At 35.2% G+C, this 57,671-nt stretch carries 48 protein-coding genes (2 of these 48 cut by a window edge); 14 read left to right on the top strand and 34 right to left on the bottom strand.

Going from position 1 to position 57,671, the window contains the following annotated elements:
- Together K350_RS0107195 and K350_RS0107190 are read right to left on the bottom strand one after the other, a co-directional pair.
- Positions 1-427, bottom strand: partial view of an HlyD family secretion protein gene (locus K350_RS0107195; protein ID WP_028979325.1) — the start only. The gene continues 632 nt to the left of window position 1, outside the view; the window shows 427 of its 1,059 coding nt (coding positions 1-427); its start codon is at positions 425-427; the stop codon falls past the left edge of the window.
- Positions 427-1,764 carry a TolC family protein gene (locus K350_RS0107190; protein ID WP_037574485.1) on the bottom strand — a complete coding sequence of 446 codons (1,338 nt, stop codon included), beginning with the start codon at positions 1,762-1,764 and terminating at the stop codon, positions 427-429. Before K350_RS0107190 ends, K350_RS0107195 begins: the two co-directional genes overlap by 1 nt.
- 184 nt (positions 1,765-1,948) lie before the next feature.
- Between K350_RS0107190 and K350_RS0107185 the strand changes: the two genes are divergently transcribed.
- Positions 1,949-2,734: a helix-turn-helix domain-containing protein gene (locus K350_RS0107185; protein ID WP_028979323.1), complete on the top strand. Its 786-nt coding sequence runs from the start codon at positions 1,949-1,951 to the stop codon at positions 2,732-2,734.
- A gap of 11 nt (positions 2,735-2,745) precedes the next feature.
- Here K350_RS0107185 and K350_RS27835 read toward each other — a convergent pair whose 3' ends face one another.
- The 9 genes from K350_RS27835 to K350_RS0107140 all read right to left on the bottom strand — a co-directional run bounded on the left by K350_RS27835 (position 2,746) and on the right by K350_RS0107140 (position 15,826).
- The gene (locus K350_RS27835; RefSeq protein WP_051312950.1) at positions 2,746-3,204 is read right to left on the bottom strand and encodes a hemerythrin domain-containing protein; all 459 of its coding nucleotides are present in this window, start codon (positions 3,202-3,204) and stop codon (positions 2,746-2,748) included.
- A gap of 126 nt (positions 3,205-3,330) precedes the next feature.
- Positions 3,331-3,786 carry a hypothetical protein gene (locus tag K350_RS0107175; RefSeq protein WP_028979322.1) on the bottom strand — a complete coding sequence of 152 codons (456 nt, stop codon included), beginning with the start codon at positions 3,784-3,786 and terminating at the stop codon, positions 3,331-3,333.
- Positions 3,787-4,049: 263 nt separating this feature from the next.
- A complete protein-coding gene (locus K350_RS0107170) occupies positions 4,050-4,487 on the bottom strand; it encodes an RrF2 family transcriptional regulator (RefSeq protein WP_028979321.1) in 438 nt (145 codons plus the stop codon).
- Between the two features lie 11 nt (positions 4,488-4,498).
- Entirely contained in the window at positions 4,499-5,710 is a 1,212-nt protein-coding gene (hmpA, locus tag K350_RS0107165) for an NO-inducible flavohemoprotein (protein ID WP_028979320.1), read from the bottom strand.
- Between the two features lie 277 nt (positions 5,711-5,987).
- Positions 5,988-7,547, bottom strand: coding sequence for a cellulase family glycosylhydrolase (locus tag K350_RS27830; protein WP_051312948.1), 1,560 nt, complete (start codon positions 7,545-7,547; stop codon positions 5,988-5,990).
- 329 nt (positions 7,548-7,876) lie between these two features.
- Positions 7,877-8,098 carry a hypothetical protein gene (locus tag K350_RS0107155; RefSeq protein ID WP_028979319.1) on the bottom strand — a complete coding sequence of 74 codons (222 nt, stop codon included), beginning with the start codon at positions 8,096-8,098 and terminating at the stop codon, positions 7,877-7,879.
- Positions 8,099-8,110: 12 nt separating this feature from the next.
- Positions 8,111-12,358 carry a CHAT domain-containing protein gene (locus tag K350_RS0107150; protein WP_162144142.1) on the bottom strand — a complete coding sequence of 1,416 codons (4,248 nt, stop codon included), beginning with the start codon at positions 12,356-12,358 and terminating at the stop codon, positions 8,111-8,113.
- A 4-nt stretch (positions 12,359-12,362) separates the two neighbouring features.
- A complete protein-coding gene (locus K350_RS0107145; protein WP_028979317.1) occupies positions 12,363-13,304 on the bottom strand; it encodes a PorP/SprF family type IX secretion system membrane protein in 942 nt (313 codons plus the stop codon).
- Between the two features lie 2 nt (positions 13,305-13,306).
- A complete protein-coding gene (locus K350_RS0107140) occupies positions 13,307-15,826 on the bottom strand; it encodes a T9SS type B sorting domain-containing protein (protein WP_028979316.1) in 2,520 nt (839 codons plus the stop codon).
- Positions 15,827-16,505: 679 nt separating this feature from the next.
- Between K350_RS0107140 and K350_RS0107135 the strand changes: the two genes are divergently transcribed.
- Together K350_RS0107135 and K350_RS0107130 are read left to right on the top strand one after the other, a co-directional pair.
- Complete coding sequence (locus tag K350_RS0107135; protein WP_028979315.1) at positions 16,506-17,858, top strand: sensor histidine kinase; 1,353 nt, start codon at positions 16,506-16,508, stop codon at positions 17,856-17,858.
- A gap of 93 nt (positions 17,859-17,951) precedes the next feature.
- Positions 17,952-18,587 carry a hypothetical protein gene (locus tag K350_RS0107130; RefSeq protein ID WP_028979314.1) on the top strand — a complete coding sequence of 212 codons (636 nt, stop codon included), beginning with the start codon at positions 17,952-17,954 and terminating at the stop codon, positions 18,585-18,587.
- Positions 18,588-18,596: 9 nt separating this feature from the next.
- Here the strand turns inward: K350_RS0107130 and K350_RS0107125 are convergent, their stop codons facing one another.
- The 6 genes from K350_RS0107125 to K350_RS0107095 form a co-directional block, all read right to left on the bottom strand.
- Complete coding sequence (locus tag K350_RS0107125) at positions 18,597-18,806, bottom strand: hypothetical protein (RefSeq protein ID WP_028979313.1); 210 nt, start codon at positions 18,804-18,806, stop codon at positions 18,597-18,599.
- Positions 18,807-19,097: 291 nt separating this feature from the next.
- Positions 19,098-20,174, bottom strand: coding sequence for a CobW family GTP-binding protein (locus K350_RS27825; RefSeq protein ID WP_051312947.1), 1,077 nt, complete (start codon positions 20,172-20,174; stop codon positions 19,098-19,100).
- A gap of 116 nt (positions 20,175-20,290) precedes the next feature.
- Positions 20,291-21,190, bottom strand: coding sequence for a DUF3078 domain-containing protein (locus K350_RS0107110; RefSeq protein WP_028979312.1), 900 nt, complete (start codon positions 21,188-21,190; stop codon positions 20,291-20,293).
- Positions 21,191-21,288: 98 nt separating this feature from the next.
- Complete coding sequence (locus tag K350_RS0107105; protein ID WP_028979311.1) at positions 21,289-22,575, bottom strand: hemolysin family protein; 1,287 nt, start codon at positions 22,573-22,575, stop codon at positions 21,289-21,291.
- 165 nt (positions 22,576-22,740) lie between these two features.
- Complete coding sequence (locus tag K350_RS0107100) at positions 22,741-23,253, bottom strand: DinB family protein (RefSeq protein ID WP_028979310.1); 513 nt, start codon at positions 23,251-23,253, stop codon at positions 22,741-22,743.
- Between the two features lies 1 nt (position 23,254).
- The gene (locus K350_RS0107095; protein WP_028979309.1) at positions 23,255-24,088 is read right to left on the bottom strand and encodes a universal stress protein; all 834 of its coding nucleotides are present in this window, start codon (positions 24,086-24,088) and stop codon (positions 23,255-23,257) included.
- A 176-nt stretch (positions 24,089-24,264) separates the two neighbouring features.
- Between K350_RS0107095 and K350_RS0107090 the strand changes: the two genes are divergently transcribed.
- Positions 24,265-25,488, top strand: coding sequence for an MFS transporter (locus K350_RS0107090; protein WP_037574473.1), 1,224 nt, complete (start codon positions 24,265-24,267; stop codon positions 25,486-25,488).
- 34 nt (positions 25,489-25,522) lie between these two features.
- Here K350_RS0107090 and K350_RS30905 read toward each other — a convergent pair whose 3' ends face one another.
- Complete coding sequence (locus K350_RS30905; RefSeq protein ID WP_081670924.1) at positions 25,523-29,263, bottom strand: PAS domain-containing protein; 3,741 nt, start codon at positions 29,261-29,263, stop codon at positions 25,523-25,525.
- Positions 29,264-29,533: 270 nt separating this feature from the next.
- On the opposite strand from K350_RS30905, the gene K350_RS0107080 reads away from it, so the two are divergent.
- Positions 29,534-29,920, top strand: coding sequence for a DUF7793 family protein (locus K350_RS0107080; RefSeq protein ID WP_037574470.1), 387 nt, complete (start codon positions 29,534-29,536; stop codon positions 29,918-29,920).
- Here K350_RS0107080 and K350_RS0107075 read toward each other — a convergent pair.
- The 3 genes from K350_RS0107075 to K350_RS0107065 all read right to left on the bottom strand — a co-directional run bounded on the left by K350_RS0107075 (position 29,917) and on the right by K350_RS0107065 (position 31,623).
- Complete coding sequence (locus K350_RS0107075; RefSeq protein WP_028979306.1) at positions 29,917-30,126, bottom strand: hypothetical protein; 210 nt, start codon at positions 30,124-30,126, stop codon at positions 29,917-29,919. The genes K350_RS0107080 and K350_RS0107075 overlap by 4 nt on opposite strands.
- 14 nt (positions 30,127-30,140) lie before the next feature.
- On the bottom strand, positions 30,141-30,584 hold the full coding sequence (locus K350_RS0107070; protein ID WP_028979305.1) for a helix-turn-helix domain-containing protein: 444 nt from the start codon (positions 30,582-30,584) through the stop codon (positions 30,141-30,143).
- A 235-nt stretch (positions 30,585-30,819) separates the two neighbouring features.
- Positions 30,820-31,623, bottom strand: coding sequence for an SDR family oxidoreductase (locus K350_RS0107065; protein WP_028979304.1), 804 nt, complete (start codon positions 31,621-31,623; stop codon positions 30,820-30,822).
- A 107-nt stretch (positions 31,624-31,730) separates the two neighbouring features.
- On the opposite strand from K350_RS0107065, the gene K350_RS27815 reads away from it, so the two are divergent.
- Entirely contained in the window at positions 31,731-32,831 is a 1,101-nt protein-coding gene (locus tag K350_RS27815; protein WP_051312945.1) for an acyltransferase family protein, read from the top strand.
- A 7-nt stretch (positions 32,832-32,838) separates the two neighbouring features.
- On the opposite strand, the gene K350_RS0107055 is transcribed toward K350_RS27815, so the two are convergent.
- The 7 genes from K350_RS0107055 to K350_RS32705 all read right to left on the bottom strand — a co-directional run bounded on the left by K350_RS0107055 (position 32,839) and on the right by K350_RS32705 (position 44,044).
- The gene (locus K350_RS0107055; protein WP_037574467.1) at positions 32,839-34,242 is read right to left on the bottom strand and encodes an aldehyde dehydrogenase family protein; all 1,404 of its coding nucleotides are present in this window, start codon (positions 34,240-34,242) and stop codon (positions 32,839-32,841) included.
- A gap of 250 nt (positions 34,243-34,492) precedes the next feature.
- Entirely contained in the window at positions 34,493-35,686 is a 1,194-nt protein-coding gene (locus K350_RS0107050) for an efflux RND transporter periplasmic adaptor subunit (protein ID WP_051312944.1), read from the bottom strand.
- 2 nt (positions 35,687-35,688) lie between these two features.
- The gene (locus K350_RS0107045) at positions 35,689-40,062 is read right to left on the bottom strand and encodes a CusA/CzcA family heavy metal efflux RND transporter (RefSeq protein ID WP_028979301.1); all 4,374 of its coding nucleotides are present in this window, start codon (positions 40,060-40,062) and stop codon (positions 35,689-35,691) included.
- A gap of 90 nt (positions 40,063-40,152) precedes the next feature.
- Positions 40,153-40,530 (bottom strand): hypothetical protein, encoded by a 378-nt coding sequence (locus K350_RS27810; protein WP_051312943.1) that lies wholly within the window; start codon positions 40,528-40,530, stop codon positions 40,153-40,155.
- A 173-nt stretch (positions 40,531-40,703) separates the two neighbouring features.
- Positions 40,704-41,276, bottom strand: coding sequence for a hypothetical protein (locus K350_RS0107035; RefSeq protein ID WP_037574464.1), 573 nt, complete (start codon positions 41,274-41,276; stop codon positions 40,704-40,706).
- A gap of 13 nt (positions 41,277-41,289) precedes the next feature.
- Positions 41,290-43,659 (bottom strand): TonB-dependent receptor, encoded by a 2,370-nt coding sequence (locus K350_RS0107030; RefSeq protein ID WP_028979299.1) that lies wholly within the window; start codon positions 43,657-43,659, stop codon positions 41,290-41,292.
- Between the two features lie 82 nt (positions 43,660-43,741).
- Positions 43,742-44,044 carry a hypothetical protein gene (locus tag K350_RS32705; RefSeq protein ID WP_211236725.1) on the bottom strand — a complete coding sequence of 101 codons (303 nt, stop codon included), beginning with the start codon at positions 44,042-44,044 and terminating at the stop codon, positions 43,742-43,744.
- A 162-nt stretch (positions 44,045-44,206) separates the two neighbouring features.
- Between K350_RS32705 and K350_RS0107020 the strand changes: the two genes are divergently transcribed.
- From K350_RS0107020 to K350_RS0107000, 5 genes are all read left to right on the top strand, one after another.
- Positions 44,207-45,070, top strand: coding sequence for an MlaE family ABC transporter permease (locus K350_RS0107020; RefSeq protein ID WP_211236724.1), 864 nt, complete (start codon positions 44,207-44,209; stop codon positions 45,068-45,070).
- Positions 45,067-45,798: an ABC transporter ATP-binding protein gene (locus K350_RS0107015; protein WP_028979296.1), complete on the top strand. Its 732-nt coding sequence runs from the start codon at positions 45,067-45,069 to the stop codon at positions 45,796-45,798. Before K350_RS0107020 ends, K350_RS0107015 begins: the two co-directional genes overlap by 4 nt.
- A gap of 5 nt (positions 45,799-45,803) precedes the next feature.
- A complete protein-coding gene (locus K350_RS27805; RefSeq protein WP_037574461.1) occupies positions 45,804-46,676 on the top strand; it encodes an MlaD family protein in 873 nt (290 codons plus the stop codon).
- A gap of 80 nt (positions 46,677-46,756) precedes the next feature.
- The gene (locus K350_RS27800; RefSeq protein WP_037574458.1) at positions 46,757-47,335 is read left to right on the top strand and encodes a lipocalin family protein; all 579 of its coding nucleotides are present in this window, start codon (positions 46,757-46,759) and stop codon (positions 47,333-47,335) included.
- A gap of 88 nt (positions 47,336-47,423) precedes the next feature.
- Positions 47,424-48,182 (top strand): universal stress protein, encoded by a 759-nt coding sequence (locus K350_RS0107000; RefSeq protein ID WP_028979295.1) that lies wholly within the window; start codon positions 47,424-47,426, stop codon positions 48,180-48,182.
- A 7-nt stretch (positions 48,183-48,189) separates the two neighbouring features.
- Here K350_RS0107000 and K350_RS0106995 read toward each other — a convergent pair whose 3' ends face one another.
- A complete protein-coding gene (locus tag K350_RS0106995; protein WP_051312942.1) occupies positions 48,190-49,644 on the bottom strand; it encodes a glycosyltransferase in 1,455 nt (484 codons plus the stop codon).
- 160 nt (positions 49,645-49,804) lie between these two features.
- Between K350_RS0106995 and K350_RS0106990 the strand changes: the two genes are divergently transcribed.
- Positions 49,805-50,461 (top strand): DUF2238 domain-containing protein, encoded by a 657-nt coding sequence (locus K350_RS0106990; protein WP_028979293.1) that lies wholly within the window; start codon positions 49,805-49,807, stop codon positions 50,459-50,461.
- 54 nt (positions 50,462-50,515) lie between these two features.
- On the opposite strand, the gene K350_RS0106985 is transcribed toward K350_RS0106990, so the two are convergent.
- From K350_RS0106985 to K350_RS0106975, 3 genes are all read right to left on the bottom strand, one after another.
- Complete coding sequence (locus K350_RS0106985; protein ID WP_028979292.1) at positions 50,516-52,147, bottom strand: sensor histidine kinase; 1,632 nt, start codon at positions 52,145-52,147, stop codon at positions 50,516-50,518.
- 100 nt (positions 52,148-52,247) lie between these two features.
- Positions 52,248-53,024 (bottom strand): hypothetical protein, encoded by a 777-nt coding sequence (locus K350_RS0106980; protein WP_028979291.1) that lies wholly within the window; start codon positions 53,022-53,024, stop codon positions 52,248-52,250.
- A 72-nt stretch (positions 53,025-53,096) separates the two neighbouring features.
- Positions 53,097-53,456 carry a hypothetical protein gene (locus K350_RS0106975; RefSeq protein ID WP_028979290.1) on the bottom strand — a complete coding sequence of 120 codons (360 nt, stop codon included), beginning with the start codon at positions 53,454-53,456 and terminating at the stop codon, positions 53,097-53,099.
- A 383-nt stretch (positions 53,457-53,839) separates the two neighbouring features.
- Between K350_RS0106975 and K350_RS0106965 the strand changes: the two genes are divergently transcribed.
- Positions 53,840-54,613, top strand: a complete 774-nt coding sequence (locus K350_RS0106965) for a hypothetical protein (protein WP_028979288.1) — start codon at positions 53,840-53,842, stop codon at positions 54,611-54,613.
- 26 nt (positions 54,614-54,639) lie between these two features.
- Here the strand turns inward: K350_RS0106965 and K350_RS0106960 are convergent, their stop codons facing one another.
- Together K350_RS0106960 and K350_RS0106955 are read right to left on the bottom strand one after the other, a co-directional pair.
- Positions 54,640-55,488, bottom strand: a complete 849-nt coding sequence (locus tag K350_RS0106960; protein ID WP_037574454.1) for an SDR family oxidoreductase — start codon at positions 55,486-55,488, stop codon at positions 54,640-54,642.
- Between the two features lie 70 nt (positions 55,489-55,558).
- A complete protein-coding gene (locus tag K350_RS0106955) occupies positions 55,559-56,128 on the bottom strand; it encodes a Crp/Fnr family transcriptional regulator (protein WP_028979286.1) in 570 nt (189 codons plus the stop codon).
- Positions 56,129-56,546: 418 nt separating this feature from the next.
- Here K350_RS0106955 and K350_RS0106950 point away from each other — a divergent pair, with 418 nt between their 5' ends.
- Positions 56,547-57,671: the 5' portion of a circularly permuted type 2 ATP-grasp protein gene (locus tag K350_RS0106950; RefSeq protein WP_037574452.1), read on the top strand. Its footprint extends 354 nt past the window's final position; only the first 1,125 of its 1,479 coding nucleotides appear in the window; its start codon is at positions 56,547-56,549; its stop codon lies beyond the right edge, outside the window.

The following is a 57,671-nucleotide window of genomic DNA, read 5'->3' as shown; positions in this document are numbered from 1 at the left end:
CAAGTTCCCTTTTCCATAGTTCAGCATCAGCTACAGCTATCTTTGAGAATTTAACCTGTGCCCCCCTTTTTAAAGTTACAATTCTTACTTCAAGCACTTTCAATTGAGCATGGGCATTTAACAAAGCAGCTTCCGTCTGTGCCTGTTGAATCTTATATTCCCTGTTGTCTATAAGAAGAAGCGTATCCCCTTTTTTAACAGGTTGGTTTTCATCAAACTTCACTTCTACAATAAATCCTCCTGAACGAGAAATAATCGGGTTAATATATTCCTGTACCTGAGCATCGTTGGTTGTCTCATTTTTATACAAATCCCAAAGCGTAAGAACTCCCCAGATAAATAAAACAACTCCAATCCCACCTGCTATCCATGCAGTAATCCTGGTGATCAGCTGATCTGTTAACGTATATTGACTTGCCTTTTTCATTAAAGATTACCTAATATATTTTGAAGCTTATAATATTGAATTTGTGCATCCATCCGAGAAGAGGCATACTCAAACTGTGTCTGCAAAGCCTGAATATCCGCATCCAGTAAATCTGTTATTAAAGCAGCCTGATTGAAAAAATTATTTTTTACTATTCGTGCATTTTCTGCAGCCTGATCAATATTGGCTTTTGCAACATTTATCCTAACAAGTGACTCTCTGAATCTTAGTAAAGCTTCGTAAACATCCTGCCTTATCTTATCTTCTGTGTCATGATGTTCTAATTCTTCTTTCTTCAGATTCAAACGAGCCAGTTTGTTTTTGGGCTTATTTATATATAATTCCGAAACCGGAAGACTGGCTTTAATCCCAACTACACCTAGAGTATAGTTACTGGGAGAATATGGAAAAAGAAATATCTGTGGGTTTGCAAGCCAGAAATCTCCATATAGTCCGATCTTAGGTCTCGTCGCTGCTTTTGTGTATTGAAGCTGAATATGACTGATCTCTTCCTTCTTCTCCGATATATGATAAACAAAAGACTTTGACATGGCCTCTTCCAAATATGCATCGTAAGTCTTTAATGGAAGTATTTCAGGATTAATAGTTTCTTCAGGCAAGACAGCAACAGTATCGGCAAGACCTATAAGTATATTCAGCTTTTGATTAGCTATTGCAATGTTATTTTCAATCTGAACAAGGAGCAATTTCTGATTAGAGAGTTTCAACTCCACCCTTAAGGCATCACTCTTTAAAACCACACCATTAATAAGTAGTTGCCTTATCTCTGCTAGCTGCTTCTCCTGATTTTCAATATCCTTTATCATCAAATCTTTAAAAATCAGATTACGCTTAAGGTTTAAATAATAAACAGAGGCTTGTAACTTAATATCTGAAACAGTGTATTTTCTTTGTTCCATAGCTATTTCATATAAAAGTTTTCTTTTATCAATGGAGAGGTTTAACTTATTTCCATCATACAGATTAAGATAGAAATCCGTACCTAATCTATATAATGTATGAATAACCTCATGTTGCTCAGGTTTATTTAAAAGACCATTGGTGTACACTGCAAGATTTGTGGCATGCTCAATATGTCCCCTGAGTTGAATTTCCGGAAGTCTTTCATATTGCTCCTCTTTTATTTCTTCTCTTCCAATAGATTCTTCGAAATAAGACAATTCAATCTTTTTACTATTCTCAAGAGCTTTCTGCCATACGTTATCCATGTAAAGAGGAATGGGCACATTAAGAGAATCTTGAGAAAAAACAGGGATAGTAATTGAAATTAAAATAAGAATACTTAAGACACTTATTTCTCTAAGACAGCTAAACATTCTATAACTTTTTTACGCTGTAAAGTTATTTGTCTTTTATAATTCAATTTTATCCAAAATGGACTAATATTAGTTGATTCCAGCCAAACGTTTTTTTAAGAAATTTTGTAAAATTTTTCATTCCTTATCAAGGATGTTTTTATAGATTGCATCGTTCTTTAATATATAATTTTATTCCTATAACATGAGTCTGATTGCTAGTTTACCGGATATCGACAAGCGTCCTGCATCAGTATATGTCATGCATGAACGATCAGAAAAATATATCCCTAATCATAAACATGCAAAGGGACAACTATCTTATGTTGAAGGTGGAATAGCTTATCTTGAAATCGACAACAGAAGATACGTCATCCCTGCAAGACATTATTTCTGGATTCCTACAGGATTGTCACATGTATTAAAGATAGGGCATTCAGGAACAGTTCTAAGGTCATTATTCTTTTACACACATGATGACAATACCTCTCCTTTTTATTCTCAGATGGGAATTTATCCGATTAATGACCTTCTGATGCAGATGATAAAATATTCAGAGCCTTGGGATGGCCATATTTTACCTGGCGATAACAGGTTTCTATTTTTATCGGCTATAAAAAATATCTTACCTGAAATCAGTTCTAAAAAAATCCCAATCGCACTGCCTTTTACAGAGCATGAAAGAATGCTTCCTATACTCAAATATCTGGAGAAAAATATTGGTGATCTGCATTCACTTGAAAGTATCAGTGATAGATTTGGTATAAGCGAAAGATCATTATCAAGACTTTTCCAGCAAACATTGAATATGTCATTCCTTCAATATTTAAAACTACTGCGTATGGTAAGAGCGATTGAATTAATGCTGCAGACCAATCTATCACTAAGTGAGATTGCATATACAGTAGGGTATCAGAGTCTTGCTTCTTTCAGCAGCACTTTTCTGAAATTAACCAACTACAGGCCGTCTGATTTCAAAAAAGAAAAATAAAGTATAGCTATTTAATGTACCCAGAATGTATCAGGCCATTCAAAGGAAACATCGGGAAGTTCCGGCATTATGAATACAATGCTTCTATTCTCCATTCTTTCTTTCAAATTGAGGAACAAAACATGCTCTTCAAATCTAACATGACTTTCCAATACCTCTTCAATAAGACTGAGTGATTCTTCTATATTACCGTTGTTCTCAAACAATCTTTTTAATCGTTTATGTTCGGAAACTGCCCGTTTAACCAAAAGATTATCTTTTTCAAAAACAGTAAAAATATATTTCTCTTCCAGTTCAAAATGAGGTTTTAGATATTCATGATAAAATAAGTCAGTATAAATCTTGATTCTCTTTATTTGCACCCCATGTAAAAGTCCTATCCTTATTCTGTAACACAATTCAAGAACAACTCGATGCTCCTGTTTTAAATGGTCCAGGATATGACCACAATCAAAAATTTTATTGACCATTGGATGTAAAGGTTAAAATTTAGAAATCGATATTATCTGTATAATATTGATGCTGTTAGTTGACTATAAACCAGAGAAAGACTTAATATCTGATCTTCATTATGCTATGTATACTTTTTGATAATTTCAGCTATAACTTGTTTTCGTTTCATTGTCATTTAATTTGAAAAGTTTTAATCCAAATATGAATAAACACAAAACCTTTATTCCCTCAAGTGCCAGATAACAAAAAGAACTGCTAAACCTATTCTTTCCGATCATAAAAATTACAGAATTATTCATATAAGGAATAACATTGGAAGTCTGAATACTCAGAATAATAAAGGGGATAATAAACAAAGTATATAAAGGAAAGACCTCTTCTATATTTGAATAATAAGTAGTGCCTATTATCAACAATACAAAGAACCATTCAAGATTAGTCATAGTATTATAGATCAGGTCTGACAAAAACAATTCAATAGAGGTCGTTACCACTGCTGGCTTCAACTCAATCCATATTTCTAGAAAGTCTATTGCACATACAAATCCAAGCCATAGAAAAACACTTATCAGAACAATAGGATATTTTACGATTACCATATAGCATAACTTTTATAGTTTACATAGTAATTGTAAATATATCCGAACTTTCAACTCATTACATTATTCAAAATAGACTAAATATAGCTTAATCCCGCCAGGAATGGCTTCATTGAAAAGTTTGTTTTGAAAAAGGAACAGTCTTGTATAAAGGCCTATTGAACAACTAAGTTATTGGAGTTATTTTAATGATGATATGATATAGCCAACTGAAAAAATAATATAAATATACCTTAGGGATGAATGTAAAGAAATACAAAGATCTATTCCCCTTTTATCAAACTATCGAGTGCTCTGGTGACCTTTGGTTTGCTGATATCTTTTAATGTATACTGATTAAGATATTCATAGAATGCATACAATGCGCTTTTAAGAACAGATTTAAAGCCACAGCTATCAGCGAGTAAGCAAGGTGGTGTATCACAACCGACTAATTCTTCCTCCATTTCAAGTAAGCGAATAAGGTCACCGATCTTATACGTTTCGGGTTTATCTGCCAAATATAAGCCTCCTCCTCTTCCTCGTTGGGCATCAAGTATTTTATTATTAGAAAGAAACTGAACCACTTTAGCCACATGATTTCTGGAAATCCCAAACCTTTCAGACAACTCCGTAATGGTTGTTGCTTGCATGTTTGAGGGCTTACGTGAGATATACATCAAGATACGCAATCCATAATCAGTAAATTGATTCAGCTTCATTTCTTTATACTCTAATTTATATTCAATGTCTGAGGACCAAACTCTTCAAAAAAGACATGCTCACTATTGACCCCCAGTGCTGCAAGATCCTTTATTGTCTTTTCCAGAAATAGTTTGGGACCACAAATATAATAATCCGCACCGGGTAATAATATTGTTTCTTTCACTTCAGACAGTTCCACTCTTCCCTTTTTTACGTTATCATCTGAACTTGAGCAATCATCATAAAAGACTATATGCTCGAGCCAGTCAAATTTTTTATCTAAGTCACTGACCTCATTCTTAAATGCATGAACATTCGCAGAGCGACAACCATGAATCCATTTGACTTCGCGTTTCTCAGATTCATTAGCAAGATATTCCAACATGGACATAAATGGAGTCTGTCCTATGCCACCACTAATAAGAACAACTGGTCCCTTACTCTCAAGATTTAAAACAAATTCACCTGCCGGAGGTGTAGCTTCAACAATGTCTCCTTCAACTAATGTGTTATGGAGATAATTTGAAATTATTCCATCCTCTTTTGTACCACCCTGACCAACTTCTTTTTTAACCGAAATCCTGTAATATTTATTACCTGGAGCTGAGGAAATACTATATTGTCTAGGTTGAAACAGCCCTAGCTCTTTTACAAAAACTCTGATGCTCAGATATTGTCCCGGCTTATGAAATGCAACTTCCTTTCCATCCTCAGGGTATAGATAAAAAGATGAAATCTCATCAGATTCCTGAACTTTCTTCTTTATACCAAACTTTCTCCATCCGCTCCAACTTCCAGGTAAACCATCCTTTTCAATATAAATTGATTTTTCCAGATTAATCATTATGTCTGCAAGGATTGTATAAGCTTTGCCCCATGCCTCAATGAGCTCATCTGAAGCTCCTACTCCAAGTACCTCTTTGATCGAAGCCAATAAATTTTCACCCACAATTGCGTACTGTTCCGCAGTAATGAGTAAACTTGTATGCTTCTCCCCTATATGTTTTAATACAGGCAACAAGACTCCAGGATTTTCAATATTTTCAGCATATGCAAGCACAGAATTAGCCAATGCAGTCTGTTGTGTTTCGTTTTTCTGATTCCCCATATTAAAGACATTTTTTAATTCGGGGTTCAACCTAAACATTCTCTGATAAAAATGTTTGGTCAACAATAGACCGTGCTCCTTTAGTATAGGAACTGTTCCTTTTATTAAGTCGATTTCAGATTTTGTTAACATTTTTTTTGAAAATTTTAAAGTTGCATCAAATATACCTCTTTAAAGTTGCATGAAAAATGCTATTTTAAATTTAAAAAAATGATACTTGTCATTTTTTTACCCTGATTATTAATAAACTCAAATCAGTCAATTAGGAAAACTAATTCCATCTTGTTAAACAAAACATGAGATTCAATTTTAAAAAGAACACACATTTGGATATTTTCTTATAAAAGGATAAAAAAAATGGGCAGCCTGCACTTGCAGGCTACCCATTTATATCTTTCTCAGATGACTTTTATCTCACCTTTATCATTCTGTAAATTTCTGAAGACCCAGACTCATATTGAACCTTCATGATATAGGTGCCGTTAGCGTAAGTACTACCGAAATCCAGGATTTGACCGGGCTCTAAAGATTCCTTAGCTTCTATCGATTCGCCATATAAGTTTAATATTTCAAGGGATCGAACCTGCTGTGATACCTTAAATGCAAATGAACTGCTGCTTGGATTAGGAAAGAGATTTTCAGCAGCACCATATATAGGCTTTGAGAACAAACCATCCACAGAATTTACCGTGATTGTCCTTAGCGATGATCCAAAGGCACCTTTCGCATCGATAGCTACAGCTTTAATAGTATGAACCCCGGAAGGAATATCTGTCCAATTTACTTCATATGAATCAGATGGAGCATTAACTGTGCCTATCAGAGTAGTACCAATATAAAAATCAACTTTCACTATATTACCATTAGGATCCACTGCATTGGCTTTTAATATCAGATTTTCAGGAGTAACAACTGTTGTATCCTGAGAGGGAGAAATCAGATTCACTTTTGGCGATTGGTTACAAGCGACAAAATTATCAAGTGGATTAGACATATTTGCTTTAATATAGGTACCTGAGGCAGACAGGTTGGTCCATTTATCTGTTGCGCAGGATCTTGGAGCTAGAAGAGCTGAGCCTTCAGCTTTATCTGCAAAACTCCAAACAATCCAGCTAAGTTTATATTTTTTCATCCAAAGAATCCAGTCATCAAAGGTCGTAAAAAATGTATCACCATTTCCACTGGCATCAGTGGTGCCACACTCAGTAATAAATATTGCTATACCTTTGCCAAGTGCATTCTCTGCTACTTTCATTAAACTAGTGTAGTGAGTACCAGCATAAAAATGTAATGCATACATTATATTTTCATATGCAAGTGGAGATGCTGCGGCCTTGTCCACTTCCTGACTATGAGAAGGTGTTCCTACAATGATGATGGTATTTGGAGCTATTTCCCTGATTTTTGGGACTACTACATTTGCATAGGCTTTAACCCTATTCCAATCAACTCCGTCTCCATTTGGTTCATTACATATTTCAAATAAAACGTGCTTCTTATTTCCGTGCTTTGAAGCCATGTAAGTCCAGAAATCAGTTGCTTCAGTAACATTATTGTATGGATCTCCAGGATTCAGAACATGCCAGTCAATCAAACAATATATTCCTAACGCTCCGCATTTATCCACCCAGGTATCTATGTAAGATTTCCAATATGTGGGATTAGTTAAATAGCCCTGTTCCGACTTTTGCACATACATGGCAAGTCGGTATATATCCATTCCCCAATTGTCTGTAAGTTCTTTTAAAGCATTATCTTTAGTACAATTGGGAAACCATTGCAATCCATGTGAACTAATTCCTCTCAGGGCAACTGGATTCCCACATTCATTGCTAAGCTGATTACCAATTAGCTTCAGCCTTCCATTTATCGCCACAGGAGATCCTGCAGGATATTGAGCATAAGAACTTAGGTTGCTAATTGTGAAAATAAAAAAGAATAAAAGCTGAATTCTAGTTATAAATTTCATCCTGGTATTTTTTAATTTATTGAATAATTTAAAGAATAATCTTGGATTTTCCAATCGGCATAAATTGCACTAAGAAGGCGAACAGGATCATTCTAAACAAAATAAGAATTAGTAAAAAAGTCTCACAAAAAAACCAACTACATAAAAAACAACAACTTATAAAAATAAAATAATTTTAAAACGATACAACCCAATCAGAATCTCCTCCGGTTAACCTTGTATTTTTCAAATACATCATTGAACTTCTCCAAATAAAAGGTAAAAAAAATATGCCCCAGCCTATACATCTAACTGCATAAGCTGGGGCGTTTTAATATCTCTTTTATTGATTATGGATAAAGAATAATTACTTCTTCAGCATCAATTTTTCTGATCTTTTCCGTCTGGTTGTCTTCATTTTCATACCACACTTCATAAAAAAGTTTTCCAACTGCATAAAGCTGAATGGTGTGATTCAAATCTTTCCTAAGATCTACAAATTGCCCATGTTCCCATAAAAAAAGGGCCTGGTCCTCCAAGGGTAATTTTGAGAAGTCTTCGTCATTAATCATAAATAATAACCTTTATTCTTTAACCAAAGCCTGCAGAGTTTGTTCCCGATAGGGCCTTCCTTCAATCATAATAAATGAACCCCAACTCAATGGGTTGTCATATGCCTTTCTGATTTCACGCTTAGCTTCAAGAAAAGCTTTTCTTTTATTTCCGCTTTCAATCCATTTTTTATAAAAAGAAAACATAAGCTTTTGCGTTATTTCATCATTTACTTTAAACAAGCTCATTATTACTGCATCAGCACCAGCTATGAGGAAGGACCTTTGAAGACCATAAACCCCCTCTCCTACCTGAACATCCCCTCTACCGGTTTCACAAGCACTAAGCACTACAAGCTCTGTAGACGCAAAGTTGAGGTTCATTGCTTCATAAGCTGTAAGGATACCATCTTTCTGATTTACATAGGTATTTTCGGTATTGCTGATTATTTCGCCTGCTCCCGACAACATCAGACCTGAATTCAATAATGGATTTGATGCAAAGTCATCATCATTAGCACGATTAGTGGTTTCTTTAAAATAGCCATGTGTAGCAATATGAAATACCTTTGGATTAAAGAAGGAGCTAATAGTATCCTCTGTAACATGGTTACTTAAAACCTTAACCGTTCTTTTCCCTGTCCCGCTAAGCAAGGTAGTTAATTCGTTCACTTCCTTCTCTGCTCCAGGCAGAGAGACAACCATAGCACTTTTAACTTTATCCTTTTCCGAATAAAAGTCAGGATTACCACACAGAAGATATTCCTCAGTATGCGTCTTTTTTACATCTTTACTATTATTCTTTTTTTTATTCTCAATAACACCAAGTAAATCTTTTGTATTAGTTACCAAAACTATCTGATTTTTTTCCAACACAAACGAGCCATCTGGCGCCGGCATCATTTCAAGGTTTAATTGATTGTATACACCTTCTGAGGAAAAATACACTGTAGCTCCATCCGGAATTTTTGTTTTGATATTTTTCCAATAAGTCTCGTAAGAATACTGATCATTGATGTTCATGTTTGCCGCATTTCTGTAGTACTTCAGAAATTTCTTTTCCATAGCATTGCCATTTGAAAATGCAACAACGTCAGGAAATTCGCTTGAATGCTTGTTAACAACAAGTGCAGCATAAACTATAGAGTCAGTGAAAACTTTATTAAAGAATCTGTAGCGAACCATCTCCACGGCATGTTCATTCTCATGCAAGCTTGCCCTGATTTCTTTCCAGGTGGCCCGTCTCTTAATTTCTTCACCGTTAAAAAGTGTTGAGCGTTTGCTCATTTCTTTCTCAAGGTGTTCAATGGAAGCTTCAATATGGTGAGGATCCAGTTTTTGTGCAGCAAGCTGTTCTTTTGTATAGGATAACGAACTTGTAAGAGATTCGCTCAGAATAATCCATTCATTATACATCCCTATAAGGACTGAATCTTTACTATTCATAATTTGCTCCCGCAACTTTATATTTGAGTTTAGCAAAAGAGCTTTTGTTGCAATAGTGTTATTGTATACCTCTCCGGAAAGTCTGGCCTTTTTATTTCCAAATACATCAAGCGCGAGAAAATTATAGAATTCAAACTCGTCCTTCATTTTGCTCCAGAACTTACTTTTTTCCCTGAAGCTTAAAGAAGGAAAATAATTTCTAGTATAATCCAGATACTTCGGAATAATTTCTTCCATGAGTTCAAGAGATTTTTCATACCCCTTCACCATATATTGCACTCTGGCAAGCTTACCGGTAGCCTGTATGTATCCAGGATGCTTTTCATTAAATATTGCACTGAATAGCTGTCTTGACTTCTGATAGTTTTTCTCTGCAAAATCAAACTTCTCCTTGTTGTATGCTATATCGCCCTGCAGTAATTTAATTTCCGCATTATACTTGTTTTCAGAACCTATTTTTTTATCCCAATATCTTTCTGCTTCACTTAGAAACTTTTCAGCCTCTTCAGTTCGTTTTAGTTGAATGTAAAATTCAGCGAGCTTTTGCAAATGCAATGCATACAAAGGATTATTTTCTCCGGCACTTTTTTGTATGATTTTTCCAGCCTCCTGATAGAGCTTTTCTACTTCAGCTACCTTTATTCCTCGCTTATACTTTATTGCAGCAAGCTTTGACAAGGTTTCTACTCGGTTTAAGTTTTCTTTTCCGAGTTTAGATAAAAATATTTCATCAGCTTTAGCATAAGCCTCTTCAGCTTTTTTATAATCTCCAATTTCATTAAAATAATCACCTTGCATTAGAAGTATCTCTGCTTGCTGCAGTGATTGTTTATCAAAAACCTTATCAACGATTTCTTTGGAATGCTTTAAATACTGGTCGGATAAATTATAATTCCCATTAATCAAAAAAAGTCTGGCTAATGTTTCATAAACCGATAACAGCTGTAAACTCCCACCTTCAAGAATTCTTTCTTTTATCTCCAGGGATTTTTTTACCTCCTTCTCACCTTTATAGTAATTGCCGGTCATAAGATAAAGAGAGGCTTCCTGTTCATGTTCAAGTGCATCAGCCAGGGGGTCAAATCCTGACTTATCAAGGTTCAGATGAGTAACTTTATTCAACAAATTTTTACTCTTATCAAATTCACCTTTAAATGCATACATCCTTGAGATTATCAAATAAGCTTCCATCAATTGCTCTGAAGCGTTGTCCTTCCCTGATTCTATAGCAATTTCGGCTTTCTGCATCGAAGAAAATCCTTCTTCATATTTACCTGAAAGAATCTGTAATTCTCCAAGTTTAGCAATACCAGCAGCATATTCAGGAGACTTTTCCCCATGCTGTGCAACAGAACTGGCTACTACATCTTTCATTACTATGATAGCAGAATCCGGTTTATCTCTTTTCTCAAGTAGTCTAGCAAATGTCTTCAGATAAAAAATATTCAGATCCGATTCTTTTGTAATTTCCTTTTTCAGATGAGATGAATAATTTGTAACAAACAATTTCTCTGCCTTATTCAGATCTGAACCGTAATTGAGTTCATAGAAGGCTAGATCTATATTTGCTTTATAAAAATCAGGAGACTTGTTCCCTTTGAATTTTGAATTAAACTCAGCTATTAAAGACAATACATTCTTATAGCTTTTCAAGTCTCCCTGTCTAAGTTTTAGATCAGCCTGAAGCTGAAGCGTCTTATACTGATAAGAATGATATGGAGGCAAAAACTTAATTATAGTACTTAATGAATTCAGCCTGCTTTCAGCAGCATCCAGATCACCTTCATAAAAGGATCTAAAAGCATCACAATAGCTATATGCAATTTCATATCTGTCTTTAGTACCAATAGATCTGAACGCATACATCTGAAGTCTGCGCAAGTGATTTCTATATTGTATTATTTGTCCATCTTTTATAGATTCTATTGTCTGATTTACCAGATCTTCAACTTTTGATGATTCATATTCTGCTGCTTCAGAACGGCCATAGCAATGACTATAGGCTATAGCAGACCTTGCAAAAGATCTTTTCTTATCAAGCTGTTCTGCTTCGCCCCTTAATGTTTCAATAACAAATCTGTTTGCGGAAGAGAGATTTTTATTCCCCCATAATAGATTGTTTTTTATTAACATTTCAGCCTCACTTGTTTTACCTACCTCAAATAAGCAACCTGCTTTAAGGTTGAGTAAATGTAAATAGGTCTCTTTGCGAGTCTGAAAATCTATGGCTTTATCTTGAGCTGCCTTATCTTTATCTTCAACAAGTTGAGATGAAGCCATCTTTAATCTATATGGCTCCTGACCATCAATTATTTCAAGAGCTTTAAAGCAGAAACCCTGATTTTTATACAATTCCGCCAGAGCTAACAAAAAATTCAATTCCTCTGTGGAGGCTTTATCAATTCCGGAAATTTTTTCTATTTGATGAAGGATATTTTCTTCTTCAGAATAGTTTCCTGTTTCATTAAGGTACCGTGCAATATAAAGCAGACACTTATGCTCATCCATTGGCTGACCTCTACTTTTTTCCGCAAGGTTTAAAGCCGCATTAAAGGTTTGTCCCGCCTTTTCAAATGACATCATGGAAAAATAAGATCTTGCCTCCAATAGCCTGGCCCGAACAGCATCAGAGATGCTTACTTTACCTTTGTCATAACTTTTGGCAAATTTATTTGCTCCATCAATACATTCTTCATACTCACCTTGTGCAAACTTATATTCAAAGAAAGCGAGCTTTTTGTCATTCTTAGGCTGATTCAGACCATTTGCATTATCTCCTCCTCTTGAAATTATTGACAGAAGACAAAGGAAGGCTCCCAGTAAAAAACGATTCATAACTTTATTTTTTTCTAAACAGACCATCCAGATTCAGCATAAGATTTATTTCGTGAGTATTTAAATTCACGCCCAAATCCCTTTTAAATTCATATGCATATGCAAATCTTACCCTTGAACTAATGTGAGTACCTGCCATCAAAGCATGACTTTTATAGGAAGAATAGGTAGCTCCCGCCCAGAAATAGTCAGTAATTTCGAAAATCAAATTTAGATCTGCCCGCACTTTTGAGTCAGGAAAATATGAAAACCTGATGTTTGGATAAAGCTTGTAGGAGTCGCTAAGTTTAACTCTGTAGCCAGCCATCAGCATATAGTTTCTTTTCTTACTGAAGAAAGGCTTGCCTTCATTTCCATAAAGATTCTGCTTGTCGCCCATGATGAGGTCCGGAGCAGAAAAACCTGCATAAAAATTTTTGGTAGAAAGTTGTAATCCGGCTCCTGCTTTGGGCATCATTGCACTTACATTTGATGCTTCCACAACAGGATCGCCCTGATCCCATACTCTGTCCAGATAGGCTGTACTGAATTTAGCTGATGTAAAGCCCATTCGCAGTCCCATAGAAAGCTTCCACTTACTTGTGAGGGGTACATAGTATGCATAGTTGAGCAGGAAGTCAGTATTTCTATTGGCTCCGAACTTGTCATAATTGATATTAAGACCCAGCGCCATTTTCTTTGCGGGGAATCTATAGTCTGCCCAGAACATGTTGGTAACCGGAGCTCCATTCATGCCAGTCCATTGAAATCTGGACACAAGGTTGGCATTGAACTGTGTCTCCTGCATACCTGCCGCAGCAGGATTATAGATCAATTGATTAAACATAAAATTGGAAACCAGAGGCATTTGCTGTGCCTGGGCTCCAATAGTCAGACTTGCAAAAATTACTGAGAGTAAAAGATAACGAAACATGTGCTGTATATTACTTGAAATATTTAAATTCATTTTTAATACTTTACTTCTACAAATCCCTTTAGAACGTTTACCCCATTTTTAAATACATAATAATAGGTTCCTTCTGTAACCTTGTCACCGTTATTGGATTTACCATTCCAATCATTGAGATAATTTACACTGCTGTATTTGATATCACCCCATTTATCAAAGACATCAAGCCTATTGTCTGCTTTGTCATTTACTCCTCTAATAACAAAGTAATCATTTTTTCCATCGTCATTAGGAGTGATGATTTCCGGCGCTTCCAAAGCATCCTGGACTTTTAGCGTAACCATATAATCCTCTGTTTCTCCAGCCTCACCTGAAAGAATACATGCATCCGAAGATGTAAAGCGACCATTTGTTCTGCATCTGATTCTCAACCTCCTGCTACCTGCATATTCTTTAGAGTTTTTTATGATTATAGGTTTCATAGAAAAAAGAGAATCTTCTCCAAAAGATGCATTTACAAATTCATCAGCTTCATCAAAATCTCCATCATTATTGTAATCTATCCATATACCTACATATTTACTGGATTTTCCGATAGAACCAATTTCAAAATCTGCAGTGTAAACATTGCCGAGAAACAGATCTGTTGTTCTACCTGATTCTGTAAAATCTGTATATCCTGTTCCCTGGCAACCAGAAGAATCACTTTTCAGAGAATTAATCCTGAATGAATTTATATGTGTTGCATAGCATAGTGCAAAACTTTTAGGACAGCTATTTTCACGTATATTTCCATCTGTTGCATCTTCCACCACTTTAATCTCTTTTCTTAATGTAGCTTTCAATAAACCTTGTTTGTCATAAACTCTACAGTTAATCGTTCCTTCCACAGCATCTTCTGTAAAATATATATTTACCTTATTGACCGAATCACTTTCCTGATTTGTGTTTAACAGGTATGCATTTTCTCCCAAGTATGACCATTCATAACTATATTCATCGTTGTAAGGAACCACAGCATAGGTCTGTACTTTTTTTGTACTAGTATAATTTTTACCAATTAGAAACTCCGCAGCTGGAGATATTATAATGGTCTGGTTAGCTTTAGTGCCTTCATAATCTATAGATGCTTCAACATAAGCTGTTATAGTTGTAGGACCTGCACCGGTAACGATAAGCAGAGTGTCTTTGGTTTCTGCTACATTTACATTACTCGATATAAATATTACCGGTAAGTTAAAAGAAGCATTTGCAAAAAGCGGGGTATTTCCACTTGCTATGTTTAATTTGGGGATGTCGGTAAATCTTATACTTGGTATAATTTTCGTTTTGACTTTAACTACACTAAAATCATATCCTGTTGCTCTGGCGCATATGAGATTATAATCGGAAGTTAGAATTGAGTTATTAAGTGAAGTTGAAAAATCTGAAATTTGTTCATAGCCCAAAGATCCAAACTCTCCTTTTTCATTCAGTTTGACAAGTCTTAACCTTTGACTAGTAAAATTTCCATCAGAATATGTTGCTTCTATCGTGGCTAAAATATTGCCATTCGGTAAGACAAAAATTGACTTTCCCACTTCCCTGTATGCAAGAATATTTATAACTCTTCCGTCACCTGCAAAAGTGGAGTCTATTCTTCCATCAGATTTTAAACGCATGATGACACTTTGATCTCGTACCTGCCCCACTGTTACCAGCTTACCATCTTTCTGAAAAGCCAAATCAGCGATTATTTCCAGTGCTACCACTGTCCCTTTGTAAAAGCCTTTATCACCAAATGTCGTATTAATTGTTCCGTCAGATTTAAGCATTGCTATAGCAGGATTGGTCACTGATGATGTTTTAAGCGGCATAGGATATGACCCTCCTAAGGCTATGCTCGTTTCATTCAAGGCAATCTGGTAGCAGGCTACACTTTCTAATATTGTTATGCCTTTGCTCCCAAAAGTTTTGTCCTGTGTCCCATCATCATTCAGCCTAAAAACGACAGTAGTAGGTCCGTTTATAAACATACTTATTGAATCTATATACGATCCTACTGCTAGTATTTTCTCCCCCTGTCTTTTCAGAGCATGTATACTTGTCATCTTCTTTGTAGTCAGGTCGGGAAAATATTTACCCTCTTTCGCAAAGGTTTTGTCGATATTGCCGTCTGCAGTCAATCTGATTATTACAGGCTTAGTAGTTCCAGAAGCATAAATATAGCCTCCTATCAAAATCCTTCCGGCCTTATCAATTGCAACTGTTTCAGCATACTCATCAGTCGAATCAGATACTGTATATATTCCTCTTCCTTTTGATGCAAAACTTTCATCTAGTGTTCCATCAGAATTTATTCTTACACAAGTAAAATCATGACCTTTAGAACCATTCAGAGAAGATCCCACCATTACGATTTTTTCGTCTGGCTGTGATATGATCATTTTGGCTTCTTCCTCCTTGCCATAAAATCTTGTTTGGAAAATTCCTCGAGGAGAACCTGCTTTATTGAATGAAGTATCAATAATGGCAGGTTGAGCAATGGAATAGAATACAATCAGGAAATAAAAGAGGGTTAAAAAACTGCTATTACGCATATTTGATACAAATTAAAATAGGATTGAAATTAGATTTTTCTGGAATAATGATTGAGCAAATCTTTTCTCTTAAAACACAGAAAAATAGCTATTAAAGATAAAAATTATCATGCGATTCTCCAATTTAAGTTCATCCATTTCGACGAGTTATTTTAATTCACTTTGCCTATTCTACCACTTTAAAGGAGGTTTTAACTTTAAAAGTCATTATTCATTTGCATTTTGATAATGCTTTCACAGAATTATTATTAATAAAAAACTTTCTCAAAAGCTCCACCAAACGGGAAATTTAAAACTTCACTTTCCCAATATTCCTATTTCCATTTCTATCTTTTATCAATTCAGCAAGACTTCTGTGAGCCAGCACTTACTTGACTTATAAAATCTGTTGTTTGGACAAATATAGACTTGAATCTCCTTTATATCTCTTATGAGCAAACATCTATTTGTCCATAAGATCGGACAGTTATAGAATGTAGCGATTAAATATTAGCATCTTGAGAAATAATTTATTCACAGAGGTATAAGAAACTTGCCCCAAAAGTATTTGTATTTTACCGTAATAGAATTTAACTCACAAAAATGTTCTATTATTAGAATTAAAATCAGAAATAGGTATATTGTAGGTTAAAATTCAATATTACAGTCAGTTTATTGCATACATGTAAATAAAGAATGAATGATCTTATCTTTCTTATCAGAAGACATCGCCCCAAATCAAAATCAACTAGAAACAAAAAGGATTAAAATAACCGCATACACAACAGTTCTTTGTATTTTTTTATGTGTAGTGTTTGGTGCAGGATTCTTTATTTATAATATTTTTCCTTTAAATTTTATTTTTGCATTCTTTGCTGTAGTTCATTTTTCTACTTGGAGGATCTGTATGGCAGGCTTTTCAAGGGTTGCAAAGGTTGTATTGTACTTTTCTCTATTGCTTCAGGTATTATCTATGTCAGCGAGCCTGGGAAGTGAAATGGATCTCAAGGTATTTTATATTCCAATTGCTATTATACCTTTTATCATTTTTGGAAAAAACGAGAGACCTCTTTTTAACATATCCATTCTATTTACCCTGCTTAATATTGCAATTATATATAGCCTTGACAAATACAACATTTCTTTACCTGCCCCCAATATATCTTTAGGAGTAAATCAGTGGATTAATACAGCTTTTAACCTGACAGCCATATTCTGCATGATATTTCTTGCAAATCTGTTTCTTTCTTTGTCAGAATTAGGAGAAACACTGTTGTTTGAAAAAAGCAATCAACTAAAAGAACAACAATGCCTCTTATCGGCTCAAAACCGTGAATTGGAAAATACAAAAAGTGAACTGGAAAGACTAAACTCTGTAAAGGATAGACTTTTATCCATCCTTTCTCATGACCTAAAGAGCCCCATTAACAATATTCAGGCTATTACAGAACTGATTCTTGAAGAAAAAATACAAAAAGAAGAAATAAAGGCTGTTGCGCTAAAATTTAAAGAGTCCTCTATCCATACCAAACAGCTACTGGATAATCTTGTTAACTGGTCCAGTACACATCTTACCAATCATTCTCCTGATCCTAAAAATATTTGCCTGAAGGAGCTTATTGATAATGTATTTCAGTATACTGGCTACCTTGCAAAAAACAAAAATGTAAAGCTTACAAATTCAATAGACGCTAATACTCTGGTCTGGTGTGATTATGACATGATGGAAATAACCTTCAGAAACCTTATTCTCAATGCTATCAAATTCAGTCATAACGGACAAGAGGTCATCGCCTATGCCTCCGATAAGAATAGCAAAATTCAGGTAAATATAGAAGACCATGGCATAGGTATCCCTGATGCAATGCTTAACCAGCTTTTTGAGCCCAATATTGCCAAAACCAGATTAGGCACAAATTCTGAAAAAGGATCTGGAATCGGATTACTTCTGTGCAAACAGCTTATTCATGCAAATGATGGAAATATCTTTGTCTACAGCACTCCCGGCATTATGACTACATTTTCAGTTGAGCTTCCTACTTGTAAAGGTTAATCAACTTTGTCTTTCATTAAATATTTTTTTCCTGCATAGGGGTATGTTGAAACAGGATTGTCAAAGCAATAGAATCAAAAATCTATTAGCAATATGACAACATTTTCAAGAAGTGTATTCTCCAGGAATTTCTTCATTATTACATTCTTAATTCTTTCTTATAATGCAACTGCACAGACAGATAGCAGCCAATCAACTTCTGCCAGGGCTTTGAACTGGACTGCTGGCTTTAAATTTCATAATCCAGGAGGGATTACCCTTAAAAAGTATTTTGGAAACAAAGCTCTAGAGTTTATAGCTGGCCGGAATGGTTCTTATAGAAACTATGACTATTACTACCGAAGCAATAAGAGACGGCTTAGAAATAAAGGTTACATTTTCGACGGATATGATCATACAGAAAGACCGTGGATTCTACAATTACATTATCTTGTGCACCATAATATCTCCTTTTTACCCAGATTAAGATGGTACTACGGAGCCGGAATTCAGTCAAGATTTTCCAATTACTACTGTAATTACCATTATACAGAAAACAATACTATAATTTATGATAAGGAATATATAAGTACATTTTCCATGGGAGCAGATGCAGTGCTGGGAATAGAATACACTTTTAAAAATTTCCCAATCATGTTGTTTGCTGAAAACACTATTTACACAGAGGTATTCAATAGTCCATTGTTTATAAAAGGCGATATAAGCACAGGAATCAGATATACCTTCTAAAATCTTCTTTTATTCCTTAGCAAAGGAAATAGACTGAATATCTTCACATTTAATTTTAGAGATATTAAGATCACCTAGTAGAGATATTCGGTCTATTACTATCCTTTCTTTATCCGTAAAATCATGAGAAGTGATTATCCCTATATATTCCTCTCCGGATTTTAATACCACTTTGATTTTTGATAGATGGTATTTTTTCAAGGTCTCAAAAGTCATCATAAGGAATCAGTCTCTATGGTCTTAAGGATTTTAAAAAACGAAATTTAAAAACAAGTGTCTTAGACAAATATAACAATTTTATAGTCTAATACCTAAAATTAACAATTCAAAATAAGTTAAATGTAGATTTTAACTTTTTTGATATTAGACAATAATCACTAAAAAGATATTCTTTAATAAACAATTAGATGAAAAGGTAAACATAAAAAATATAACTTATCATGGAAATTGTTTCAAGAAATTAAAATAATAAAAATAATACTAAAAATTACCAATAAAATACAAAATTAATCATTTTTTCATTCCTAAAATAATTCTATTTAATTGATTATAAAAAATTTCCGGTTCAAATTCAGCTGAAGCACTGCATAAGTCCAAAGCCTCTTGTAATAAAATTTTACTCAGGTTTTTTCCAATAAAAACTATTTTGGTTTCTTTTTCATTCTCTGAGGCCCAGGGGCCCATTGAATCAGTAGCATATTGGCTGTTCACTGCTTGAAATAGAATTTTTTCATCAACTGAATTAAGATTCAAAATTCCTTTTATTCGAAAGACATTTAATTGCTCGGTTAACAAGGCTCTGATGAAAATATTAAATTTAAGCACATCCAAAGGAGCCTTAAACACAAAAGTATGAGAATGAATACCTGCATGTCTCACTTGCTTTGTGGGAGCCAAAAGGCTTGCCTGATCTGAACCATTCTTTTGATAGGAATAGCTATGTTTTTTTAAAGCAGAGAAGGTGCTGTGAAAACTCTGTTCTGAGAATGCATTTAATTCCAAAAGGTTTATGTCATAGATTGAATCTTTTCCATGGAATACAATCAGGCTTCCAGGATTCATGCGTCTGAGAATATTTTTTACAGTATCTGTCTGATAGGAATCTACCCTATCAATTTTATTGATAATAATAACATCTGCCATTGTTACCTGATTGCAGGCGATCTCCTGATCCTCCAATTGTTGTTCTATAAACTGAGCATCAGTCAAAGTAATTATACCATCAATATAAAATGCTTCTTTGACATATGGATCCGAAAGAAAGCTCATGGCAATTGGTCCAGGATCCGCTATTCCTGTGGTCTCCACTAGCAGGTGTTCTATCTTCCTGTCTCTGTTAAGTATTTTTTGAAGCACATCTATCAGATCATCATTAAGAGTGCAGCAAAGACAGCCGTTTGAGAGCTCAAAGATTCCCTCCTTGGCATCCATTACCAAAGCTCCATCTATTCCCACTTCTCCGAATTCATTTTCAATTACCGCAAATCTCTTTTCTTTGTGATGAGAGATAAGATAATTGAGCAATGTTGTCTTTCCAGCTCCCAGAAAGCCTGTAATGATTGTGACAGGAATTTTAGGCATTACCATGTGGTTTCTAATTTTAAACTAAACAGGCTTGTTTTGTTGTTACTCCTGATAAAACAAAACAAGCCTGCTTTTGATAATTTGATTTTTTATTCTTCAGGAAATAAATCAATCTCCAATTATTTCTTTGGATCAAACTGAGAGAATCTGTATAAAAGACCGAGAGAAAGCATCTGAGTAAATTGAATCTCATAATCCTGATCCTGATCGTACAAGGCAGTAGCAGTTAGATTCACGTTGATATATCTGTTCACTTTTGCAGATAAGGTAAGATCCAGACGCGAGTCAATGGCTTTCAGATTTTCATAGTTAGCAAACATCGCATACCTGGTATAGAGATGAAGGTTTTTGGCGATATCTTTATCAAAATTAGCAGTAAGTGCAAATGCAAGTTCATTTCTGACTTTCTTACCGATAGGTACACCATAGTTCTGAGGTACATTTTTGTATATGGTAGTATCAGTAACAAAAGTATTACGAAAGCTACCTACACCAAACCTCAGCCAAAAATAATCGACTGGCTTATACTCCAGACCCATTGAGGAAGTGAGGTATCCAGGAGCCATAAATCTTGAAATCAATTGCTGAGATTCTCTATCAAGACTATCTTTGGTAACTTTAAAGCCCTGTGCAAACTGAGAAAGAAAGCTTATGGAGATATAAGCATTCCACTTGTCTGTAAGTCTGTATCCCAGCTTTGAATCTAAGAATATTTTATCTGTAGTTTTCCTGTATATAGTATTACCATTTTTAACCATACCATATTGCAACTGAAGTATATTATCAAACGATATTCTGTTTGATTCATACAATAGTCGACCATCCAACAGCAAGCCCATTGCAATTGAATTCACTCCTCCTCCTTTCCAGTTGGAGCTAAAGGAGGACTGATTAATATTTGCCCCTCCTTCTAATGATTTTTTCCAGGGAGAAGGTATGGTATCCTGATTGGAAAAGTCTGTTTGCGCAAAAACGTTTTTTGCTAAAAGAATAAAAACTATTAAAATTAACTTCTTCATGATTAAATAGGATGTAAAATCCAAAATTAAAAGTCCGAGAAGAAATTAACTAAACAAATTTCTCAATTAACTTACACTGTATCTATAACTAAATTAGACTAATGAGAATCTATTGGCCTCACAAGGACTTTATCTACTCTTTGTCCATCCATATCCAGCACTTCAAAATGTAGGTTTTTCCAATCAATTATTTCACCGGACGAAGGGATTCTTTTAAAAATATAAAGTATTAAACCTCCTAAAGTATAAAACCCTTCCTTTTCTATCTCTTCAGTTTTCTCAACTTCAAAATATCTGAAAAATTCATCCAATGAGATTAACCCATCTACAAGATAAGATTCATCCTGCCTTTTTATGATTTCGGCCTCCTCTTTTCGGTATATGTCTCCTATTACCACATTTACCAGGTCATTGGTTGTGATTACTCCCTTTACAGAACCATACTCATCTACAGCCACAGCAAAATGAGTATTCCTGGCTTTCATATTTTCCAATAATTTAAAAGCAGTCATCTGAACGGGCACAAATAATGCATCAATAAGCATTGACCGAAGGTCTATTTCCTCCTTTCTCAACAAGGAAGAACTGAAGGTTTTCAGACTTAGAATACCAATGATGTTGTCATATTCATTTTCATAAACAGGGAAATGCGTATGAATGGATTCGGCCATGATTTTTTTATTAACCTCAAGATCTTCATTTATATCAAGTGAAACCACATCAGCTCGGCTGCTCATAAGTGATCCCACATCAGTATCTCCAAGAAAAAATACTCTTTCCACCATTTCTCTTTCTTCCTTTTCGACCTCCCCTATATCAGAAGCCTCTTCCAGCATAGCTTTAATCTCTTCTTCGGTCACAAAATGATCTTCCTGGGGTTTGAGTTGCAGAATTTTAATAAACAGATCAGTTGATGCGGAAAGTAGCCAAATCAAGGGCTTTACAAGCTTTGCAAGGATTGTCATCGGAATTGCAATAGCTGAAGCAATTTTTTCAGGACTGTTCATACCTATCCTTTTGGGTAGCAGTTCTCCCAGAATAAGTGTTACGTAAGTGATTCCGAATACCACGATAAGTCCTGAAGCAGTTTCAGAATAGTTTCCGAATATTCCGGATGCCTCAAAATAGTCATTGAGCCTCCGTGAAATTGAAGCACCTCCAAAAACCCCTGTTAAGATTCCAATCAGTGTAATTCCAACCTGAACAGTTGAAAGAAATTTCCCGGGATTTTCAGAAAGATCAAGGGCAACTTTAGCTCCCTTATTACCTTTTTCGGATGCAGATTCTAGTTTATATTTCTTGGAAGAAACCAGGGCAATTTCAGACATTGAAAATATACCATTCACTATAATCAAGAGGAGAATGATGATAATTTCTACTACCATTTCTATATGTTAAATACCAAATGAAGCTTGAAAGATTATAATAAATCGACTAAAAACAAAAAATTAAAGTCACTTTAATAATTCTTCAAAAATTGTACAAATGGTAACATTCTAATAACTACCCAATTTTCAAAAAACTTATATCACTTGGTTTTTTTTTAAAAACTATCCTAATATTTTTTCTTTTATCTTTTGCATTTGGTGAAGATGCCTGTCAGTGTGAAAAATACAAAAGTGAACCCATTCAGTACGAGTCATTTCCCCAAAACCTTTATGCACAAAATCTTTACAAATAAGGCTAAGGTCGTTGGCTGAAACGATTTGCTGTGTAATCAACCTTGAGGCTCTAATATCATCTAACAAACGATCTATTGATTTCAAGTTTACTGAAGGAGCGATAGGATCGGGAGCATTGAATTTTTTATCAAAATTTGAAAATATGTTTTTAACAACCAAAACCTTTTCTTCCGGGTTTCTTTCTGCAGGAATGCATGTTCCCTTAAGCACCTTGTTAATGAAAGATTCCAGAATATAAATATGCTCTGCTACATCACCGGCAGACCATTGATTAGGCTCGGGCTTAACGTTGAATTCATTATCCTTAAACAGACTAATTTGATTAGTAAGCATATTTGTAGAATTATTCAATTCTTCAATCAACTCAGCTGCATTTTTCATTTTATTTGCTCTTATGAAGTATCAATAAAGGAACTTCAGTATACATAGTCATCAAACGAGTCAGATCCCCTTTTCTCAATTTCTCGAGATAATTTTTCTGATGGTTTCCCAGCACAATAAGGCCTGCATTTGTTTCATTAGCATAATCCTGAATTGCTCCGAAAACATCATTGGATTTCACTTCTGCAAATTGTACCTTCAACGTTGTTTTAATTCTGTTAAATCCTTCACTGCTTTCCAATTCATTTCTGATAACATCTATACCTTTTTCTTCGTCCTTTGCAACATACAAAAATGTAAGCTGAGCGTCAAGACTTATTGTAAAATTCCATAAAGGATGTAGTACAGCTCTGTCTTCCTTTTTAAGGTCAGTGGCATATACAATTGATTTAGGCAAATAAGGTTTTGCTGCAACAGGGAATGCAAGTACAGGGACTGATGCTTTGCTGGTTACAGATGTGGTAGTGGTTCCAAAAAAAATCTCTTTAAAACCTCCCGCCCCTTTAGTTCCCATCACAATGAGATCAGCTTTAATATCCTCAGCAAAATCCAATATTACCTGAGAAGGCTCAATACCATAAGCTACAGACACATCCACCTGCACGTCTTTGTATTCAGCCAGGATAATATTCCTTAATTCATTAAGTTTATCTTCTGCTTCTTCTTTTGATTTGTCAAATACATTATCACTCGGCTCAATTTTCTCCCCTCCAGTCAGGGTAAATTTATTTAAAACAAAAAGCTTTGTTTGAGTTTGAGATGCTATGGCAGCTGCATACTCCAAAGCTTTAAGCGAGTTTTCCGAAAAATCTACAGGACAAAGTATAACCCTCATTTAAATAAATAATTTTTTACTATTAAAAATCATATTCAAAACCACGTAATTGATTTACTATGGAAAAAATTCCTCCGTACTCCTTCCATAAAATAAAATTCAATCTAAATAGATAAACCAATCTTTTAAACTTAAGTTATCTTTTTAATATATCTATCAGAATTGGTCATTTTTATATGGGAGCTACATTGAGGAGTTTGAGAGGACTGGATTGCCTAAGCTTTTTTTTAGCCAATGTGCGTGACGGTTTAGGACCATACCTTGCCATTTACCTGTTGACTGAAAAAAACTGGAATGCAGCAGACATAGGACTGATCATGGGTTTACCGGGATTCATAAGAATATTAGTACAAACTCCTTCCGGTGCCTGGATAGATAAAACTCATCATAAAAGAAAACTTATTGTTTTCTCTTCCCTTATGATCGGAATTGCCTGTCTGATTGATGTGATTTCACCAAGCTTTATGATTATTTGCATATCACAATGTATTATAGGGCTGGCCACTTCTGTCTATACCCCAACCGTAGCAGCCATAACCCTTGGCATGGTAGGTTATGAACGACTGGCCAAACGTATAGGGAGGAATGAATCTTTTAATCACATTGGGAATGTGCTTAACGCTTTACTTGCGGGTATTATAGGTTATTATATGTTTCTGGAAGGAATATTCTATCTGGTTACCTTAATGGCTATAGCCAGCAGTATTTCTGTATTGATGATTAAAAAAAGTGACATAGATCATTCTCTTGCAAGAGGTGCCAAAGATGAAAGTAATATCCAACACAAACCAATCGGATATACAGAAATTGTAAGAGAAAAAAATATTATAATACTCCTGGTCACAGTTACCCTTTTCGGATTCTGCAATGGTTCTATGATGACTTTGGTAGGGCAGAAAATTGCTACGACGGAAAAAGAAAGTGCTTATATCTTTATGTCCTGCTGTATTATTATCGCACAATTGGTAATGATTATAATGGCCAGGCTTTCCGGAAAGCTTTCTGCAAACAGAAAAAGGAAAAGCATTTTTATGGTTTCATTTTTAATACTACCATTAAGGGCATTATTAGTGACTTTAACTGCAGATCCTGTTTATTTGACAATAACACAATTATTTGATGGTATCGCTGGAGGGATTTTTGGTGTAATGGTCATCATTATTATAGCTGATCTTACAGAAGGAACCGGAAGGTTTAACTTTATCCAGGGTGTAGTAACTGCCTGCATTGGCATAGGAACTGGCCTCAGTGCTTATATAACCGGTCAAATTTCCAATCTATTCGGTTACAACAATTGCTTTGTTGTTCTCTCAGTTGCCTCTCTTTTCACACTTATATTTGTGGTTTATTACATGCCAGAAACTAAGGATATAAGAAAATTGGCAGTTGGACTCAGATAAAAAATTATTAACAATAAATAATCAGACCCAAAAATTATTCAGCATTTTTCTTAAAGTATACCTTAAATACAGATCCTTTTCCCCTTTCGCTTTCAACTTCAATTTTACCACCTGCATTGGTAACAATTCTTTTAACTATATAAAGACCAATACCTGAGCCCTCTTTATGAGAATGAAGCTTTTTAAACATTGAAAATGCTTTATCTATTTGTGAAATATCAAAGCCTACACCATTGTCTTCTACTCTTAACAATATCATATCATGAACACAACTTGTTGTAATTTTAACTTCAGGAGTCCTTTCAGGCGAAGCAAATTTTATTGCATTGCAAATAAGATTATATAGAATACTTTTAAGATTTCTTTCAGAGAAATAAATAGTTGAACATTCTGAAAAGTCAGTGAGAATAGATGTGCTTGTTGTATCTGTCAGGTCTCTTATAAGCGAAAGAACTTCATCCAGGATTTCAGAAAAGTTAATTTCAACCACTTCATCTTCATTGCTCTTTTGAGCCCTGGTGATCTCAGTCAAATCTGTAATCACTTTTTTGAATTTATTTACAGATATGTTCATTCGAAGAAGAATTTCATTTACATCCTTATCAGAACGACAAACTTCACTCATTTCCTCGAGAAGCATATAGAGCAACCCTTCAATATTTGTGATAGGCACTTTGAGGTCATGAGAAGCTGTATAAATAAAATTATCCAGATCATTATTTATCCTGGTAAGCTCTTCATTTTTTTCTGAAAGCGTCTGTGCAAGTATCTTTCCTTCATGAATATCGACAGAAGTTCCAATCCATTTTACAATTTTTCCTTCATTATCTCTGAGAGGGGAAGCCTTACCTAAGTTCCATCTATAATCTTGCCCAGCGCCTTTCAATCGATATTGAGCATTGAACTCTTTACCCGTCTGCATACTTTCATTCCAAAGCTTTTCTACTTGAGAATAATCATCCGGATGGACCATAGATTTCCATTCCATGTTTAAAGAACCAGACTTCCTGCTTTTGGTATATTCATACCATCTTTTATTATGATAATCCACAGTACCATCGGGGTCAGCAGTCCAGAATATTTCAGGAACATTTTCAGCAAGGAATCTATATTTCTCTTCGCTTATTTTTAAGGCCTCCATTGTTAAAACCTTTTGAGTAACATTATTCTGTGTCCCCCAACCTCTCAGAAGCTTTCCCTGCTTAACAACTCCACTTATGTTACTGAGATAATAATTGAGCTTTCCATTTTTATCTACCTCAGGAGTCTGGACATCTGAAAGTCTGTAACTAGATAAAATAAAATTCTTTATCATTTCAATCTTTTCACTTTCTGGAAGTATAATAAACTTAGTAAGTCCAACTCCAATCAGTTCTTCAGCTGAATCGAATCCATGCATCCAGGCCATCATATCATTGGCCTCAGCAATATAAGCATGCTTTAGAATAAGTTTAGCCTGCACATCTGCCGGCAGAAATGTATCAACGTGATCTATATCTCGAAACTCATATCTATATATTCCTTCCGAACTATTACTGATAAAGGAGCGATAACGTTCTTCACTTCCGGAAAGCTCTGCTCCCTGTTCAACCACTTTTGTTTTAAGCTCCTGATTCGCAATACTCAATTCCCTTTGAGTAGATTGTAACTGGACGTATGCATGAAATAACTCTTCATTCTTTTGTCTAAGTTTTTCCTGATCACGTTTATGTGTTGTTATATCCATGATAGTTCCAAAAATCCTAAAAGGCTTATCATGGCTATCCCGCTCTATTCTTCCTTTATTCTGAATAGTTTTCTGAGTCTTATCAGGAAGATAAATCCTGAATTCACCTTCATAGCTGTCACTTTCTTGCAGAGCTATCGACAGATTAATATCATGTTTAATCAAATCTTCATTTGATAGTAAGGCTTTAAAATCTTCAATTGTGAAAACCTTCTTATCAGAAGGAAAACCATATATTCTATATGCTTCTTCCGTATAGACTATTTCATTTTTGATTAGATTCCATTCATAACTTCCCACATGAGCAATTTTCTGTGCTTCTACCAGCTGAAGTTCCCTATACCTCAAAGCTTCTTCTGCACTTTTTCTTGATGTAATATCCTGCAATACTCCGACAACCTGAGATACTAAACCGTCTTCATCTCTGGCAAAGGCCGTCTCTCTTGCATAAACCCATCGCCAGTTTCCTTTAGAGTCTTTAACTCTATATTCAATGTCCCTTACTTCAAAACTACGAGCATTCACAAAATTGAGGTAATGTTTTTGCAAGCGAACCAGATCTTTAGGATATATCAAAGTTATAAGAAAGTTTATATCCAACGGATTCAGCTTACTTTTGCTATAGCCAAGCGATTCAAAAAAGTTTTTACTAAAAAATTTATTCTGTCTGTTTTTAATATCGAATATATAAATCACGTTAGGAGAAGCGCTAACAACTTTTCCGATAAACTTCTTCTGCTCCTGCAACTCCTGCTCTGCCTTTTTAAAATTGGTAAAATCCATAGCATTAATAATTATCTGCTTTGTTTTACCATTATCAATTTTAAAAGGGATCGCTCTTGAGTAGAACCAACGTACCTGTCCATGCTTATCTATCATTCTAAAATCAATCTGACTTGCCTCATCTTCCTTAAATGATGAATACCCCTTCACCCTTGCCACCATTTTTTCAAGATCTTCCGGATGTACAATTGATTTCATTAAATCATCAAAAGGTACTGCAGTAAACTTTTCCCTGTCACCTAGTATACTTGTGGTATTATTGGAATAAACAACATAACCCGTTTCCAGGTCATAGATACTGATATAGGTGGGTGAGTTATCAAGAATTCTTTTCAACCTTTTATTATCTTCCTCGATCAAATCCACGATCTTTTTTCTGGCTTTTCTAAGTCGATATTGCACTGAGGATTTTCGGGCAATGAGTAACATTGAAATTACATAGGTGAGTACTGCCAACACTGCTGTACCTAATTCCTTTTCAACTAGCTCTAGCTTTTCCCCTTGAATTTTTAACCAACCAAAAATCAATGGCAATACGAATGCAAGAAATCTTAACAAGACCACTTCAGCAGGATTTTCTCCCACCAGGATGGCCATTGTTCCTTTCATAGGCCTTATAAATAGTACAGAAATAGAAAAAAGCAGAAAACAGAGACCCGAATAAAAGGACATAGGAACCCTATGAAATACTCCATAAAGATTCTTTACACCATAGATATAACCATATAATGAGAGTAAAGCCATAAGGGTAATAAAGTAATTGATGTACTGAAAATACTTTACTTTACTGTCATCATAGTCTATCCGCCATATCGTAATACCAAGCAGCATCATATTTAATGCTGTATTGGGAGCCATTTCATTCCAGGAGGTATTGTAGATTTCTTTATGAAAATTTAATTGATCTTTAAATAAAAGTACATCCAAACCCAGATTTACTCCGATGAAAAGAGAAAGTAATTTTAAAAGACCTATTAAAGAGACAACTAATACTATAGTCTTAGAGATTCTTTTGTTTTTCAGGGGAGCATTGGAATCCCAAACCAACCAAATGGCAATGCCTGTAAGTATAAAACAAATAGAAGAAAGCGGGTTCATTACAATAAATTTACCCGGTGTCAGACTCACTAAAAGGTTATAGTCTACAACACGACCAATTAGTATTAAAATAGGTATAAGTGTCCCCAACAGGCAAAATGTCTTGCCCAACCTTAATAATACAATTGCTGTTAAATCTGTAACGGGGATGGATTTTTTCTCAGCCATGACCTTCCTTTCCAACTACTAAACCCTTATTTATTTTAATAGTTTGTGAGAGAAAAAAGATTTAACATAAAATTGGCCTTTTGTCATTGCCAGATAAACTCCAATAATTCTGCAAAAATTTAATTTAGCGCCGTGCAGGGATTTAACCTTATTATTTTTTTCTTTCTCAAAAAAGCTTTACTTCAAAGGTCAATTACCTCATAACCAACAACAATCTTTTTTTAAAAAACGATAGAATAATTTATTTTTGGAGATCAAACATCTATGAGAATGAAAACTAGCTTTGTAAATGAAAATGTAGAAATGCGTATCGATAATGATATAATTTTTATAAGTCACCTCTCCGAAAATCTGCCACTGGAAGTTGCCAAAGAAATTGTAGAGCAAAGATTGAAGCTTTGCTATGGAAAAAATTTTCCACTGGTTCTTGATATGCGCAAACTAAAAAGCATAGATAAAGCCAGCAGGGAATATCTGGCACGTCCTGAGTGTATGGAAAAGCTATGGGCTGGAGCCTTTATAGTTGAAAGCCTCTTTCAGGAAATTACAGGAACTTTATATTTAAATCTGCATAAGCCTCCTATACCTGCAAAACTTTTCAGAAAAGAAAAAGAAGCAATAGAATGGATTCAAAGTTTGACACGCAGGCCCAATTAGCAATCAAACTTTTTAATTTTGCTTTCAAGATAATCAACCCGTTCTTTCAAAAAATCGATGCGAGAAGCTAGCAATAAGGTAAGATCTGCAAATGATTCAATATTTTCATACTCCCCAATCTCAATAAAATATTTATCATCAACCCTAATGATTTCAATTGAACGGTAAACATTAGGGTCATTGATTTTTTTCAGGGTAAAAGTCATAACAGTATGCTCAATCAGGCACTTTTAATATTTGAAGATTTGTTCTCAGCCTGAGATCTGTAGAACTCAACCATTTTTTTCAAATCATCATTGGTACTTGCAGCCATATCAAGAGATCGCTTATAAGCGTTAAGTGTCATTTCCTGATAACTGATGAGTACTTTCAAATTTTCGAGTTCCTTAATCAGTAATTCTGCTTCTCCTGAATTTGCATTATTATATTTTAAAACGGTCTCTTTTAACATATGACCATCTCCAAAAAGCAACCAGTAAATATTTAAGTCAGGAAGGGCATTTACTACGCTTATAAATTTATCTACTCCGTATTTTTTCCCTTTTACTATATTATAAATCTGAGTTCCTGATGTATCGCTCATCCTACCTAACTCATTAACCTTCATCTTTTTATAATCAAGAAACTCTTTAAGCCTTTTGCCTATTTCAACCAGATTATTCATGTTAGCTCAAATTTGATACAAGATAACTTTAAACAATTATAAAATAATTAAATCTATATCAAAATATTCTAAATTCTTTTTTGAATATTAATTCTGATTTGAAAAGATCAATAATGTTAAAAATTGAATTAAAAAAAATCAGTTGTATAAAAATTATATTATAATTTAATGAGATATTTTCGAATTTAATTTGACAATAAACTTTCTAAGAATTCATTCACCTTAAAATTTGAGATCATCCATTGTCTGCAAAACCGGGATAAAGGGCCATACCACCATCAACAAATATAGTAGTACCGTGAATATAGTCACTTTCATCTGACGCTAGCCAGGCAGCTATCTTAGCAACGTCTTTTGCTTCTCCCAGTCTATCATAAGGGATTAGTTCCAATACCTTTTGCTCAGCTTCTTTTGTCTCCCAAATCGGCCGGTTTATTCGGGTTTTAATGGCTCCCGGAGCTATTGCGTTAACCCTTATTTTATCTCTACCTACCTCCTGAGCCATTGATTTCATAAACATACTTACCCCACCTTTTGAACTGGAATAGTTGACATGTCCACCCCATGGTATTATTTCATGAACAGAGCTCATACAGATTATTTTACCAAGAGCACAAGAATATCCAGTAAATCCGCGTCTTCTATACTCTTTAATAGCTTCCCTGGAACAAAGAAATTGCCCGGTTAAATTTATATCCAACACGAGCTTCCAATCTTTTAGACTCATTTCTGCTATGTTTGCATCTTTCTGAATACCTGCATTATTAACTAAAATATCTATCGTACCAAAAGTATCAATCGTTTTTTTAAACATGTCTTTCACATCATCTTCATTACTCACATCCGCTTTGATGGCAATTGCCTCTCCTCCATTCTTTTCAATGCCCCTGACTATGTCAAATGCGGCCTTTTCACTTGATGAATAATTAATCACCACTTTTGCACCTTCATATGCAAGTTCGATCGCAATAGCCTCTCCTATACCCGAACTCGATCCCGTAACTATGGCAGATTGCCCTTTCAGTCTTTGAATTTTCATATCGAAATATCAAACTCCATTCAAGTATATAAGTTTAGCTCGTTCAGCGTTCAATTATTGTATTTAGACCAATCCTTATTAAATTAGATTCTGAAACGAAGGTTAAAATGAGTAAAAAGTGCTTTCAATTTGATACTGTCAGGTTTATAGCTTTTCTAAAAGTTTTCTTAAATCATTTACCTTTAGCTACATTACCTGTTTTACACGTATTTCAGAGCACCGGAACCAACAGGTTTTTTTTCGTACTCAGCGGCTTCCTGATCACCTTTGTAATTCTTAATGAGAAGGTTAAATATCAGTCATTCAATTTCATAAAATTCATTACCAAACGTACGCTAAGAGTAGTACCTCTTTATTATCTGATTATTGCCTTTGCTTTTCTGACCCCTGCAATTCTCAGTTTGTTGCAACTACCATCATCAAACAAAGGATATGATCCGGAACTCATATGGTCTGTAACTTTTATGGAAAACTACAAGATGATGTTTGAAAGAGATTCAGCTAATGTATCCCCTTTAAGCGTTGTCTGGAGTCTTTGTACTGAGATTCATTTTTACATTTTGTGGGGGCTGGCTTTTCTTTTCCTTAAGCCTAAAAATTCTTTATATCTTATTGGTTTAGCTTTAATAATAGCCACACCTTTCAGAATCCTTTATAATAGCCATGCTTTGGTTGCTGCAGACCTTGCAAGTAATCTGGACTATTTTGCCTTCGGAGCAATACCAGCTTATCTGTATGTTATGCGAAATCATAATTTTGAAGAATGGCTCAGCTATGTTCCCAATATCTTTAAAATTTTCATTTATGTAATAGCTGTCTTATTTGTATTCGTCGTCCCTCAATTTAACTTTCCTTATAAGTACGTCATTGAACCATTGTGCTTCGGAATTATTTTTATGTTTGTCATTTCATTCCTGACAACGATAAAAACCGAAGAGACCAAAAGCAACAGACTCTTCTCCTACTTGGGAACATTCACGTATGGAATGTATATTTATCACACCATAGTAATTAATCTCATGATAAAAATCTTTAGCATGTTAGGTTTAGAGGAGGACAATATGCTTAACATATTCCTTCTGTCCGCTTCCTGCCTTCTGATAACCATCGGAATAAGCGTTGTCTCTTATCATCTATTTGAAAAACATTTTTTACACTTAGGAGAAAAATCAGAGAATACAGATTCATTGGCATACCTAAAGAAGTAATTCGTATTTATAGATACTTCATAATAAATCTGATAATAAACTTTACCTTTTTGTTATATGGTGGATAAATCAGCTTTGCTGCAGTAAAACCTACTCTCTGTTTCAAAATTGCTTTTTCGTTAGAGAATGCCTTAAAGCCACAATATCCATGAGACTTTCCTATACCACTATAATTTACGCCTCCAAAAGGAAGGTAAGGATGCACAAAATGTAATGTTGTATCATTGACAGATATGGCTCCCGAAGATAGACTCTGTGATATATAATTCACAGTATCATGATCCTTTGAAAAAACATAAAGAGCTAATGGTTTGTGGTTCCCCCTTATAAAATTTATTGCCTCTGATATTTTTCTATATCCAACAATCGGAAGGACAGGTCCGAATATTTCAGTTTTAAGAATATTGGCTTCCCATGATACATTTGTGAGAATCACCGGAGGTACAAAATTTTCATGCGGTGGAATTTTTTCAAGAAGATTTATTGCTCCTGAAGCTATTGAGGTATTTATAATTTCACACAATCTATCTACATGCTTTTGATTGATGATAGAAGCCAGATCTTTCATTTTTCCACTTTTAAAATCAGGATAAAATTTATGAAAATAGTCTAATAATATTTTCTCAAATTTTTCTTTAACCTTATAATCTATAAAAATTGAATTTACCGATAAACATGACTGTCCTGCATTCAAGAACTTCCCAAACAAAATCTTCTGAGCAGCATCTTTAAGATCGGCGCTATCATCAATGATAAGTGGATTGCAACCTCCTAATTCCAGGGTCACAGAGCTCAGGTTTTCTGCTGCAGCTTTCATGACCTTTTTTCCTACTTCTGTACTGCCTGTAAAAAAGATATGATTAAAAGGGAGCTTCAATAATGCTTCTGCAACTTCAGCTTCTCCTGAAACTACTTTTACTTCTTTTTCAGAAAACAAACCTTCTATCATCTTTACAATGATTGTTGTAGTCGCTCCTGAGTACTCGGAAGGTTTAAGCATCACACAATTGCCGGCAGCAATCGCAGAGACCAACGGTCCGATTGATAAGTTAAATGGAAAGTTCCAGGGCGAAATAATCAGCACGACTCCCATTGGCTCCAAGACAACTGAAGGTTTCACGCCATACATAGCAGTAATATTCTCAACCCTTCTATCCTTCACCCACTCATCAATCTTTTCCAATGTATGATCGATTTCCCACAACACAGGTTTAATATCACCAAAATCAGCTTCTGGTTCCGGTTTACGCAGGTCTTCATATAAAGCGTCTCTAATTTCCTTTTGGTTGTTTAATATCCATTTCCTGATACTTTTCAACTTTTGTTTTCTGAATCGGATTTCCTGATATCTTAGATGCTCATTAAAAAAAATGCGCTGCTGTTCAAAAATTTGCTTGAGTGAGTAATCCATATAACTCTGTTTTATCAATATTACCGGCCCTTTAAAAATAAAAAAAGGAACTTAATGTTTGTTCCTTTTTTTCAAAATATCCTTTTAAAATACACAGTAACCCAAAGGCCTTTGCTGAAGAACATCGCGTCCAATTTATTTTTTAATTTTTCATTCTTTGATTCTTAGTTACAGAAAGCATAGCAACAGTTTGAGCAAGAGCAACAAAATATTTCCTGGAATATTTGCTCTTGTTCAAACTCTTGCTCTTTTATTCCCCCTCCCCCTGCTTCATTTTGGCAAACAGATAATAAGCTCCCCTTTTTACAATCATTTTATTATTTAATGAATAAACGGGCTCAACTTCTACATATCCCAAATCATTTACACCTGTTTTAACCTCTTCCATCCTGAAAATGTAGGTCTTTCCTGCTTCACTCTTCTTTTCTTCAGTTAATACAAAGATATATTCATTCTCCCCCATATTTATGACAGCGTCTTCCGGTAAAGCATTCACTTCATTGGCTCCGATATCGATAAGCCCGTGAACATAGATCCCCGGAACCAATTCAGTATTGCCAGTAATTTCAGTATGCACTGGTAATGCTCTGGTTTGAGGATTGATTGTTTTACCCACAGAAAATACATAACCCTCAATATTCTTATCACCACCTGATGGAAGAGAGAATAATACCTTTTGTCCCTGCTTTACTTTATACCAGTCCTTTTCGAAAACATTCAATTCAACATGAAGGTGACTATTATCTACCACCTCAAAGAGCTGAATAGCAGGTTGTGCAAAGCTTCCAATATTGACATTGATTTCTGTGATAAATCCATCAATGGGTGATTTCACAGAAACAGATGAAGCTATAATCCCATTATTAAGGTTAGCAATGGATATGTTCAATTTATCCAACTGATCTTTTAAAGAAGCTAGTCTGCTTTTCTCAGCCTTGAAGTTTGCTTCAGCTTGTTGAAATACTTTGCCAGCAGAAACATTTTCCTTATAAAGTTCTTTCTGTCGTTCATATTCCTTTTCAAGAAATGCCATATTATCTTTAGCTTTAAGGTATTCTTCCTGTATCCTTGTAAAATCAGGATGTTCAAGCACAGCTAGTGTTTGTCCTTTTTTTACATATTTACCTTGTATAACATTTACAGACTTTACAACACCTCCTATAAAAGTAGAAACAAAAGCTTTCCTTTGAGGTGGCACTTCCAGGTATCCGTTTGCTTTTACAACACTTTTAAGATTCTTCTTATCAAAGCTTCCAAGTTGAATATCAGCTGTAGTAAATTGATCTCGGGACAATTCTACCACTTTCAATTCTTCACCGCTCTTTGTTGTATCAGCAACCTCTGCTTGCTCAGAAGTTCTGGATGAAGCTTCTTCTTTTTTTGAATTGCACAGTGTAAAAAGAAAAAGAGAAACTATAAACAATACTATTTTATAAACTTTCATAATTAATTTCCTCCTGCTATAAAGTCAATGGCAATGACGGTTTGATTGTAATTATTGATTGTATCAAGATAGCCTGATTTTATAGATAAGGCTCTGCTTAAACCCTGAAGATATTCTACATATCCAATCTGGCCAGCTCTGAAAGCCTTCTGTGAATTAATGATAATTAGATCGGCCTGTTTAAGACCAATTGATTCATAATAACTAAGGCTACTGAGATTCTTCTTAAACTGTTGCATAAGTATGGAATATTCACCTTCAAGGTTCTTAGAATTGTATTCAAGCAAACTTTCAGTTACTTTCTGGTTCAATTTTGCATTAGCGATTCTTGCTTGATAAGGTTTAAAAATAACAGGAACCGAAATTCCCGCCATTATTCCCTGAAACCTATATCCGGGCCCGAAATATCTTTCTGCTCCGTTTATACTTTGCACGCCCTGTAAAGTCTGATTAAAATATCCGAAACTGAAATCAGGCAAGAACCTCGCCCTTTCAACTCCAACTAAAGCTTTGCCCACTTTCAACTGCTGACGCATATAACGAAGTAACGGATTTGCATAAACAGAAGCTTTATCCGGAGATACTGAAAGCACTAGCTTTTCAAATTTTTCAGTAGTGATGATACTATCCGAAACATTCAAATAAACTTTTAATTGCTTTTGATAAATCTGCATGTCCGCCTGATTCTTTAAAATAAGATTCCTGAACTCTGCTACTTGAGCTTCAGCTGTAAGCTTTTCAAGGTAATTAGACTCTCCGGTTTTAAATCGAAGATCTGCGGCTTTCATAAAATCATTATAGATGCTATCTTCATAATTGAGCAGCATATGCCTTGACTCAAAATAAAGCAGGTTATAATAAGCGCTCCTAACATTTTTCTTTAGTTCATTACCTGTAACATCCGCCTTCACTTCTGAGGCTTTCACCTGCTCTTTATAATAATTATTCTGGCTAGAATAAAGTATTGGAAAGGCAACAGACTGATTGATGGTTATGTTATTATCATTATTAAGGCTATTGAATTGCCCATACATAAGACTGATATTGGTCTTTGGAATATCAAGATAAGTTTTCTTCAAAGATTCCTGAGCTTTAATATCATACCTTGCGGCAGTCATAGAAGGATTGTTTTGAAGAGCAATATTAAATGCTTCCTCAGATGTTAATGCCTTTCCTGTATTCTGTCCGAAACCTGAAGTTATAGAAGAAAGAAAAAATAAAGGAATCAATACAAATGATTTACTTAATCCTGAACCATTACTTTCCTCCACATTTTTATAAAAGAGGGTATAAAGCACAGGTAATACCACCAATGTAAGCAGCGTTGCAGATATAAGTCCACCTATCACAACTGTAGCCAAAGGTTTTTGAACTTCAGCTCCGGAGGTATTGGACAATGCCATTGGCAAGAATCCCATTGAGGCAACGGAAGCAGTCATGATTACAGGTCTTAATCTCATTTCAGTGCCTTTCAGAACTCTTTCGTAAACGTTTTCAACACCTTCTGCTTTAAGTTGATTAAAATAACTGATCAATACCATACCATTTAGCACAGCTACACCGAACAAAGCTATAAAACCCACGCCTGCTGAAATGCTGAAAGGCATGTCTCTTAAAAGCAATGCAAAAACACCACCTATAGCAGAGAAGGGTATTGCAGTAAAAATCAGCATGGTTTCTTTTAATGATTTGAAAGTAAAAAACAGAATAATTAATATAAGCCCAAGTGCTACTGGAACTGCCAAAGAAAGTCTCTGTTTGGCTTCAACAAGGTTTTCAAACTGTCCACCATAAGTGACAAAATATCCTGCAGGAAGGTCTAGCTTTGAATCGAGCTTATTGCTTATTTCCTGAACCATAGATTCCACATCACGATCACGGACATTGACACCAATCACAATTCGTCTTTTTGTATCTTCTCTTGAAATCTGTATAGGTCCTTCAGAATATTCAATGTCAGCAACCTCTGTTATTGGGATTTGCATGCCAGATGGAAGCACTACATACATTCCTTTTACATCTTGTATATCTCTTCTGAAGGGTTCCTGTAATCGCATTACCAGATCAAATCTTTTTTCCCCTTCAAAAACTTCTCCTGCAACTGCTCCGGCAAATGAAGTTCTTACCACATCATTCACGTCAGAGATAGCAAGGCCATACTGGGCAATTTTTCCTCGCTTGTATTTCACGGTAATTTGAGGAAGACCTGTTACAGGTTCAACATAAATATCTGAGACACCTTTGATATCTTTGATTAGGTTTGCAACCTGATTTGCCTTAGATGCCAGAACTTCCATATCTTCTCCGAAAATCTTTATGGCAAGATCCTGCTTAGCTCCAGTCATAAGCTCATTAAATCTCATTTGTATTGGTTGCTGAAATCCGAAATTAACTCCGGGGAGGCGCTCTAACTCTTTGGACATTTTTTCTGCAAGCTCTTCTCTTGTCTCTGCAGAAGTCCATTCATCCTTATCTTTCAATATGATCATAAGATCGCATGCTTCCATAGGCATAGGATCAGTTGGTATTTCAGCTGTACCAATTTTTCCCACAGTCATTTTAACTTCAGGGAATTTCTTTAAAATGATATCTGATGCCCTTAATGAGGTTTCAATTGTTTGTGACAACGAGCTTCCTGGCAGAAGTCTTGTCTCTACTGCAAAATCCCCTTCTTCAAGAGTTGGAAGAAACTCACCGCCCATATTTATAAAAAGCAAGACGCTTATCCCAAGTAATGCTATTGCAATACTTACGATAAATATTCTCGCATTCAGTGCAGCTTTAATGACAGGGTGATAAACTTTTTGCAACGCTTCCATTATTTTATCAGAAAAGTTTTTATGCTGAGATATCTTTTTACTCAAAAACAAAGAAGCCATCATAGGCACATAGGTAACACATAGTATAAGTGCTCCAAGAATTGCGAATGAAACCGCCTGGGCCATTGGTCTGAACATTTTTCCTTCTATACCAACAAGAGCCAGAATAGGGAGATAAACAATAAGAATAATAATCTGTCCAAATGCTGCAGAATTCATCATCTTGGTTGCAGAGCCATATATTTCCTCATTCATTTCATTCTGAGTAAGTCTTCTGTTGAGGGATGGGTGCTTCAATACAAGGTTATGAATAACACTTTCAACTATGATTACTGCACCATCTACAATAAGGCCGAAATCGATAGCACCAAGACTCATGAGATTACCAGATACGCCAAAAAGGTACATCATGCTTATCGCAAAAAGCATCGATAGAGGGATTACCGATGCAACTATCAATCCTGCTCTGATATTTCCAAGAAATACAACCAGTACAAAAATGACTATTAAGGCTCCTTCTATAAGATTTTTTGAAACTGTTTTAATAGCTCGATCAACTAGGTCGGACCTGTCAAGGAAGGGCACTATCTCAATACCTTCAGGAAGTGATTTGGATATCTTTGCTATGCGTTCCTTTACATTTCCTACTACTTCAGCAGAGTTTTCTCCTTTCAGCATCAATACTATCGCCCCTACTACTTCTCCTTTGTCGTTGTAGGTCATAGCACCATACCTGTTTGCAAACCCCATTCTCACTTCTGCAACATCCCTCATTAATACAGGTATACCATTGACGTTTTTAACAACGATTTCATCAATATCAGTTGTATCTTCAATAAGTCCTACGCCTCTAATAAAATAGGCTGTAGGCTTTTTATCGATATATGCCCCTCCTGTATTCTGATTGTTTAACTGTAGTGCTTTGAAAATTTCCGAAATGGTAACATTCATTCCGCGTAGCTTTTCCGGATTCATGGCAACTTCATACTGTTTTACGAAGCCGCCAAAAGAGCTCACTTCCGCCACCCCTTTGGTTCCCAGCAATTGGCGCTTTACAATCCAATCTTGAATGGTTCTGAGATCCATGGCAGAGTATTTATTCTCATAGCCAGGTTTAGCTCTCACAATATATTGGAATATTTCTCCCAGCCCCGTAGTTACAGGAGCCATTTCCGGATTACCTAACCCTTGGGGAATTTCTCCCTGAGCCATTGTAATCCTTTCTCCCACCATCTGACGGGCAGCAAGCATTTCCACTTCATCTTTAAAAACAATGGTAATTACTGAAAGACCGAACCTGGAAACAGACCTGATTTCAATAACACCTGGTATCGTTGCCATTTGCAGCTCGACCGGATAGGTTATAAATCGTTCTATTTCCTCTGCAGCCAACGTTGGGGAAAATGTAATTACCTGTACCTGATTATTGGTAATATCAGGTACGGCATCGATCGGAAGGTTTTTAAGGGAATACCCTCCAAAAGCCAATAAAATGGCTATAAAAAACCCGACAATCAATTTATTCTGAATACTAAATCGAATGATCTTATTAATCATAATAATCTATTACTTAATGAAATAAAAGCTACCATCACCACCTGGATCTAGGGTGACAGAAGCAACAAAACTTATAAAGATGGGAAAGGATTAAACCTTAGGTGGTTTAAAGGTAGAAAGTGATACTTCTAAAAAATAATCCCTTTTATAAAAAGAGAAATAGAATGTTTCCTTTTTGAAAGTCCTAAAATTCAATTCAAAAGGAAAGGTAATAGTAAAAGTTAACGGAGGATAATTGTGATGGTAAAACGGCAGATCCGGATTATTGGCATCATGCGCATGGCTGCTTCCATAATGCATTTTCAAAAAATCCACAAAACTGAAATCACCAGAGGCTGTTTTCTTGTGTTCCAGATAATGACTTATCAAAGAGGGCACTTTAAAAACTTCCTCCATATCATTGCAAAACAATCCTCCTAAGAAAAGAAGCATTGCCATGGTTATGGATATAAATGATTTCATTTCCATAAAAATAAGATATTTTTTTTAATACTCAGGAAATCATTTTTTCAAACTAGTTTCAGACATTCATGTTCACAATTACACAATCATTTCATAATCAAACTCTAAGAAAAATATTAAAAAAAAGGCTCAATGCTTTTGCAAAGAGCCTTTACTATTAATATTTCAAATTAAGAATATTATTCAATTTCTACTGTAAAGGTAACTTCCACATCAGTTGAACCAAGCAGTTCATTTCCATTTCCTGATTTTGGCTTTTCTTCTCCCTGATGCTTCAGAATTACTTCAAGGCTTCCTGTGCTTGGCTCCCCCGTCTTGACTATGCTTTTTAACCCTATAGGCACTCCATTTTCATCCGCATCATCATATGAAACAGTAAGATTTGCATCCTGAACTTTATAGAAAAACTGGTGTGCATCTCCTTCTTCTCTAACTTCATTGGAAATAGTATCTGCTGGAGTTTTTGATTCATCCAGCAAAAGTATTTCTGCTGAATAGGTTGTATTTGCTTTTAACTTCATTGACTCTACAAATGGAGAAAGTGAATTTCTAAGTCCCTGAATCTGTCTGTAAGTAACTTTGATCTGATCTGCAGGATCCGCAGTATTAATTAGCATTACCTGCACTGTGGTGATCATTTCATTTTCATTAGGATTCTCAGGATTAGCAACATTATCATCATCCTTTTTACAAGCAGTAAAAGATAAAACAGTGCTTAGAAACAACAGAATTATAAGATTATTAAAGTTCATAAATTTTAAAGGTTTAGAAATTATTTTTAGATAAATCGAAAGGGACTTTTAACCTGACCACAAAGTTTCTTCCAGGTTCATCAGTAAAGTATCTGAAAGCATCCAGATAATCCCTGTACTTTTTGTTGAGAAGATTATAAACAGTAAATGTAAAATAGAGCTCTTGTTTACCTGCCATCACTCCAAAGCCTGTTTCCAGTGACCATAGCACATATCCTTTGGGTGCAGCCTTAATATCCTGGTTGGAAGGAACATTTTTCTTTTGAAGAACTATTGTATTTCCTACTTTGAAATAGCTTTCTTTTAAGGAATGAATGAAGTTAAAAGAATACTTCAGCCCATTTTCCATGTTAGCAGGAGGAGTCAAAATAATACCTTCATGAGCTTTAGTGTTATAAGCCCTAAGTAAAGACAACCTTGTGCTGAATATAAAATGTCTGCTCAATGAATCGTTAAAAGTTAAATCTGCTCCTGTAAATATGGCATTTGTCTGCAGATACCTGAATACAGGGAAAGTCCCTCTTATCGTTTGCTCATATTCGAATACATAATTGTATGATAAAGTATCAAGAACACGACCTGGAACCAGATAGATATAATCCATTATATAATTGTTATATAAATTAACTTCTCCATAAATTTTCTTAATCTTATAATCAAATGTAAGAGAAGTGTTATATGCATATTCTGAATTAAGCTTTTTATCTCCCTTTTCAATTCTCGAAGTGCCGTGGTGCAAACCATCGCTGAACAGTTCATTAACAGCAGGAGGTCTGAAACATGAACCAACATTCAATTTCACTTTCAGATGTTCGTTAATTGTTTTAACAGCTCCTAGTGTTCCGGAGATGTTAGAGAATATAAACGAAGGAGAAATAATAATTCCATTTTCATATTTATAAACACGCATCCATTTATAATCATAGCGTAGACCACCTTCTATCTCCAGACTTTCTATCTTTCTTCTTTCTGTTAGAAAGACACCTCCGGCATAGCTTTTAAAATTAGGAATGAAAGATCCACGTGTTGTATTTGCTTGTTGAATAAAACTAAGCCCCCAGGTGCCAGAATACTTTTTAAAATAATTCTGATTCAGATAGAGTGTTCCGGTATAGGTCGTGATTTTAAATCTTGATTGAGGACCATCTTTAAATTGATCCTTATAAGGTCTGTGCTTATCATATTCTGATCTGTCGTTAAACTGACGGGCCAGAATCAATTCCAAACTACTTTTATTATGGAACTTTCGAAAAGCATGTAATCTTCCGAGTTCATGAAAGACCTTTTGATAAGGTCTGTCAACAACATAACTAAATCCCGAAGTTTCAAGAGGAACAGGACTTTCAATTGCCCTCTTCAGATCGGTAAGGTTTCCAATATGAGAAGCTGAAAGTATTCCTATATTCGAATTAAACTGACTATAGAAAACATCTACGCCCCATTCCTCCCTTTTATAACCGGCAGCCCAGGAGAAGTTCTGTTCTCTGAACGCTGTATTTTTCATATAATAGTCGGGAGTTTTTGAATTGCCAGCCTGTTTTAAGGTCCCTTGAAGTCTGAAGCTGAGGCCCTTTAATTGTCTTACGCTATAATCAATAATACCAGAAACAACACCTTCTCTGTTATTTGAAAATCCGGCAAGGTTGAATTCACCTCCTACCCCGCTTTTAGTTCGCAGAGGCCTTGGCTCCACAAGTATTACACCGCCAATTGCGTCAGAGCCATATAGAACTCCTGAAGCGCCTTTAACGACCTTAATCTTATCAGCTATAAATGGATCTATCTCCGGTGCATGCTCGGAGCCCCATTGCTGTCCTTCCTGCCTTACACCATTATTCAGAATCAGCACTCTGTTTCCATACATCCCCTGAATAACAGGCTTGAAAATAGATGGGCCGGTTTGCAAAGTATTAACTCCTGCTATCCCCTTAAGAGATTCACCTAAAGAAAAACCTCTGGTTCTGTCAAGCGCCCTTCCTGCAACCTCCTGAACACTTAGACTGCTTTCATAAACAGGCCTGGATGATGTTACTATTATAGATTCCAGCAAACACGAATCTGAGTGAAGGATAAATGTTTTATAAAGATTCTCATTCATGTCGAGGGTTTGAACGATCGTCTTATAGCCAAGAAAAGTAACAGTAATCTTATACTTCCCCTTACAAAGGTTTGTGAGATGGAAATGACCTGCATCATCAGAAACAGTTCCAGCACCGCCATCAATTACAATCATGGCACCAGGCAATATAGCATTGGTTTCTCCGTCTTTAACATCTCCCTCAAGCCTATACCTGCAGGTATTCGCAACAGTTGAATCTCCCTGGGCATAGGTTATTGAGGAAAACAGTAAAAGACCAAATACCAAAAGTATCTGTACTTTCATTTTCCTTAATGATTATAAAATAGAATAAAATTAAAAGAATTAAATACCCATGTACCAGGTATTCAAAATATAGAAAAGTAAATCAGCAAACAGGAGGAGCTCTACCTGATCTAAAAAAAGTGGCTTTATCAAAGGAAAAAACAATAAAGTCTCCCTTTAAATCAAGATGCCTATGCAGGAATGACAAAGTATGAATATCCTGATAGAAAACATCATGATACAGATCAATTGAACAGACTTTACATTTTTCCTTAGAAACTTCTATGCTAAGTTCCTTTGAAGATTTTTCACTATGATGATGGAAATAATTAACTGCTACCTGAGTAAACAATATGCTTATCAGGATCAATAGAGGAAGAACTTTATATTTAAGAAATTTTTCCAAGCAGTCAGAAGAAATGATGACTATACAAATATATACAATAAACTTCACCATCCAACTTCTTCACATACATTAAAAATTCGTATAAATCTTTTACCAAAAGATGTTGATAATAAGGCTTCCAGATTTTTTTTTATTCTTTATTTGGCCATTTTCTGTTCTAACATGTTATTGAAATATACTCCCGGAAGAACAGAGGGAGCGTTTTACGGCATGAAAAAAGATAACGAACAACCTGAGGAAAACATCCCTGAAAAGAGCGAAAAAAAGAGTGGAAATTTCTTTCGTACACTTGGAGAATTAACAGTATTCAGCTCTCGTTTCTTTGCACTGGTATGGTATCCTCCTTATGAGATTGATGAATTATTCACTCAAATCTTCAGGCTTGGATATAAGTCCCTTTTCCTGGTGAGTACAACAGCCTTTATTATTGGATTTGTAATGTCATTGCAGCTATACCCTTCCATGAAGACCTTTGGTGCAGAAGATCTGATACCCAACATGGTTGCTATTGCTGTTATCAGGGAAATCGGACCTGTGCTTACAGGCCTTATCTGCGCAGGCAAAACAGGATCCGGAATTGGTGCTGAGATAGGATCCATGAAAGTTACAGATCAGATAGACGCTATGTCTATATCAGGAGTTGACCCCTATAAATATCTTGTAGTAACTAGAGTATTGGCAATGACTATAACAATGCCTTTCCTTGTAATCTATTCTGCAGGACTATCCCTTATAGGATCATATGTGGCTGTAAACATAACAGATGACATGAGTGTCACAATGTATATTAACTCTGCATTTGACTACATGTACTTCTATGACTTTGTTCCATCGATTTTTAAAGCGTTTTTCTTTGGATTTACTATAGCTATGGTTTCGTGTTTCTATGGTTACAGAGCTGACTATGGAACTGTCGGTGTAGGGAAAGCTGCTAATGCTTCGGTTGTCATTTCTTCATTGATAATCTTTTTTCTTGACATGCTGGCAGCTCAGTTGTCGCATTATTACCAAAGCAATTTTGTATGATAGAGAATGTCATTGAAGTGAAAGACCTGTATAAGTCATTTAAGGGAAAGATGGTTCTTGACGGGATTAATATTAGCTTAAAGAGAAAAGAAAATTTATGTATCATTGGAAAATCCGGATCTGGAAAATCAGTTCTACTCCGCTCTATTATTGGATTGTTTGAACCAGATTCAGGATATATCAGTGTTTTCGGAAAAAACCTGGATGATTTACATGAAGAAGAAGTCATTTCGTTGCGCAAAAAAGTTGGGTATTTATTTCAGGAAGGAGCACTTTATGACTCTATGAATGTAGAAGAAAACCTTGCCTTTCCTCTGAAAAGACAACCTCACCCTAAATCACATAAAGAAATCAAAGCAGCAGTGCGCCTTGCACTTCAGAGAGTAGGATTATTAAGTTCCATTAATAAAATGCCACAGGAACTTTCCGGAGGAATGAAGAAAAGGATAGCACTGGCACGTACATTAATTCTTGAACCTGAGGTAATTTTATATGATGAACCCACCACTGGACTCGACCCTGTAACATCTAAAGAAATAATAGAGTTAATATTAGAGATGAGGGCCACAAATGGAATTTCGGCTATCATAGTGACACATGATATGTATTGTGCAAGACTTACTGCTGACAGGATATTACTCCTGAATAATGGTAAGATGGATGTGGAAGGATCCTTTGATGAGTTGAAGAGATCAGATCAAGAGTGGGTAAGGGCTTTCTTTGAATAGAGAAGATGAAAAAGAAAAGGATATTAGACAGAATAAAGTTAGGGGTTTTTATGTTGCTGGGGATTGTGCTGCTTACTGTACTAATCTTTTATATTGGTTCCAATCAGCAAATGTTCGGAACCAAAAGAAAACTTATAGCAAACTTTAAGAATGTAAGTGGATTGAAGGAAGGCAATGCTGTAAGATACTCCGGAGTGGAAATAGGTGCAGTTGAGTCCATCCAGATTATATCAGATTCAAACATTCGCGTTACTATGATGGTCGAAAAGAATTCCTCTGAATTTATTAAAAAGGATTCCCAGGCCAGCATAAGTAATGAAGGGTTATTAGGAACCAAATATGTAAAGATATCTGCAGGGACTCCTGAAGAGGTAAGCCTTAGCAGTGATGAAGAAATTTCGACCACTGAACCCTTAGATCTTGACCGGCTTCTGGCTGAGCTAAATCAAACAGGGACCAATGCCAAACATATTACTAATAATATTAACACCATAACCGAAAGGATAAATAATGGTGAAGGAACTCTTGGAACATTGCTTACAAATAAAGAACTATTGAATCAGGTCCAGGAAATGGTACTTGCATTTGAGCAAACAGGAAAAAAAACCAAACGAGCTTCTGAGAATATGATACAATTGACGGATAGTCTTAAAATTGCCAGTGGCAATGCTATAACTGCGTCATCTAATATTGTTTCATTCTCCCAAAAGCTGGATAATGACAGTAGCACATTGGGCAAATTCATTGCAGATACTGTAATGGCTCAGAATGTGGACAAAACCATGGGTAAGATAAATACAGTTGCCGATGATGTTGGTCTCACAAGTTGCCGAGTACGAAATAGCTGGATTATTCGCTTGTTTGGCAAAAACAACTAATTCACTGGTAATCTTTTGGTTTCTTTAATCAGAAACCTTCCTGATTCCTATTAATGTTTTAAATAGTAAATGAGGGATAGATGAACAGACGAAAAAAACAACAGGTAAAAGAAACCTTGACGCTGAGTTTGGGGGCAGTAGCTGCTGCAGGGGTAACTGCAGGCCTTGTATACTTATACAAGAAAAATGCTGAGCATTCGCCTCCACTCGATGTAGCTACCAATGTAGACCTTCAAAAATATTCCGGAGACTGGTATGAAATTGCCCGACTCCCGAATAGATTTGAAAAGAATTGTTATTCATCAAAAGCCAGCTATTCAATCAATGAAGACGGATCCATTAAAGTAGTAAATAGCTGCAAGGTTGAATCTACTGGTGAGAGTAAATCTGAAGAGGGCATCGCATGGCCTAAGGATCCATCTGATAATGCAAGATTAAAAGTTCAATTCTTCTGGCCATTTACAGCTGACTATAACATCATTGAAGTAGATCCCGATTATCAGTATGCCCTGGTTGGTACTGAATCAAGGAAATACTTATGGATACTGAGCAGGAAGCCTGAACTTGATCTTGAAACAACTAAAAGCTTGGTGGAGAAAGCAACCCAACAGGGGTTTGACACACTTGAACTAGTTTTCGCTAAAAATACATTCAGTTAAAATCTTAGGCAGGGTATATTTATCCTGCCTTTTCATTAACACTTGTTCCTGTATAAGGTTGTGTTATAGACTTTAAACTATTAGCATTATGATCCGCAAGATTGTTTGCCCTACTGACTATTCCGACAATTCACTGAATGCTATCAAGTATCTAAAAGACCTTGCTGCATTAAGCAATGCTAATATTGAGATTGTACATGTTCAGACACCCATACCCCATCCATTCTCAGCAGAAACAGATGATTTACTTCAAAACATTAAACATGAAAAGTTGGTACTTTGGGGAAATGTAACAGATGAAATCGTAAACGAAATTACTAAAACTCATGCAGATATAGTTGGAATAAGTAGCTTAGGAAAAAATAAAGAAGAAAATTTCTTTATCAGTAAAGTTACCTTGTCGATCGTAAATCAGTCTAGTTTCCCTATTTTAATTATTCCACCTGATGCTAATTTCCAAAGCTTTAACAGATTCTTATTTGTCAGTCATTTAAAGGATCAGAACTATCTTAGCTTCCGATGGATTGCAGAATTTATTCGTCCCTACTCAGGAAGGTTTGAAGTATTATATTTTTCCGAAGAAAGGCTTAAGTGGTATGAAAAAAAAGAGGTAGTAGCAAACTTTGAAAGTCTTCATCACTCTCTGAAAACTCCTCCTATTGACGTTCACATTAATGACTGCAGAAATGTACTCATACGTTTGGAAACCTTTGCAAGAGAACAAAGGGCTGATGTAATCTGTATTGAAAAATCAAGCAGAATATTTCAGATGATCATTGAACAGGATAATATTGACAAAATGCCTTGTTGTACTGATACACCTATTCTGATAGTTCCTACAATATGATTAGCAGTTAAAACTTATCAAACAAATGTATCCATTGCAGGATCTGTTTGAAAATTAAAAAATGATCTATTACAGTTTTCTGAGCTCTGTGCCCTAAGACTTCTCTTTTTTTAGGCTCTTTAAGCAGAGTATTCAAAACGTATGCTACATCCTCAGGATCCCTTGGGTTTTTAATAATTTTCCCCTGGATATCATCCATAATCTGCTCATTAATACCACAGGTATACCCTCCGATTACAGGCTTTTTCTTCCACATTGCTTCTGTTACAGTTAATCCAAATCCCTCTCTGATCGAGTTCTGAACAACTACAGAAGCGCAAAGTTGAAGGGCATTAACAATAAGATGGTTTTGTTTTCTCGACTCCATTGGCAAATTCAAGATTACAATATCCCTTTGAAGTGCAGGAGAAAGACTTTTATAATAATCAATAAGTTCATCCAGTACCTCTTCACCTTCCGGATCATCAGAAACATAAGTCGGATCAGGACCTGCCAATACTAGCTTAAGCATCTCCAATCGTTTGCTATGTCTGTGATTGAAATGATATGCACCATTAGTCTTAATCAATTCAAAACCCTTTATCAATTCCATAAATCCCTTTAGTCTGTCCCACCGACCTACCTGCAACGCAAATGGCTTATACAATAAACCAGGATCAGAGGGTGTAAATGGTCTGGAAAAGATTCCATCAGGGTGAAGTCTTTTAACCATATTACCGAAAGGTGGTGTAAGAACTGCTTGATAAGGCCTTGCCAATCCTGAATTACTAAGAATACCAACGGTTTTGTGAATTGAAAGATATCTGTTTTTATGATCCAAAGGATCAATTGTGGGGTGCATCACTGAAGCTCTCCCAGTTAAATGACCAGGAATATATGCTGTAGCAGAAAACACATTAAAGTTATAAAGTTCAGTATATGGATGAAGGAAGTCCCAGGCATTTTTTGTTTGCTCTGTATGCTCATCTATTCCTATATGACATCTCCAGATAAACTTCAAAGGAAGTTGTCCTTTCAAAAATTTTATCATACCAGCAGGCTGCGGATCATGAATCACCACAATATCATGGGGTTTTAATAATTTGAGCAAAGCTTCTGCATTCTCTTTATTTACTTGCTCGTACAATGCTCTTTCTTCTTCATAAACAAAGTCACAACAAACCCCGTGAATAAGATTATGAAGCTTTTTGGTAATATTAAAGAACTCCTTTTTATCAGATTCTGTAACAATCCAATCTGTATCAATACCGATCTGCCTAAACAAACTTATAAGTCGAGGCATCATCTCTGCAACTCCCCCGCCCTGGGCTGTCGAATTGATCATCCAGACTTTCTTTCCTTTCAGTTTTGGTACCAATACGCAAGCTTCACTTTGCAACGCCCTTAATCCGGGAGAGAGTGTTGCATATAAGTCGTAATCATCCAGCTTTACCCCTATATTAACATCAATCGTTTTTATCATCTGAATAGTAATGCGGAAATTCTCCTTTATCTGTAAAATACCCCACGGCTATTCAAATGTTTAGCAATCAGTTTCTCCGAAAATACGTATATCAGTAAATAAAAAAATATAAATTGCGAAATACTATCATAACCAAATCGTTACATAGAAAATCTGAATTATGAATTACACTACTGCTTCAAGTTTAAAGTTCTCGGAAGAAAAATCAAATGCATTTCCATTAGTACTCTTCCTGTTATTTATGGGAGTATGGCTATGGACTTTGGTAGACACCTCAGATATAAACAATTGGTTTCTTGAAAATACTCTGACCTTCATATTCGGTACTACACTGCTTCTTACATACAAAAAATATAGACTTTCTGATCTTAGCTATACATTTATTTTTATATATCTTAACCTTCACGTTTACGGAGCAAAATATACCTATGCCGAAAATCCCTTCGGCTTCTGGCTTCAGGAAATTTTGCATACATCAAGAAACCATTATGATAGAATCGTTCATTTTAGCTTTGGTTTCTTACTTGCATACCCTATGCGAGATCTGTTCAAAAATACATTTGAATTTCCTGACAAATACTGCTGGCTGCTTCCTGCTGAGATCACATTATCCTTTAGTGCAATGTATGAGCTAATAGAATGGGCTGTCGCAGATCTTTTATTTCCTTCTCAGGGAGCTGCCTATTTAGGTTCACAAGGAGATATATGGGATGCTCAGAAAGACATGGGACTTGCTTTCACCGGAGCTATTCTTATTTTGTTAATAGTATTCATTTGTCAAAAAATATTTGGTGGTGCCTCAAAGCAACATTCGTAAAATTTTAACCTATAGTATAAAAGCCAAAAGAGATCAGCTGTTTTGGCTTTTTTATTATAAATTTTTAAGATACACTTTAAAGGTGGTACCAACTCCCTCTGTGCTTTGAAGTTCAATTTTGCCGCCAGAATTCTCTATAATCCTTTTGATGATATACAAACCAATTCCACTGCCCTCCACATGCTGATGAGCCCGTTCAAACATATTAAAAATTTTATGCTGATTTTCCGGACTAATCCCCAAACCATTATCTGAAATAGTAAATAACACAAAGTCATCCGTAGATTCAGTGGATAAATGTATCTCTGGCCTTCGCTTAGAGGAAGAGTACTTCAATGCATTCGAAAGCAGATTATAAATTATACTCCTTAAGTTTTTCCTGGAATATTTTATGGTATCAATTTTAAAATCTGTTACAATAAGAGGATCATTACTAATCTTTATAAGCTCACTTATATCAAGAATAACTTCATTATAAATTTCGGAAAAAGTAAGCACTTCCGGCTCTATATTAAGACCCCTTTGTACTTTGCTTATTTCTGTCAAATCCTTAATTGTTGTTTTAAATCTTTCAATTGAGAAAAGCATCATATCAATTAAAGACTGCTGCTCTTCGTCAAATGACCCATCCATCATATATGCATGCAGAAGACCTTCAATGTTTGATATCGGAGCTTTAAGATCATGAGATGCTGTGTAAATAAAATTATCAAGATCATTATTAATCTTTAACAATTCCACATTTCTTAACTCAAGACTTTTCCGACTATCTGCAAGTTCTTTTTTAGCGATTTCTTCTTCAGATATATCCTGAATAATTCCACTGAATCGGTACGGTTCACCTTTCAGATCAAAATAAGTTCTGCCCTTTGCTCTTACCATGCGTTCCACCCCTGTTATCGGATGGAGTATAGTGCAAACGATATTAAATGCCCCTCCAGAGCTATATTCAAAGGATTGCTTTATTGCCTCTCTGACAGCCTCTCGTTCAGAGCTTACAACGTTATTAATAGCGTCTTCCAGATTTGTTTCTGTATTCAAAGGGATACCAATCCATTCTTTTAATCTCTTATTACTTTTAAAAACGTTAGTAACAGGATTGTACTCCCAGGTTGCTAGCTCAGCAGACTCTATTGCAAAATGAAGCTGATCCTTACTTTCTTTAAGGTTTATCGAATTAAGAACCTTTTCAGTAGTTTCATTACAGACAACCAATACTCCACTTATTTCCCCAGAATCACCTATTATAGGACTATACCCAAATGTCCAGTAAACATCTTCTAATTTTCCATTTCTGTAAATTGGGATAAGTTGATCTTCACTCCAGGTGGCTTCTCCCATAGTCATCACCTGAGTAATGAGCGGATAGATTATCGTCCAGATTTCCTGCCAGCAGTTCTTTCCTTTTTGTCCAAGCGCAAGAGGATGTTTTCCATTATTACCTAAACTAGGGCGATAAGCATCATTATAAAACTGTATAAGATCTTCTCCCCACCAAATGAACATGGGAAACTTAGACGACAGTATCATAGACACCATAGTTTTGAGACTCTGAGGCCACTGTTCTATTGGCCCTACCGAGGTTTTAGACCAATCAAATTTTCTGATGAGGGATACCATTTCCCCTTCCCCGGAAAGAAAGCCTGAGTGTTTAGATTTTTTATCCGGCGAAGGTTTGGTTGCCATTGATTTTGCGTTACTTGATTAAAATTAAAAAATACTCAGAAAGTTATACCAACGATATCTATCTAATATTAATAAAATTAATCCAATAATTAAATGACATTCAAGGAACCTGAACAGCAATTACATTGGATCCTAATAAGTTAAGATTAGGAAAAGCAAGTTTCCCAGTTTCTAAATCTGTATAAGCATTTGTAAAAATTGAACTTCCATAAGCTCTAAGGTATACAATTGATCCTTTTTTAAAGCCATATTTCTGTATGTCTCTAATGCTCTTGGTAAAAGTTTCACTTTCTGAAGCATATAAGCCCTCGCCCGCTTCATTAGTAAAGTAAAAATACTTGTCATTTACACCAAAGACCTTATCATAATTTTCATAAGATACCTTTGATGATTTGCTGGCAAAAATCAAATATCCACGAGGTTGCTCAGGAGTACCTGCAGGTGAAAGTTTTCCTGAAACCTTAATTTCTGAAAGAGAAGAATTTGTTGTGAATGTAAACATTTGTATAGCTGTAGTAGACGGCTGGCACAACTTAAATTTCTGATCTTTATTATTAAGATAAAATGGCATATTTCCGCTGCTCACATTAGGCACATAATACCTTATTACATTAAAGCCATCACCACTAAATAAGATATTTATTGAGCCTGCAGTTGTATAATTATAGAGAACAAACTTACCAGAAGTATCTGCGACAGCACTTGAATTAGAACCGTTCACTGTAGCAAATAATCTATGACCACTAGGGAGGTCATTTCCAAATTCATCATATCCGTCTGCATAACCGATAATTTGATTAACCGGATCAGGATCACGATCTGGCCTGCAAGACAATAATAAGATTAATGACAAAAAATAAATGATGTTCTTTTTCATATAATAAACAAATAATAAAAATAAATCTCTTAAAAATAATTGTTGTAAGGAATTTCAATAAAACAAACTAAATTAATTCACTACTTCAAAAGATTCGATGTCAAAATCACCGTTTACAAGAGTTAAATCAATTTGCCTGATATAGGAAAAAAGAATTTCCGGAGACACCTCCTTTTTAAACTTCTTAACACGGATTTTACCTGCATGCTGAGGTTCTGTAATTAATAACTTTTTATCAACTGCATAAACTGTAACTACCATGTCTTTATGATTCAGATAGATCCTCAAAGAAACAGGTTCGTATTGAAGAAGATTAATCCCCATTACAGATTCGGAAAAGGCATTAAAATCCATTGTTTCATTAAAATTCAATGATACAGCCCCCGCCATGTCATCATATCTTGTCTCGATCTTTGGGATATGCTTTTCCATTTCTCTCCTTTTTGCTTCTACTTCTAAAAGTAATAAAACTATAGAATTGTTCTAAATTCCATAGCATATTTACAGACTTCAGAACAATTAAGAAGTTCCCGGGTTGTTCCTATATCACATATAATTTTTCACGCCTAAACGTAATAACTTATGAAAGTGGTTTTCAGAATTATTTCAATTATAATCAGATGTGTGCTATTCGCTGTAATTTACTGCTTATCAGTAATTATATCAGAAGTATTATCAATATATCACATGGCAAAATTGATTTTACACCCATCAAAAAATCAGTTGGAACCTCAAAAAGCTCCTTTTAAAGCAAAAAATATTTAATTAAAACATTTGATAATTTTATCTTAGTCCGATGAACAACAATAGAGAAATTGGACAAACAAAATAAATTTATTATCCGTGAAATCTTAAGGGAAAAAGCCGAGCTTGGCCCCGGCCGTATCCTGTTTGAGTGTGAAGATAAGCTAACGGCAGAAAGAAAATTTAATGAATTACGGATTCTAAAAGTCAGAGAAAGCCACCTTTACGACCTACTACTGACTCTTTCAGATGAAAGAATTTTAATGGTTAATGAATACTTCTCTGATCAATTTGGGAAGGCACTTTTTAAGGAACATCCGGATGGGGATATTGAATATTTATTTGACCCTCTCGAATTTCAACTTCCAGTATCTGCCACAGACAAACAAATTCTCGAACTCATTAATAAAGGAAAAATAAGAACACATCTATTATTTGAATTTGCAGGTACACCTCCTTTATTTACCGTTGAAAGAAATCCTGATATTACTTTTTACAACAGTGGCAAAGTTTTTCGTATGCCGGATATTGCTTCAAAATGGTATTATCATTCAGAAAAAGAAGCACTGGAAAACACTATAAAACTATTTGAACTTGCCATCAGCAACTATGCCCTTAAACGTATTGAAGTAAAAGATTCGCAAACCTGCGCATGGAATCAGTTGTCATCACTCAGTGAAAATGGATTAATTGATTTTGATGTAAATCAGGGAATCATCTATATCAATGAAAGGCTGAACAGAGAAGAGACTAAGTTATTAATCTTTGCAACTAATCCTAAACCTTTTCTTATAAGACAAGCCACACTTGAAGAAGAGAAAGCTGACCATATAAAACATTTATAGTAAGCTTTCTCATTTCATAGCTTGCATCAAACTCCCATTTTAAAATTTTTGTAGAAAATTTTATCTAAAGTCCGATCAGACAATGACCTTGGCAAAATCCAGTTAATTACTTTCTGTGCTACTGGGGCATACCTCACAGAGGCCTGTCCTGTCTCGCTGGCTTTCAATATCACTTCAGCAATCTCCTCAGGAGCCATCCCTTTTTTTTCCTCTGTCAGTGCATAATCAATAAAATTTCTGTATGCCTTTTTATAGCCGGTATGATCAAATGCGTTCAACCTTGCAGCTTTACTCCAAATAGGAGTACGCACATTACCCGGGCCAATGATAATAACATCTATTCCATAAGGCATAAGCTCCCTTCTGAAACTTGCAGATATTGCCTCAACGGCATGTTTGGACGAAGCATATGCACCTAGAAATGGTGCTGATATTTTCCCGGCAACAGAACTGATGTTAATTATTTTTCCCGATCTATTTGAGCTCAGGTCTTTTACTTTCAGCATTGGCAAAAAAGCCCTTGTTACCTTGATCAGCCCTATTACATTTACATCAAATATATTCTGTATCTCCTGAATATCCTGATATTCAAGAGGACCAGCCAAGGCCATTCCAGCATTATTAATCAGACAATCAAGTGGGCGACCGTTCAGTTCTTTCCTTACAAATTCCGAACACTTTTCAATTTCATCCCATTTACAGACATCCATTACTAAAGGGTAAAAATTAAGACCGAATAAGGCTTTCAGGCTTTGAGCATCATTGACATTTCTTACAGATCCAAACACTCTATATCCCTTCGATAAATAAAGTCTGGCAGTAGCGTTTCCAATACCGGAAGAAACGCCGGTAATCACAACCGTTTTTTGAGTCATTGCTATTAATTTTGATTTAAGGCAAAGTAAAAGAAAGTACCCTGAAAAAATTTTGCCTTTTAGCAAAAACTCACCTATATCGCTTTCTTATCCGACTTAATGTATATTGACTAACCCCCAGGTAAGACGCGATAATATTCAAGGGAATCCTTTGCACAATTTCTGGCTGTCTTTCCATAAGCTTCTGATATCTGGTATAGGCATCATCCAGCACCATTTCATTACTTAGTTTTAGTTTCTCTAAAAGCGCTTTCTCTGTGAGCTTTCTTATAATACTATTCCAGTTTGAAATATTGGCAGCAAAACACTCCATTGCTTCTCTTGTGATCATAACCAGCTCCATATCTGTAAGAGCTTGAAGGTATTCTTTTGATGGAGTTTTATCATTAAAACTTGTCAGATCAACAGCAAAATGTCCTTCACCAATAAAATACCTGGTAAATTCTTCACCCATCTCATTAAAAAACTGTACTCTGATTATTCCCGACTTAACAAAACCTATCTTATTACAGATGGTACCCAACTCCAGAAAAAAGTTACCTTTTTTTAATTTTTCTGTATATAAAAAACTCCGTAAAATATCTTTACTATTTTCACTCAGAGGCTCGACCTGATCGAAAAACTTTATTAAACTCTCCATTAATTTCCAAGGAACAAATTCTATTCTTAATCCCCAAAATTTTTTGCCTTAAAAACGCTAAAACAATAAAGAGATGTAATACTAACTTATTAACTATACTTTCACATATTTATAGATTTTTACAGTTTTTAAGTTATAATTTTAACATAAATAAACTCAATTAATAACTTTTTAAATAACTACACTTAAAATTAAGACCTAATAAAATAAAATATAATTTTTTCATTAAAAACTAACACAATTATTACTATTATTATATAAATACCAAATCTGACAAAAGTAATAATCCATATAAATAATATAAAACAAATAATTGATTAACAAGTTTATTGGGGGATAATAATAAAAAAACTCCAAAAAAATTAGGATATATTATCCATAATGGCTAAAATTAAATTATTAGAAAATTAATATTTTTATGAAAGACAGCATCCAACTCAATGGCAATTCAATTTTCTCCTCCTACGATTCGGAGAAAAACCTTTATGATGAGGTCTTCGACCAAACCGGTAAGGTAAAAAAGTACTACCAGAAAGTTTTATCTTTATTCAACAAACTTACATTACAAGACTTAAAGAAGCTGAATGAATTTGCAAGGGCTTCCTTTTTCAACCAGGGAGTTACATTTGCTGTCTATTCGGATAATTTGAAAGGTGTTGAGCGGATCTTCCCTTTTGACTTATTCCCAAGAATTATCCCGTTAAAAGAATGGGAAAACCTGGAGAAAGGCATTATTCAAAGAAACAGAGCAATCAATATGTTTCTTTATGATATATACCATGACAGGAAGGTTTTAAAAGATAAAATCGTCCCCTCTGAACTTATATTTTCATCCAATTATTACCTGAAGGAAATGATTGGCTTCACTCCTCCTGGCAAAGTCTATACACACATTTCCGGAACAGACCTGATTAAGCACAAAGATGGAGAATATTATGTACTGGAAGACAATCTTCGTTGTCCTTCAGGTGTAAGCTATGTGCTTTCTAATAGAGAAGCGATGAAAAGAACTTTATCGAAAGTATTTTCAAGCTACAACATAAAACCAGTCCATGATTATCCGGAGCAGCTGTTATCCATGATTCAATCCGTAGCACCGGAGGGAGTAGATAATCCGACATGTGTCGTACTCACTCCTGGAATGTATAATTCTGCATACTATGAACATTCATTTCTTGCACAAAGCATGGGTATTCAACTTGTGGAAGGAAGGGATCTGTATGTCGACAAAAATTTTGTCTACATGAAAACCCTTCACGGAGCTAAAAGAGTGGACGTAATTTACAGACGTGTAGATGATGACTTTATTGATCCGTTATGCTTCAAAGCAGATTCCGTACTTGGCATCCCTGGATTAATGGGCTGCTACAGAGAAGGAAATGTGACTCTCATCAACGCACCTGGCACTGGAGCTGTGGATGATAAAGCTGTCTACACCTACATTCCTGACATTATTAAATATTATCTTTCAGAAGAACCAATATTGAAAAATGTACACACCTATCGCTGTGAGCTGGAAGATGACCTAAAGTATGTAATGGAA

The organism is Sporocytophaga myxococcoides DSM 11118, assembly GCF_000426725.1.
GTDB lineage: Bacteria > Bacteroidota > Bacteroidia > Cytophagales > Cytophagaceae > Sporocytophaga > Sporocytophaga myxococcoides.
Note: the sequence above shows the minus strand (reverse complement) of the source record. Positions and strands in the feature narration are given on the sequence as shown.

Bases quoted from the DNA above. Each gene is read 5' to 3' on its own strand.
- K350_RS27830 (WP_051312948.1), bottom strand. From the start codon at position 7,547: ATGAAATTTATAACTAGAATTCAGCTTTTATTCTTTTTTATTTTCACA.
- K350_RS0107100 (WP_028979310.1), bottom strand. From the start codon at position 23,253: ATGAAAAATGCAGCTGAGTTGATTGAAGAATTGAATAATTCTACAAAT.
- K350_RS0106985 (WP_028979292.1), bottom strand. From the start codon at position 52,147: ATGGCAACCAAACCTTCGCCGGATAAAAAATCTAAACACTCAGGCTTT.
- K350_RS0107110 (WP_028979312.1), bottom strand. From the start codon at position 21,190: ATGAAGAAGTTAATTTTAATAGTTTTTATTCTTTTAGCAAAAAACGTT.
- K350_RS0107150 (WP_162144142.1), bottom strand. From the start codon at position 12,358: ATGAATCGTTTTTTACTGGGAGCCTTCCTTTGTCTTCTGTCAATAATT.
- hmpA (WP_028979320.1), bottom strand. From the start codon at position 5,710: ATGTTAACAAAATCTGAAATCGACTTAATAAAAGGAACAGTTCCTATA.
- K350_RS0106990 (WP_028979293.1), top strand. From the start codon at position 49,805: ATGAATTACACTACTGCTTCAAGTTTAAAGTTCTCGGAAGAAAAATCA.
- K350_RS27810 (WP_051312943.1), bottom strand. From the start codon at position 40,530: ATGGAAATGAAATCATTTATATCCATAACCATGGCAATGCTTCTTTTC.
- K350_RS0107125 (WP_028979313.1), bottom strand. From the start codon at position 18,806: ATGATGACTTTTGAGACCTTGAAAAAATACCATCTATCAAAAATCAAA.
- K350_RS0107130 (WP_028979314.1), top strand. From the start codon at position 17,952: ATGACAACATTTTCAAGAAGTGTATTCTCCAGGAATTTCTTCATTATT.
- K350_RS0107020 (WP_211236724.1), top strand. From the start codon at position 44,207: ATGTTATTGAAATATACTCCCGGAAGAACAGAGGGAGCGTTTTACGGC.
- K350_RS0107190 (WP_037574485.1), bottom strand. From the start codon at position 1,764: ATGTTTAGCTGTCTTAGAGAAATAAGTGTCTTAAGTATTCTTATTTTA.
- K350_RS0107105 (WP_028979311.1), bottom strand. From the start codon at position 22,575: ATGGTAGTAGAAATTATCATCATTCTCCTCTTGATTATAGTGAATGGT.
- K350_RS0107080 (WP_037574470.1), top strand. From the start codon at position 29,534: ATGAAAACTAGCTTTGTAAATGAAAATGTAGAAATGCGTATCGATAAT.
- K350_RS0106955 (WP_028979286.1), bottom strand. From the start codon at position 56,128: ATGGAGAGTTTAATAAAGTTTTTCGATCAGGTCGAGCCTCTGAGTGAA.
- K350_RS0107135 (WP_028979315.1), top strand. From the start codon at position 16,506: ATGATCTTATCTTTCTTATCAGAAGACATCGCCCCAAATCAAAATCAA.
- K350_RS0106995 (WP_051312942.1), bottom strand. From the start codon at position 49,644: ATGATAAAAACGATTGATGTTAATATAGGGGTAAAGCTGGATGATTAC.
- K350_RS0107075 (WP_028979306.1), bottom strand. From the start codon at position 30,126: ATGACTTTTACCCTGAAAAAAATCAATGACCCTAATGTTTACCGTTCA.
- K350_RS0106960 (WP_037574454.1), bottom strand. From the start codon at position 55,488: ATGACTCAAAAAACGGTTGTGATTACCGGCGTTTCTTCCGGTATTGGA.
- K350_RS0107095 (WP_028979309.1), bottom strand. From the start codon at position 24,088: ATGAGGGTTATACTTTGTCCTGTAGATTTTTCGGAAAACTCGCTTAAA.
- K350_RS27805 (WP_037574461.1), top strand. From the start codon at position 45,804: ATGAAAAAGAAAAGGATATTAGACAGAATAAAGTTAGGGGTTTTTATG.
- K350_RS0107155 (WP_028979319.1), bottom strand. From the start codon at position 8,098: ATGATTAATGACGAAGACTTCTCAAAATTACCCTTGGAGGACCAGGCC.
- K350_RS27825 (WP_051312947.1), bottom strand. From the start codon at position 20,174: ATGGTAATGCCTAAAATTCCTGTCACAATCATTACAGGCTTTCTGGGA.
- K350_RS0107000 (WP_028979295.1), top strand. From the start codon at position 47,424: ATGATCCGCAAGATTGTTTGCCCTACTGACTATTCCGACAATTCACTG.
- K350_RS0107065 (WP_028979304.1), bottom strand. From the start codon at position 31,623: ATGAAAATTCAAAGACTGAAAGGGCAATCTGCCATAGTTACGGGATCG.
- K350_RS0107175 (WP_028979322.1), bottom strand. From the start codon at position 3,786: ATGGTAATCGTAAAATATCCTATTGTTCTGATAAGTGTTTTTCTATGG.
- K350_RS0107035 (WP_037574464.1), bottom strand. From the start codon at position 41,276: ATGAACTTTAATAATCTTATAATTCTGTTGTTTCTAAGCACTGTTTTA.
- K350_RS0107045 (WP_028979301.1), bottom strand. From the start codon at position 40,062: ATGATTAATAAGATCATTCGATTTAGTATTCAGAATAAATTGATTGTC.
- K350_RS27815 (WP_051312945.1), top strand. From the start codon at position 31,731: ATGAGTAAAAAGTGCTTTCAATTTGATACTGTCAGGTTTATAGCTTTT.
- K350_RS0107070 (WP_028979305.1), bottom strand. From the start codon at position 30,584: ATGAATAATCTGGTTGAAATAGGCAAAAGGCTTAAAGAGTTTCTTGAT.
- K350_RS0107050 (WP_051312944.1), bottom strand. From the start codon at position 35,686: ATGAAAGTTTATAAAATAGTATTGTTTATAGTTTCTCTTTTTCTTTTT.
- K350_RS30905 (WP_081670924.1), bottom strand. From the start codon at position 29,263: ATGGCTGAGAAAAAATCCATCCCCGTTACAGATTTAACAGCAATTGTA.
- K350_RS0106975 (WP_028979290.1), bottom strand. From the start codon at position 53,456: ATGGAAAAGCATATCCCAAAGATCGAGACAAGATATGATGACATGGCG.
- K350_RS0107015 (WP_028979296.1), top strand. From the start codon at position 45,067: ATGATAGAGAATGTCATTGAAGTGAAAGACCTGTATAAGTCATTTAAG.
- K350_RS27835 (WP_051312950.1), bottom strand. From the start codon at position 3,204: ATGGTCAATAAAATTTTTGATTGTGGTCATATCCTGGACCATTTAAAA.
- K350_RS0106980 (WP_028979291.1), bottom strand. From the start codon at position 53,024: ATGAAAAAGAACATCATTTATTTTTTGTCATTAATCTTATTATTGTCT.
- K350_RS0107185 (WP_028979323.1), top strand. From the start codon at position 1,949: ATGAGTCTGATTGCTAGTTTACCGGATATCGACAAGCGTCCTGCATCA.
- K350_RS0107090 (WP_037574473.1), top strand. From the start codon at position 24,265: ATGGGAGCTACATTGAGGAGTTTGAGAGGACTGGATTGCCTAAGCTTT.
- K350_RS0107170 (WP_028979321.1), bottom strand. From the start codon at position 4,487: ATGAAGCTGAATCAATTTACTGATTATGGATTGCGTATCTTGATGTAT.
- K350_RS0107030 (WP_028979299.1), bottom strand. From the start codon at position 43,659: ATGAAAGTACAGATACTTTTGGTATTTGGTCTTTTACTGTTTTCCTCA.
- K350_RS0107055 (WP_037574467.1), bottom strand. From the start codon at position 34,242: ATGGATTACTCACTCAAGCAAATTTTTGAACAGCAGCGCATTTTTTTT.
- K350_RS0107140 (WP_028979316.1), bottom strand. From the start codon at position 15,826: ATGCGTAATAGCAGTTTTTTAACCCTCTTTTATTTCCTGATTGTATTC.
- K350_RS27800 (WP_037574458.1), top strand. From the start codon at position 46,757: ATGAACAGACGAAAAAAACAACAGGTAAAAGAAACCTTGACGCTGAGT.
- K350_RS0107145 (WP_028979317.1), bottom strand. From the start codon at position 13,304: ATGAATTTAAATATTTCAAGTAATATACAGCACATGTTTCGTTATCTT.